This is a genomic window from Curtobacterium sp. MCBA15_005 (assembly GCF_001864855.1).
In the GTDB taxonomy this organism is placed as follows: domain Bacteria; phylum Actinomycetota; class Actinomycetes; order Actinomycetales; family Microbacteriaceae; genus Curtobacterium; species Curtobacterium flaccumfaciens.
The window spans coordinates 204,590-260,161 of sequence record NZ_MJGL01000003.1 but is presented as its reverse complement, the minus strand read 5'-3'; the positions used below and the strand labels follow the sequence as shown (position 1 = coordinate 260,161).

Here is a 55,572-nt window from a genome sequence, read left to right as displayed (position 1 = left end):
AGGACGTCACGCCCGTACTGGTCGGTGCCGAGCCAGTGCGTCCACGTCGGACCGGCGAGCACGTCGCCGGCGTTCGTGGCGACCGGGTCGTGCCCGGCGATGACCGGCGCGAGCAGGGCGAGGACGACGTGCAGGGCGATGAGGCCGAGGCCGATGCTCAGCGCCGTCGACCCGCGCAGGGGTGCGAGCGCGCCGGCGAGCACGTCGCGTCCGACGCGGCGGCGGGGTGCGGTGGCGGTCATGCGGCGGCCTTCCTGGTGCTGCGGGCGCTGCGGGTGCGCGTGCGCGGTCGTCGCTGGCGGGTCCGCAGCTTCGGGTCGAGTGCGAGCGCGACGAGGTCGGCGGCCAGGTTGCACACGACGTAGATCAGGGCGCTCAGCAGGGCGATCGCCTCGATGGTGGGCAGGTCGCGGTTGAACACCGACTCGAGCATGAGCTTGCCCATCCCCGGGTAGTTGAAGACGTTCTCGACCACCACGACACCGCCGAGCAGCCACGCGACGTTGAGCGCGACGACGTTGAGCGTCGGGAGCAGGGCGCTCGGGACCGCGTGCTTCCACACCACCCGGCGCATCGTCAGGCCCTTGAGCTCGGCCGTCGTGACGAACTCCGACGCCATCACGTCGATGGTCGACGAGCGGGCCGTCCGCACGATGTAGGCGGCCATCGCGAGCGTCAGCACGATGATCGGCAGCCAGATGGTGGGCAGCAGCTCGGCGACGGTGGCGTCGCTCCCCCGCAGCACGACGGCGGGGAAGACCGGCAGGCCGATCGCGAACAGCAGCACCAGGACGGTGGCGACCATGAACTCCGGCACGCTCATCACGACCAGGCTGACGATCGAGATCACCCTGTCGCTCGGACGGCCGCGGCGGACACCGGCGACGACCCCGAGCGTCAGGGACACCGTGACGCCGACGAGCATCGCGGGCACGGCGATGAGCATGCTGTTCCGGAAGGCCGTGAACAGCGTCGGGGCGACCGGTTCGCCGCTGACGAGGGAGGTGCCGAAGTCGCCGTGCACCGCGCCACCGAGCCACTGCAGGTAGCGGAGCCAGACGTTCTGGTCGAGGCCGAGGGTCTCGCGCAGCTGCTTGACGGCGTCGGGGGTGGCGTTCTGCCCGAGCAGCTGCTGGGCGACGTCGCCGGGGAGCGCCTGCACCGCGAGGAACACGAAGAGCGAGGCGAGCACCACGGTCAGCACGGCGATGCCGACGCGGCGGAGGACGGGGACGAGGACGTCCGACGGCGTGTTCGTGGTCGTCATCGGCGCAGTCCGATCCGCAGGTAGTCGAACTCGAAGCCGTACTCCGAGTAGTTCACGACGTCGCGGGACAACCCCACGAGCCGGTCGCCGAACATCGGCGTCATGTCGGCACCGTCCTCGACGACGAGCCGCTGGGCGTCCTGGTACAGGGTGAGCCGCTTGGCGTCGTCCATCTCGGCGCGGGCGTCGTCGAGCAGCCCGTCGAAGGTCTCGTTCGACCAGGCGCTCTCGTTGTACGACGACCCCGAGCGGAAGATCTGGTTGAGCAGCTGGTCGATCGGCCGCCCCGTGAACCAGTAGCTCACCATGAGCGGCTTCTGCATCCAGATCTGCGTGTAGTACGAGTCCGAGCTGGCGTTGCGGACGGTCAGACGGATGCCCGCATCGGCGACGGCGTCGCGGTAGGCGACGGCCATCGGGGTGAACACCGACTCGTAGCTCGACGTGTAGATCGCGGCGCGGAAGTCCGCACGCCCGGCCTGCTTGAGCAGCGCCCGGGCCTTGTCCGGGTCGTACTCGCGGTGGTCGTCGACGAACGCGGCGAGCTGCGGCGGCACGGGGTTGTCCCAGCCTGCCGAACCGGTGCCCTGCAGCGCGGTGTCGACGATCTTCCAGGGGTCGTAGGCGAGCTTCATCGCCTGGCGCACCCGCGGGTCGCTGAACTCGTCACTCGTGGCGAGCATCGGGATCGTGTACCACTGGGCGTTCTTCGACCGGGCGACGGTGGCGCGGTCGGACGCCGACACCACCCGAGCGGTCGCGAAGTCCAGGTTCGTCTGCGAGATGAGGTCGATCTGCCCGGCGAGCAGGGCGTTCACCCGCGCTGTGGTGTCCTGGATCGAGTAGAAGTCGATGCCGTCGAGTGCCGGGCGGCCGGCGAAGTGGTCCGGGAACGCCTCGACGCTGCCGGCACCGGCGGGGGTGAACGACGACAGCCGGAACGGCCCCGTCCCGATCCCGGTGCGGCCGATGTCGGCGATGGCGTCGGCCGGCACGATGTAGCACTGGTAGGCGGTGAGCAGCGACGGGAACTCGGCGTTGGGCTTCGTCAGCGAGAAACGCAGCGTGTACGGGTCGACGGCGCGCATCGAGTCGGCGTCCATGACCTCGCCGAGCACCCCGGCCTGCGGGCTGCCGGTCTTCTCGTCGAGGATGTGCCGGATGCTCGCGATGGCGTCGTCGGCGGTGAACCGGGACCCGTCGTGGAAGACCACGCCCCGGCGGAGCGCGAAGGTCCACTCGGTGCCGTCGGCGTTCGCGGACCACTCCTCGGCCAGGTCCGGCACCGGGGTGCCCTGCTGGTCGAGCTTGACGAGCCGGTTGTACAGCGCGCCGAGGTACTCGTAGGCCGACAGCGAGCTCGCGGAGTCGAGGGTCTCGGCGGCGGACGCGGCGGGCCGTGCGATGCGCAGGCGTCCGCCGCGACGGGCGACACCGGTGGCCGCGGCCTCGGGGATCGTGGGGGTGCCGGCGGACGCGCCGGAGCTGCATCCGGCGAGGGTGAGCAGGCCGAGGCCGGCCAGACCGGCGGCGCCGGTGATGAGCGCCCGACGGCTCGGACCGTGGGCGCCTCGGGGTTCGGGGACGATGGGCTGCATTCGGGGTGACCCCTCCTGTAATCGTTCCGGTGAACGATAGAGGTCCCGGGCCGATCCCCCAAGCCCGCTCCCGACGCGCGGGTCACCACCGCGTCCGACCCGATCGGCGAGCCCACGCGGATCCGCCGCCGCGCACGACCGTTCCGTCCACACGTGGAACGTTTACCAACCCGTTACACGGGCGCGCCCGGTTCGCGGCATGATCGGGAACGCACCGACGTCCGACGAGGAGGACCATGGCCACGTTCACCCGCGGGTTCGGCGGTCGACGCGACGACCGCGACGACACCCGCATCCCGCCCGGTCAGACCCTGGTCCGCGACTGGCCCGTCCTGTCCGCCGGGGCGACGCCCGACATCGAGCCGACCGACTGGGCCTTCTCGATCCGCACCGAGTCCGGCCTGCACCAGTGGACCTGGGACGAGGTGCACGCGCTCGGCGTCGAGGACGTCACCGTCGACATCCACTGCGTCACGCACTGGACCAAGCTCGACATGCCGTGGCGGGGTGTCCCGCTCGACCGCCTGTTCGAGGAAGTCGAGACCGAACTCGAATACTGCATGGTGCACAGCTACGGCGGGTACACGACCAACGTCCCGCTCGACGAGCTGCTCGACGGCAAGTCCTGGATCGCGTTCGAGGCCGACGGCGAGCCCCTGACGCCCGAGCACGGCGGGCCCGCCCGCCTGCTGGTGCCCCACCTGTACTTCTGGAAGAGCGCCAAGTGGGTGCGCGGCATCGTCATGCAGTCCGACGACGAACCCGGCTTCTGGGAGAACGCGGGCTACAACCTGCACGGCGACCCGTGGAAGGAAGAGCGGTACTGGTGACGCTCCCCGACACCGGCCTGGAGGCACGGATCACCCCCGTCGCTCGTCCCGCCACGCGCAGGCGGCCGGCCTGGCACGCCGCCACCGTCGCGTCCGTCGGCCGCGAGACGACGAACGCGAGGCGGATCGTCCTCGACGTCCCCACCTGGCCGGGCAACGACCCCGGGCAGCACCTGGACCTTCGGCTGACCGCCGAGGACGGCTATCAGGCACAGCGCTCGTACTCCATCGCGTCGGCCGGCCCCGCGACCGACGTCGTGCTCGCGGTCGACCGGGTGGACGGCGGCGAGGTCTCGCCGTTCCTCGTCGACGCCGTCGAGGTCGGCGACGCGCTCGAGGTCCACGGACCCCTGGGCGGCTGGTTCGTCTGGCGGCCGGGCGAGTCCACCCGTCCGGTGCAGCTCATCGCCGGCGGCTCCGGCATCGTGCCGCTCGTCGCGATGGTGACCGCCCACGCCGAGGCGGACGACCCGGCGCCCTTCCGGCTCCTCGCGGCCGTCCGCACACCGGACGACGTGTTCTTCCGTGCGGAACTCGACCAGGCGCTCGCGAGCCGGGCACCGCTCGGGGTGACCCACGTGTACAGCCGCACCGCGCCTCCAGGCTCGTCCGTGCCGGCCGGCCGGCTGACGCGGGACGCGCTCGCTGCCGCGGTGTTCCCGCCGGACGCGGGTGCCCTGGTCTACGTGTGCGGGTCGACGCCGTTCGTCGAGCAGGTGCTGCGCTGGCTCACCGAGCTCGGACACGACACGAGCGACGTCCGTGCCGAACGGTTCGGGGGCAACTGATGGTCGTCGTGGACGGCAACGCACTGGCGGGGACGCTGGCCGACACTCTGGGACCCGAGCCGACCGTGGTCGCCCTGCGCTGCGCCGGGTGCGGGTCGCTCGGGGTGCTCGGGCAGACCACCGTCTACCGCACCGCCATGGGGTCGGTGGCGCGCTGCCGCGGGTGCGGCACGGTGCTCGTCACGGTCGTGGAATCCGGGGCCCGGCGGTGGGTCGGGTTGCCCGGCGCCCGCACGATGTCGTCGCCGGTACCGGACGGCATCGAGTAGCGCAAGGCTCGAGCGGCGGGTCGTACGGGTTTCTTGCGGCTTCCCGCAACCCTGGATCCGGTTCCCACCCGAACGGGGGACGGCTCCGGATACATCCTCGGAACTGCGCCGGGCCACCCACCCGGCGCGTGCCAGTGGGGGCAGGGTCGCCTCCGCGCCCGGCGGGCGCGGGTACCCGAAGCCTGCGCCCGCCGGGCCCCCACGCCTCCGGTGCTGCGACGCCCCCGAACGACGGAACCCCCGCCGCTCTTCCGAGCGACGGGGGTTCCGGTCTTCCTGTTCTGAGCGGATGACGAGATTCGAACTCGCGACCCTCACCTTGGCAAGGTGATGCGCTACCACTGCGCCACATCCGCATTCACACGCCGTCCTGGCCGTGCGGAGATGACTCTACCCGAAGAAGGGCGGCATCACCGGTTCCGGTGAAGGTTCCGGGCGTGTCCGGCGCGGCGCGGGCGGTCCGTCAGGTCGACGGAGTTCGATCGGACCATGAGCTACGTGCACGACAATCCCGGCGGGACCGAGGCCCACGGCGTCGACCTGGTCGACGGCGACGCCCCCGCGATCCGGATCCTGGTGCACGGCGACCTGCCGACCACGATCGAGCACGAGGGCCGCACCTGGCTCGCGACGGGCGATGCCCACGACGCGGGCGACGACGACACCCCGCCGATCGCGATCTACCGCCCGGTCTGAACCGGCGGGTCCGGCTGGGCTGACCGATCCGGGTGCGCCCGGGCCGTGTGCCGCCGGGCCATGTGGCGTGTACGCCCGGCCGTCAGTGGCCGCGGACGTCACCCGTCAGGATCGCGTGCTCGACACCCGCGGACAGCTCGTCGTGCAGGGCGTCCGCGAAGAACTCGCCGGCACCCAGGCTGATGAGGTGCGCGACCGCGGCCTCCGCGGCCGGGAACCCGGGCTCCCACTCGTCGTGCAGGAACGCACGGACGTGTCCGGACTCGTGCACGACGACCACGCCGATGTGCTCGTGCCGTGTGCCGTCCTCGAGCACGGCGTCGAAGACGATGGGCTCGGTGTCCTCGCCGAGCTCCTCGAGCAGGACGGTGCCGGTGCCCGGCCACTCCGTCCGGTACGGCGGCAGGTCGGGGGCGTGCAGGTGCCCGGCGAGCTCGTCCGACGCCGACTCGATGTGCCCGGTGGACAGGTACTCGTCGACGACGTCGTGGATGCGGGCGTGCAGGTCCGGCTCGTACTGCCACCAGCGCTGGTGCACGGTGCGGAGCCACTCCTGGGTCGCGGCGTCGGCCGAGGCCGAGATCCCCACGAGCTGCGGTGCGGTGCCGGGCGAACCGACGACCTCGAGCTGTTCGTCGTGCGTCTCCACCGTGATCGACCCCGTGGTCTCGTCCGGGTGCACGCCGTGGACGTCCTCGGGCGCGGCGGCCCAGATGCTGGCGGGGAGCTTCGGCGGCAGGTCGAACGGCACCGCGATCGCCGGTTGCGTCATCGCGTGGTCGATCGCGTCGCCGAGGTGCACCTCGTCCGACCGGGACCCCATCACGATGCCACCGGCCGGCGGCACGAGCGACAGGCGTTCCAGGTCGTCCGGCGCGGCGTTCATCGAGGTGAGCACCGCGGTGTCGGCCCACTGCACGAACGCGCCGGCTGACCGGTCGTCCTCGCCGAACGGCACGTCCCACACCATCGGGTCCGTGAGCACCCACGAAGCGGTGCGCCCGGCCGGTCCGTGGCGGACGGCGTCGACGATCGCCGGCACCAGTCCGGGCAGCTCCCGGTACGCGGGACGGACCGTGAGCCGGTCGACGGCGAGCAGGTCGGGCTTGCCGAGCATCTCGGCGGCGTGGGTCTGCAGCGAGAAGAACGTCTCCTCCGTCGCGTCCTGCGCGGCGACGGCGGACGCGAAGGACCCGGCGACGTCGGAGACCTGGTAGCCGAGCACCAGTGCCTCGAGCGACTCCGGTGCACGGCTCGTGAACGCGGTGACCTCGGCGACGGACACCGCCTCGGTCTCGTCGTCGTCGGTGATCGGGACGCGGACGTCGATCACCCACCGGTCGACGTCCTGCCCGGGGTAGGCGTCACCGTCCTCGTCCGAGATCGTGATGTGCACCAGGCGCAGGGAACCGTCCCAGGCGTCGTGGACGTGCTGGGCGATGGCGGCATCGGGGTCGTCGTTCACGGACGCAACGGTACCGGTGCACCCGGCGTGCGTGCGCCGGTCCGCCTCGCCGCCGATGATCGCCGTTCAGATCAGGGCGCGGGCGGCGAGCACGACGGCCGCTCCCCCGACGGTCAGCGCCGCGAGCACCGACAGCACGACCGCGACGGTGTCCCGCCGCGCCGGGGCACTCGAGCGGACGGCACCGGCGACGAGCTGCTGAGCCGCCGCCAGGGACGCTGCGCTCCCGAGCGGCCGGTCGTCCTGGTCGAACGCCAGGAACCGCTCACGCACGTGCAGCACGAGCCCCAGGCTGGTCCCGTGGTCGCGCGCCACCCAGGACTTCGGTCCCTGTTGCTCCCACCGCACGGCGAGCATCAGGGGCCAGGGATCGGAACGCCGGCCCGATCCTCCTCCGGACGCGGCCAGCTGAACGCGACGACGAGCTGGACGACACCGAACACGATGAGCACGCTCCCCACCGCGGCCACCGTCACCAGCGCGCCGAGACCTGGCAGGTTCATCACCAGGATGCCGCTCAGCACACTGAGCACGGCGAGCACCACGGTCAACGGCCGGCGGCCCACCCACGGGGCGTAGACGAGCGCGATGCCCTCGAGGATCCAGGCGAACCCGAGCAGCAGCGCCACCCACCGCGCCCCGATCGGCGGGAACACGATCGCGACGACGCCGCCGGCGACCACCAGCGCCCCGAGGACCACCAGCCCGGCCTGACGCCACCAGACCCGAGGGTGCACCTGGACCCCCCGGACGACCAGCGCCGCTCCAGACACGACCAAGTAGATCCCGAAGACCCACGACACAGCGAACAGCGTCGCGTGGGGCAGGACGATCGCAGCCAGTCCGGCGAGCACGCCCACTGCGCCGACGATCCCGAACGCCCACCGGATTCCGTCGCCGCCCGGCGGACGCGAGCCCGTCTGCTGGCCGACGTCACCTTCGTCACGCATGTCCGTCCGACCTCCCTGCAGGTCCCGACTGGTGCTGTGGTGCTGGTTGGTGCTGGCGACCTGTGACCGCCCGTGCAGTGCGTCCTGCGCACAGGACTACACCCGAAGGTGAGCAGTTGTCCATGTCCCATGCGTGCGCATGAGGCCACGGCCCAGCCCCGGCGGACGAGCGACGAGCGCTCCGTGGACGGTAGCCTGACGCGCCAGAGGACGAACTGCCGGCGATCGCGCCGGTAGACCAGACGGAGGACCACGGTGCCAGCACTCGGAGACGGCCGCGCCGACGGTGTGTGGTGCACCCTCGGCGAACCCCGCACCACCGCGCAGATCGCGCAGAACGGGTTCGCCTGGCTCGGTCTCGACGCCCAGCACGGCGCCTTCGACAACGCCACGCTCCTGGCGACGATGCCGGCGCTGGCCGCGGTCGCACCGCAGGTCCCCGTCGCCGTCCGGGTCGCCGAGGGCTCGGACGCCGCGATCGGCCGTGCGCTCGACCTCGGCGCCGACATCGTGATCGTTCCGATGATCGAGACCGTCGAGGAGGCCGAGCACGCCGTCCGTGCCGCGCACTACCCACCGCGCGGCCGACGGAGCTGGGGGCCGATGGCAGGACTCTGGGGCGGCGCGGCACCGTCCGCCGCCGCTGCCGACCCCGAGGTGTGGGTGATGCTCGAGACACCCGAGGGTCTCGGTGCCGCCGAGGAGATCCTGGCGGTCCCGGGCGTCTCGGCGGTGTTCGTCGGCCCCTTCGACCTGTCGATCGGACTGGGCATCGAGCTGGACGCACTGCTGCACGACGACGGCGCACTCCCCGCGATCGTCGCCGCAGCCCGCCGCGCGGGCAAGCACACCGGCGCCTTCGCCGGCGACCTGGCCCGCGCCGAACGGCTCCGCGCGCTCGGGTTCGACCGCGTCGCCGTCGTCACCGACGGGACCCTGCTCGCCCACGGTGCGGCCGCGGTGCTCGGTGCCGCAGCCACCGGTCGCACCTCGTACTGACGGGCCGCCAGCGGCGACCGGCCCTCGTCCGCGTCCTCGGCGCCGCTGGGAGGGTGTGCCCGTGCCCCGGTCCACACTCGGTCAGGAACCCGAGCCGACCGCGACCGCAGAGAGGACGAGAGATGACCGACGTCTCCAGCCAACCGCCCGCCGAGGGCGACGACCGCCGCATCCTGACGAACCGTCAGGGCCACCCCGTCTACGACAACCAGAACCAGCGCACCGTCGGAGCCCGTGGCCCGGCGACGCTCGAGAACTACCAGTTCCTCGAGAAGATCAGCCACTTCGACCGCGAACGGATCCCGGAGCGCGTCGTGCACGCCCGCGGTGCCGTCGCCTTCGGGTACTTCGAGGCCACCGGCACGTGGGGTGACGAGCCCATCGCCCAGTACACCCGCGCGAAGCTGTTCCAGGAGCCCGGCAAGCGCACCGACCTGGCGATCCGGTTCTCCACCGTGATCGGCGGCCGTGACTCCTCTGAGGCCGCCCGCGACCCGCGCGGCTTCGCCGTGAAGTTCTACACCGAGGACGGCAACTGGGACCTCGTCGGCAACAACCTCGGCGTCTTCTTCATCCGCGACGCCATCAAGTTCCCCGACGTCATCCACTCCCTCAAGCCCGACCCTGTGACCTTCCGGCAGGAGCCGGCGCGCATCTTCGACTTCATGTCGCAGACCCCCGAGTCGATGCACATGCTCGTCAACCTGTTCAGCCCACGCGGCATCCCCGCGAACTACCGCACCCAGCAGGGCTTCGGCGTGAACACCTACAAGTGGGTGAACGCGGACGGCGACACCAAGCTCGTCAAGTACCACTGGATCCCGTCGGTGGGCGTGTCGTCGATGACCGAGGCCGACGCCGCCGCTGTGCAGGCCGGCGACCTCGGGCACGCGTCGAAGGACCTGTACGAGGCGATCGAGCGTGGTGAGTACCCCGAGTGGGAGCTCCGCGTGCAGCTCATGGACGACCACGAGCACCCGGAGCTCGACTTCGACCCGCTCGACGACACGAAGGTGTGGCCGGAGAACGAGTTCCCGCCGAAGCCCGTCGGAAAGATGGTCCTGAACCGCAACGTCACGAACCACTTCGCCGAGAACGAGCAGCTGTCGTTCGGCACCGGCGTGCTCGTCGACGGCCTGGACTTCTCCGACGACAAGATGCTCGTCGGCCGCACGTTCTCGTACTCGGACACGCAGCGCTACCGGGTCGGCCCGAACTACCTGCAGCTGCCGGTGAACGCCCCGAAGAACGGCGCCGTCGCGACCAACCAGCGCGACGGACAGATGGCGTACCACCAGGACCACGGCGGCGAGAACCCGCACGTCAACTACGAGCCGTCGATCACCGGTGGTCTGCGCGAGGCGGAGTACCCGACCCACGACGACCAGGGGCCGGAGATCGTCGGGCGCCTCACCCGCAAGCGGATCCCCCGGACGAACGACTACACCCAGGCCGGCCAGCGGTACCTGCTCCTGCAGGACTGGGAGCGCGACGACCTCGTCGCGAACTTCGTCGACCTCATCTCGCAGGCATCCCGTCCGGTGCAGGAGCGCATGCTCTGGCACTTCTACATTGTCGAGGACGACCTGGGTCGTCGTGTCGGCGAGGGGCTCGGCATCGCCCTCGACGAGGTCAAGGACCTGCCCCCGCTGCAGTCCCAGACGCTCAGCGACGACGAGCTCACCCGCCTGGCGAACCTCGGCCACAACGGCTCCCGCGACGTCGAGGGCCTGACGATGACGCACTGCGTCCCCGACGAACGCGCTGTGCGCGTCTGAGACGCGACCCCAGGACGGACGGGAGGCCCGGTGCCAGCTGGTACCGGGCCTCCCGTCCGTCTCGCTCCCGTCACCTGCCGCAGCGCATCGCGGACAACCAGGGACGGCGCCAGGGAGGCCACGCTCATCGTGGATCGACAGGAGCGACTCCGTGGTCCCGACCGGCACGATCGCGCGGTCGTCGCTCCCGTCCCGTTGATCCGCACCGATGCGACTCATGGAGGCCGCGATGGAACACACGAATCCCCGGCGGTGGGGCGCGAACGCGTCCGCTGCCCACCGATTCCTCGCTGGGACACCACGATGAGGGCCCGGAACCTCGCCGCCGCTGCGATGGTCACGGCTGCCGTCGGCGTCGTCGTCTCGCGCCGCCGACGCGGCGCACCCGGGCCCGCACGGAAGGTGCTGGCCGAACCGCGTTCCGGCTGGCACGCGGTCACGGTGAACCGCGGGCAGGACGCGGTGCTGCCAGGCGGGCGGATCCCCGCGCCGCTCACGGCGTTCGGGCAGGACGTCGAGGTGGAGGCCCGTCCCGCGCCCGGCGATCGTGGCACCGAGCTCCGTGCCCGGTTCCGAGGCGGCGGCCCGGACCCACGGGGTCGGCTGCGGGCCGCTCTGCGTGAGGCGAAGCAACTCATCGAGGTCGGCGAGGTGCTCCGGGTGGATCCGGTCCCCCACGGCCGACGGAAGGCCACACCCACCGGCGCGTTGGTGGACGTGGCGACGAAACGGAGCAACGAGGAGGGTGTGCTGTGAAGGCGCTCTGTTGGACCGGGGTCAACGAGACCGCGGTGGAGACGGTGGAGGACCCGAAGATCCTCAACGATCACGACGTGATCCTGAAGGTGCGTCTGAGCACCACCTGCGGCTCGGACCTGCACCTGCTCGGCGGGTACATCCCGACCATGCGATCCGGTGACGTCCTGGGGCACGAGTTCATGGGCGAGGTCGTCGAGACGGGTTCGGCCGTCACGAAGCACAAGGTGGGCGACCGGGTCGTCGTCTGCTCGTTCATCGCCTGCGGGCAGTGCTGGTACTGCACCCACGGGCAGTTCTCACTCTGCGACAACGGCAACCCGAACCCGGGTTTGACCGAGGCGATGTGGGGGTCGTCGATCGGCGGCTGCTTCGCCTACAGCCACGCGCTCGGCGGGTTCGCGGGCAGCCACGCCGAGTACGTCCGCGTGCCCTACGCCGACCAGGGGGCGTTCACGGTCCCCGACGGCGTGTCCGACACGGCCGCCCTGTTCGCCTCCGACGCCGCACCCACCGGTTGGACCGGAGCCGACCTGGCCGGGATCGCACCGGGTGACACCGTCGCAGTGTGGGGCGCCGGTGGTGTGGGCCAGATGGCCGCTCGTGCGGCGATGCTCCTCGGCGCCGAGCAGGTGATCGTGATCGACCGTCTGCCCGAACGGCTGCGACAGGTGCGCGAGCACATCGGTGCCGAGACGCTCGAGTACACCAGCGACGCCGTGCTCCCGGAACTCAAGGAACGCACCGGCGGTCGGGGTCCCGACGTGTGCATCGAGGCCGTCGGCATGGAAGCGCACGGCACCGGACCGCTGTACCTGTACGACCAGGCCAAGCAGCAGTTGCGGTTGCAGACCGACCGGCCGACCGCCCTGCGCGAGGCGATCTACGCGTGCCGGAAGGGCGGCAGCCTGTTCTCGCTCGGGGTGTTCGGTGGGCTCGTCGACAAGTTCCCGTTCGGCGCGATCATGAACAAGGGCATGACGGTCCGCGGCGCCCAGCAGCACGGACACCGCTACATCCCGATGATCCTCGACCGCATCGCCGCGGGCGAGATCAGCACCGAGCACCTCGCCACGCACGTGATGCCACTGTCGCAAGGGCCGCGCGGGTACGAGATGTTCAAGAACAAGGACGACGGCTGCGTCCGGGCCGTCTTCACCCCCGGCGTGTGACGACCGACCACTCAGCGGACAGGAGGAAGGAACGATCGTGAAGGCACGCCGATGAACGACCGGATACTCTCCACGCGCCGGGCGCTCGTCATCGCGGGGATCGGGGTCCTGGTCGGGGTCGCGTTGACCTTCACCGGGGCTCCGTCCCTCGGGCCGCTCGCGGCCTGGTGCACGGCCGGCTTGATCGCGCTGGTCCAGGTCTGGCACAAGTGCTGGCGCCAGGACGCCGACGGCACCGAGCGTCTCGCCCGGGAGGAGTCCGAGACACGGGTCAGTGACAACGCGCTCATCGTGGCCTGTTTCGCGAGTCTCGCCGCCGTCGTCCTGGCGCTGAGCGAAGCCAGCCAGGCGCGAGATCCGGCCTCGGTCGCGGCGGTCATCCTGGGTGTGCTCGGCACGATGGTGGCGTGGGCGCTGGTCAACACGGTCTACGCCTTGAAGTACGCCCGGATGTTCTTCCTCGACCACCGGGGCGGTGGGTTCGACGTCAAGCAGGACGGGCGGCCGACCTACAGCGACTTCGCCTACTTCGCCTTCACGATCGGCATGTCGTACGCGGCACCAGAGGTCGAGCCGGACGACAGCGAGACCCGGCGGAAGGCGTTGCCGCACGCGCTGCTGTCGTACTTCTTCGGGACGGTGCTGATCGCGGTCGCGATCAACCTGGTGACGAACCTCGGTCAGGGGTGAGCGGAGGGATCCTCGTCGACCCGAGGCTGGCCGACGTGACCGACCTCGCTCCTGACCAGACCGCGCCGAGCGCCCCCGCGTTCGTGGCACCGATCGGCGGTCTCGTCGTCGGGTTCATCGCGCTCCGCGACGTGCGACTGACCGGTGAGCGGGGCGACGGCATCGCGTTCGCGGCGATCCTGATCGGGGCGACGCTGACGTTGTTCGGGGTCATCGTGCCGCTGTTCCTCGGCGGTGCGGGGTCCTTCGACCTGGACCTCCAGCTCTGAGCACCGGACGCCGGTCGCTACCCTGACCGAGTGGGGAACGATGACGACGTCTCGACGCTGATCCGGCCGGCGACGCCCGCCGATGCGGATGCGATCGCCCACGTGCACACGGTGTCGTGGCGAGAGACGTACGGTCGGTTCGTCGACGACCCGGACACGAGCCCGTGGTTCGACGCGGGTCGCCGGGTCGACATGTGGCGGTCGACGCTCGCGATTCCTGGCGCCCGAGGAGTCGTCCAGGTCGCCCTGGACAGCACCGGTGTCGTGGGGTTCGCCGCGGCGCAGTCGACTCCCGAGCCGGATGCCGTCCGCCCCGAGGAGCTGACGACGCTCTACGTCCTGGCTCGTGCGCACGGGACCGGAGCCGGCCAGGCACTCCTCGACACCGTGCTCGCCGATCGTCCGGCGTCGCTGTGGGTGGCCGCGGACAACCCGCGGGCGCACGCCTTCTACCGGCGCAACGGGTTCGCACCCGACGGTGCGGAGTCGGCGTTCGGACCCATCCCCCGGACCGTGCGTCTGGTGCGCTGAACGTCAGTCCCCCGCCGGCGCGGAGATGTCCCACACGGTGGTCTCCTCGTACTGCTCGGACCAGCCGCGGCGCATCCGTGCGGCGGCACGGTCGAACGCGTCGACGACGTCGGTGTCCGGTGTCAGCAGCGCCTGCAGGCGGATGCCGTCGTAGAGGGCGAGCAGCTGCTGCGCACCTCGGATCGGGTCCATCGTCGCCGGTTCGCGGCCGGCGCGGACGTCTTCCTGCAGCGCGGTGCGGACGGTCTCGCGGAACTGCAGGTACGCGGACCGGTAGTAGTCGGCGCCGTCGGTCGACGGGTCGGTCGAGATGGCGAGCGTCGCGGCGATCAGGCGCATGAGGGACGGGTCCTCGGCGTGGGCGGAGAGCAGCGCGTGCAGGAACGCGACCGTGCCCTTCTCACCGGCGAGCGGCAGCAGCGGTGCCGACACCGCGCGGGTCCACCGCATCACCGCGGCGGCCAGCAGTGCGTGCTCGGAGGGGAAGAGCTCGAGGATCTCGGCCTGCCGCATCCCCGACCGGGACGCGACGCCCTCGAGCGAGAAGCGTGAGAGTCCGCCGTCGTGGAGGACGGCGATCGCACCGTTGATCGCCCGCGTGCGCGGGACTTCCTCGTCCGCGGCGTTCTGGTTCGTCAGTGGTGCCAGCGGGTGCTTGCGGAACCAGTCCAGGAGTGCGCGAGCGCGGGAGGCCCCGAACGCCGGGTGGGTCGGGCGACCCGGGCTGAACAGGTCGCTGAACCCCGGAACGTCGTGCATCAGCGGGTCGAGGGACTGGAACGCCATCGACCAGTCCGGGAACGAGCGCTGGGTGATCGGCTCGTCGAGCAGCACCCGGACGTTCGTGTGTCGCGGGTCGGCTCGGACCTGGTCGAAGCGCTCCCGGACGACGTCGTCCTCGCCCTCGATGATCCCGATGCAGTTGTCGTCGCGGTGCGCGAGCATGCCGGTGACGCCGAGCCGGGTGTTCTTCTCGCGACCGACCGCCAGGATCTGGGCGAGTTCGGAATCCGTGATCGGACGGGTCTGGGTGCTGGTGTAGACGAGCGATCGCATGGTGCTGCTTCCTGGTCGGACGGTCCCCCGGTGTGTGGGAGGCGCCGCCGTGTCGAACCCGAATCGACTCGACGGCACCTCGTGGCCACCGTAACCAGCGGTGACCACCTTCACTGCGACGCAAGACGGTCCGTGGCTGAGCGGCACCCGGAGGATGCCGACCTCTGAATGGAACCATCTGGCCGAGTCCGGCGGTACCCCCACAATGGGGAACGGGCGTTCTCTGGCTGTTCCTGGGGGTTCGCTTCAGTTCGCGCGGTCGCCCGAAGGGGGCGCCTCGACGATGCGCTCGCCCGTCGTCGGGTCCCACCCGATGGTGCGGGGTTCCGTTGCTCGCGAGCGTCGTTCCTCGCGCGGGAAGAATGGACGGGCACTGGGCAGGTAGCTGAGCACCGCGGCGACGACGACGCAAACGGTGTCGACGAGGTTCCAGCCCACGCCGTCGGTGGCGATGGTGATCACTTCGCTGCAGGCAGTCAGCCCGGCGATGATGGCGAGCCAGAGTCGCGCGTTCCCGGAGCCTCGTCCCATCCGCGTCGCCAGCCACACGAACAGTGCCGACCAGGCGAGGACGAAGAGGAGCCCGAGCGAAGCACCGATGATCGCGCCGCCGGCTTCGCGCATGGACACGACGATGCCGGGCGCCGCGGCCACGAGGCTGACGATGACGGACGCCCACCAGAGCGCCACGGCGATCGTGACGACCCGTGGTCGCGTGCGCGGTTCGGTGTGCTGTTCCATCAGGTGCTCCCCCGTCGTTCCGCTGGATGCGGCTCAACGATCCTACGGTGACGGCTGACGCGCCCCGGCACTGCGCGATCGGCGGAGGACGACCAGTCCCACGGTCAGCCCGCCTGCCAGCAACGCGAAGGTCAGGAACGATGCGAAAACGATCGTCACCAGCCGGTCGTGCGGCGCATCGACGCCCAGGAGCAGCCGAAGCGTGAGCACCGGCACCACGACGGCAGCCGTCCACGAGGCGATCACCAGCACGGTGAGCAGGACCACTGCGCCCCGGTGTGGAGCCGTCCCGGGTGCGATCGTCATGCAGCCATCCAACCAGTCGCCCGGCGCGAACGATCTACGGGCGGTAGTCCTCGCGACGTGGCGGGACCTGCGCCGCGTGCGAATCGGTGTACGGCTTCGCGCCCCGCATCCCGCCCATCGTCTTCGCGACCGTCGTGAGCAACCAGCCCAGTCCCCGTGCCACGATGCTCAGGATCCTCATGGTGCCTCCTCGTCGGACCGACCTGTGCGGCCGTTCCGCGGCTCACGCTACCGCCGACACGTACCGTTGACACATGGACGGAACCGACCTTCCGCGCATCGGAGCACCGGCGACGAGGGCGCTCCAGGCCGCCGGAGTGCACACGCTCGCCGACGTCCGCCGCGTCGGTGTCGATCAACTCGCGCGGCTGCACGGAGTCGGACCGACGGCGCTCCGACGGCTCAGGGAAGCGCTCGAGGCCGAAGCGGGCCGCTGAGTCGATGGGCTACGTGTCCTGCCGGGCAGTAGCCGCCGACGGCAATCGCGATGCCACGAGCGTCCCGACCAGCGCCACCACCGCGAACGCCGCGAACCCGAACGGCAGCCCGATCGCGCTGCCCACACCACCGACGACGAGCGGTCCGACGGCGTCCCCGGTCTCACGCCCGAGCTCCGCTGAGCCCATGGTCCGCCCGAGCCGCTCGGGCGGTGTCGTGCCGGCGAGGTGCGCGAACGCGACGGGTGTCAGCGTGGCGACACCGGCTCCGGCGAGCAGGGCCGCGATGAAGACGGCCACCGCCGAGGGCGCGACGGCGACCACCAGGAACGCAGCGGCCACCGCGGCCGTCCCGGCCACACCCGCCACCCCGGTGCCGAGACGCCCGGCGTCGTGCAGTCGACCGGCGACGGGCTGCACGAGCGACGACGTCACCGCGAGGACGGCGACCGCGAGCGTCGACACCAGGAGCGGGATGCCGACCTCGGTACCGAGCGCCGGGAGCATCCCGGTCAGCGCGCCGATCGCAGCGCTGCCGACGGCCAGGACGACGACCGGGATCAGGAACTGGCGGTCCGTGGCAGCTCGGACCATCACGGCGAGCGTGGCCCGCTGCCGGGGCAGGGGCATGATCGGCTCGACGGCGACGAGCACCGCCACCGCCGTCACGATGGCCATCACGACGAGGATCCCGAAGAGCCACCGCGTGCTGCCGAACTGCACCACGAGTGCACCGATGACCGGTCCCCCGGCGTAGCCGAGACCCTTCCACGAGCCGTACCGACCGAAGTACGTCCCGCGACGGTGTGCCGGAACGAGGCGGGCGACCGCTGCGGACGATGCCGGCGAGAACGCGGAGGCGCCGGCACCCTGCAGCAGACGCGCGAGGCCGAGCCAGAACGGACCGGTTCCGAAGACGCCGATGAGTGAAGCTGCCGCGAAGACGACGAGTCCGCCGACGATCACCGGTCGCGGGCCGATGCGGTCGGACAGTGCGCCGAAGACCGGCTTGAGGACGAGTTCGGCGACGTCGTAGAGCGCCAGGAAGAGCCCCAGCCACGCGAGCGTCAGGCCGAGTTCGAGGTGCTCGCCACCGACCGCCGCGGCGATGCCGTTCGCCCCGAAGGCGGTCACGAACCCCGCGGCGTACAGCGGAGCGAGCCGAGGGGGCGTGGTCGTCGACAGGGCGGTCACGTGCTCACCTTGGCTGACCACGGGCCGGATCGCCAACGCCGGGCGTGTTCAACGCTGGCTGCACTCGTGGGACACCTCATCCGCCTGGCAGCATGGACGACGTGACCGTCACCGTGCCAGCTCCTCCCCGCATCGTCAGCGCTGACGCCTGCACCCGTTGGCCGGACGTGCGATGACGGCCGACCGGTACGATCCGCCGTCGCCTACCGTCCTCGCCACGGTCGCGTGGCACGTCGTCGACCTGCTGAACGAGTCCGTCGGCACGTGGCGGCATCACCAAGAGCTCCTGCCCGAACTCGCCGACTCGGCCGTTGTCGTCCCGCCCTTCGTCCGCGAGTTCGATGTCCTCTACGCCTGTGCGGACGACTGGCACGGTGGGAACGCAGCACCCGGGATTCGACGGGTGTTCGGGGAGCTCGAGCGGGCCGGCGCCATCCGTCCGTTGCGCGCTCCGGCGGTCGCCGCGTTGGAGGACTTCCACGTCCGTTGGGCACTCCGCCACGGTGTGGAGCCGTCACGATCGGGCCGCGAGACGGCGACGTGGGAGGTCGCGGACGCCGACCGGTTCGACCAGACGGTCCTCGCCTTCGCACGGCATGGTGACCGTCAGCTGTCCGGAGCGGTTCGTGCTGCGGTTGCGCGGTTCGCCGTCCCGTCGTCGTCAGCCGAGGACCCGGGCTAGCCGAGGGTGGAGGTGCAGCTCAGCCCCGCACGGTCTCGGGTGACCGGCCTGCACGGCGCACCGGAACCGTGCCGCACACGCTTGCACCCGTGCTCTCCACCACGAGGAACCTGACGGTCCGCGACCTGCTGCAGTTCCACGAACCGGCGGTCGCCGACTGGGTGGAGACCTGCACCGACGAGGAGTTCGTCCGCGTCTGCGACGTCGCCGACTTCCTCAGCTTGTTCGGTCCGACGTCGGGGTCGGGCGCTTCGATGATGCTGTCGAAGTGCATCGCCCTCGCCGCTGTCTACGTGCACGATGGCGCTCCCCGGGATCTCGTTCGATCGAGGCGTGACCTGAAGGCCGTCATCCCGCCGGTCGACGAGGACAGCCCCGGCACGGTCTGGGCGATCCAGCAGCTACGCCCGCAGTTCTTCGCCGTCGGCGACGACGCCATCGACCACTGGGCCGAGCACCCCGATCGGGCCCGAACCCGGCGGGACTCCTCCGACGCAGGCTACGCGCGGCGGGTGACGTGAGCGGTGACCAGCTCACGGGTGGTGGCTGACCCGAGAGCAGACGAACCGCCTGTGTACAGGACGTCCCGAACACGGCACGAACGCTGCCGACCAGCAGACCGGAACGAAGAAAGCCCCCGGCCGGACCTGGTGGTCCTGCCGGGGGCTTTGTGGTGGTGGGCGATACTGGGATCGAACCAGTGACCTCTTCCGTGTCAGGGAAGCGCGCTACCGCTGCGCCAATCGCCCAAGTCCCTGCGTGGACCGGAGTCCATCAAGGTCTTGGAGGGTGGATCTGGAGGTGGGGACGGGATTCGAACCCGCGTGGACGGCTTTGCAGGCCGCTGCCTAGCCTCTCGGCCACCCCACCATCGAGGTTCACGTCTCCGTGAGTACCCGAACGGTGGGATACCCTCTGGTGAGTCGCGGGCCTTCGAGAAGACCCACACTCGAGCGGATGACGAGATTCGAACTCGCGACCCTCACCTTGGCAAGGTGATGCGCTACCACTGCGCCACATCCGCACTTGTCGTTCCGCTGTCGCGGCGACGACGTAAACTCTATACGCACCGGGGCACTTCCACCAAAATCCTCCCCGTTCACCGGGCGTGTCCCCCGAGTTCATGCGGATCGGGGCGGTTCGACACCCCCTGTGGGCAGCGCGCCACACCCGGGCCGCGCGATGTGTTCGATGCACCGCCGGACTTCCGCTAGTATCGATCCGCACGAACAGTGCAGGGGGCGATTGGCGCAGTTGGTAGCGCGCTTCGTTCACACCGAAGAGGTCATCAGTTCGAGTCTGGTATCGCCCACAGAGCAACACGAACACCACCGACAAGAGCCCGACGCAGCAGCGTCGGGCTCTTGTCATCTCATCAGGCCGCAGCACGCGGACCAGACCACCAGCACGATCGGACGAAGGGGCGCATGACCGACGTCGACCTCGAGTTCGCCCGGGTCCGAGCGGTCCTCGACCGTCCGACCCTGCGGCTCATGTCCCGGCCGACCAGCGCCACGGTCCTCGCCGTGTTCCGCACGGTCTTCGACCGCGACGTGCAGTACGTCCCCGCCGACCGCATGCACCTGCAGGTCGAGGAGCACGTCGCGCGCCTGCAGGCGGCGGGTGCCCGCGTGCCCGCCAGCGACCAGGCGGTGCCGGCAGCCAGCGCGCAGACCGACAGCGAGCCAACCGGGGGCGAGCAGGAGGCCCGCCCGAACGGCCGGGCGCTGTGTCGCGAGTGGGTCGGCGCCCAGTGGCTCGTCCGCTCGAACTCCCCCGACGGCGACGAGCAGTACTCCCTGACCAGCCACGCCCTCGAGTCGCTGAGCCTCGTCGACGCCCTGTCGGCCGACCGCGCCCTGATCAGCGAGAGCCGGCTGGCGATGATCGTGGACGCGGTGCACCGGTGGGCGGCCCGCGCCGAACCCGACCCCGACGTGCAGATCCGCCGGATCGACGCCCAGATCGCCGAGCTGCAGGCCGAGCGGGAGCGCCTGGAGCACGGCGACGACGTCGTGGCCGTCGACGACGACCGGATGCGCGACGGGTACACGAACATCTCCGACCTGATCCGGCAGCTGCCGAGCGACTTCAAGCGCGTGGAAGAGGCGGTCGCGACGATGCACCGCTCGATCGTCGAGGACTTCCGGCAAGAGGTCCGCCCGATCGGCGAGATCCTCGACGACTACCTGGCGCGCACCGACAACCTGATGGAAGCGACGCCCGAGGGCCGTGCCTTCGAGGGTGCCTTCGAGCTCCTCCGCGACGACGCCCTGCTCCTGCGGCTCCGCGACGACATCGCGACGATCCTGGCGCACCCGTTCGCGCAGGGCCTCGGAGCCGGCGAGCGTCGGGCCTTCCGCAACACCGTGACGATCCTGCGCCAGGGCATCGAGGACGTCCTCGCCCAGCGCCGTCAGCTCACCGCCACGCTCCGCGACCAGATCGTCGCCCACGACGTGGTGCGCGACCGCGAGCTCGACGCGGTGCTCCGCTCGATCAACCGCGGCCTCGCCACCCTGATGGACCAGGGCGGTGCACGCGACCGGATCCCGCTGCCGCTCCTGCCGGCGGCGGCCGAGGTCGGCACGCTGCGCGAGCGCTTCTACGACCCGGACGCCGAGTCCGTGCCGCCGCCCATCGAGGAACCCGACGACGACGTCTTCGAGGACCTCGACGTCGAGATGCTCCGCAAGCACGGTGGGCCGCTCCTGACCGAGCTGCGCGCGGCGCTCCGCTTCGCCGAGGCCGACTCCAGCGTCGATGCGTTCCACGGGCTGCCGCCCGAGCAGCGCCGACCGGTCGAGCTCTTCGGCCTCGCGCACCTGCTGACGGGGCGCGACGACTTCGAGTCGGCCGCCCACGTCGCCGAGCACCGCACGGTCCGCCCCGACGGCACCGCGATCACCTTCCACATGCCCACCGCTGCGCTCGACGACGAGCGCACTGCGGTCGGCGACGCACACGACGAGAACGCACAGGAGGCACGGTGAGCGACACGACGCCGGCACCGGTCGACGACACGGTCCCCTACGACGACCCCGCATCCGTGATGCAGGACGACGAGCGTGACGAGTCCAGCTTCGCCCTCTTCGAGGGCGACGAGGGCCGGCTCGACGAGCACCAGCGGCGCGCCCTGGTGGCCCTGCTGCGGCACTCGTACGTCAGCTCCCGCACCCACCCCGACGAGTGGCGTGCGGTCCTCGACGCCGAGTACCAGCTGCGGTCCCGTCTGAACGACCTGTTCCTCGAGCTGCACGTCGACCGTGACCGCGAGGTCGCGTGGAAGCGCCAGGCCCGGTCGGAGAGCCAGCGCCGCACGTTCCCGACCCTGCTCCGCGACCTGCCGTACACCCGCGAGGAGACGATCGTCCTCGTCTACCTGCGGATGCGACTGCGCGCCGACGCCCGACCGGGCCCGGACCAGGTCGTCGTCGACCGGTCCGAGATCCTCGGCCACGTGGCGGGCTTTCGTCCGGCGACCGCGACCGACCGCACCCGCGACGAGGGCCGGGTCGCCAAGGCCATCGAGCGTCTCGTGACCGCACGCATCCTGATCCGCACCTCCGACCCGGACCGCTTCCGGGTGGCGAGCGTCGTCGAGGTGCTGCTCCCCCTGGAGCGCCTGCTCGAACTGGACGCCTGGCTGCGGACCACCACCGCGCAGGGTGAGGCGACCGCCCCGGGTGGCGAGCCGACCGACGGGGACGACCCGGGCCTCCCGGCAGACGGCGAAGCCGAGACCGACACCGACGACGAAGGCGAGACGGAAGCGTGACCGACACGTTCGAGATCCCGGCGCTCTTCGACACGGTCGCGCAGTGGCGCGCCGAGTCGATGCAGGTCGTCAACTGGGGTGGGTTCCACGGCCACCGGCAGGTCGAGCTGTCCGGCACGGCGACGCTCATCTCCGGCGCCTCGGGCACGGGCAAGTCCACGCTGATGGACGCCTACCTGGCCGTGATGATGCCGTCCGACGTGCCGTTCAACGGCGCCTCGAACGACGCCACCACCGGCCGCGCCCGCAGCGCCGACCAGCGCAACCTGCTCACGTACCTGCGCGGCAAGGTCGACACCCGGCGCGACCCGGATACCGGCAGCCTGCGCGACGTGAACCTGCGCGGCGACGACCAGACCACCTGGGGCGCGGCGGCGGTCACGTTCCGGAACGACGACGAGCGGCGCTTCACGGTGCTGCGTGCGTACATCGTGCCGAAGCGTGCCCGCGGGGTCGGCGACATCCAGATGACCATGGCGACGGTCGACGACACCTTCGACCTGCATCGGCTCGAGGAGTTCGTGCCGTCGCGGTTCCACCACCTCGAGCTGACCGGTCGCGTTCCGGGTCTCGTCATCCGCGACACCTACCAGGAGCTCGCGTACACGCTGCAGACGCGGCTGGGCATCGGTGACTCCGGCGGCGGCAACCGGGCGATGCGTCTGCTCGCCCGGATCCAGGCCGGCCAGCACCTGCCGACCGTCGACGCGCTGTACAAGTCGCTCGTGCTCGAGACCCCCGGCACGTACGAGGCGGCCGACCGGGCCCTCGCACACTTCTCCGCCCTCGACGAGGCGTACGAGGCGATGGACACCGAGGAGCGCAAGGTCCGCATCCTCTCCCCCATCACCGACCTGCACGACGAGATCTCGCGCGCGACCGAAGCCGCAGCGGCCCTGGACGGCATCGCGACCGGCGCCGAGGTGTCGCCGTTCGCGCACTGGACGGCCTCGCGGAAGCGCGACCTGCTCGACGCCGAGGTCTCGCGCAACGCCCGCGAACGCACGGCATCGGGCGCCGAGGTCGCCGCGGCCGAGGCCCGGCACGCCGCCGTCGAGATCGAGCTGCGCGACGCCGAGGCCCGGCTCCGCGACCAGGGCGGCAACGCGCTCGCCCAGCTCGAGGACCGCATCGAACGGCTCACCCGTGAGCGCGACGCCGTGGTCCGCACCCGTGCCACGTTCGACGAGCGCACCGCGGTGCTCGGCACGACCGTCGCGACCGAGGCCGACTTCACCGCCGCACAGCGCAGCTCCCACGAGTTCCTCGGGTCGTACACCGACGCGCGCACGGCCCTCGACGAGCGCCGCGACGCCCTGACCCGCGAGGAGTACCCGCTCCTCGACCGCGAACGGTCCCTGCGGCAGGAGCGCCAGTCGCTCGAGCACCGGCAGGGCGCCATGCCGCTGCCGATGCACGAGGCCCGGCTCGCGATGGCCCGCGCCGCCGGCATCGACCCGGCCGAACTGCCCTTCGTGGCGGAACTGCTCGACGTGCTGCCCGGCGAGGAGCGCTGGCGCACGGCCATCGAGTCCGTCCTGGCACCCGTCGCCCGCACGCTGCTCGTCGACCAGGACCGCCTCGGCGACTTCAGCGAGGCGATCGACGCACTGCGCCTGCCCGTCCGCGTGCAGTTCGAGGGTGTGCCGACCGGCCCGCACCTGGACCTCGACGGCGACCCGGCGATGGTGTCCGGCAAGCTCGCCATCAAGCCGTCGCCGTTCAGCACCTGGGTGCGCGAGCGGATCGAGTCCGACCGCACCGACGCCCGCTGTGTCGCCTCGGCGTCCGACCTCGGCGGTGGTGGCCGCCGGGTCACCGAGTCCGGGCAGCTCCGCGACGGTCGTCGTGGCGCGCACGGTGACCGCCGCCAGTCGAACGTCATCGGCTTCACGAACGAGGCCCGCGTCGCCGCGGTCGAGCAGGAGCTCGCCTCGATCGCGCAGGACCTCGCCACGCTCGAGGCCCGCCGCACCGACGTCGCGCAGGACCTCACGGCGCTCGACGTGCTCCGCGCCGCGCACCAGCACGTGGTCGACGCCACGTGGGCGGCCATCGACGTCGACGGGCTGGGGACGTCCCTCGCCCGGCTCGACGAGGAACGGCAGGCGCTGCTCGCCGCCGACGACGGCCTCCGGACGCTTCGGGCCTCGGTCGCCCGGCTCCGGAAGTCCCTCGACGAGGCTGCCGACCGTCGCTCCGCCGCACGACTGTCCGTCCAGCGGCTCGAGGAGCGCCACGCCGTGCTCGTCGACGGCCAGGACGCCGCCGCCGAGATCCTCGAGCGCTTCGAGTCCTCGCCCGGTTCGCTGCCGGACGACCAGCAGGCCCGCCTGCTCGAGGAGACCTTCGAGGAGATCGGCGCCCCGGACGGCGTCGACGGGTTCGACGACGCCACGCGACGGCTGAAGCGCCGGCTCGAGGAGCGGCTCACGCAGGCACTCGACGGTGCCGCAGCAGCCTCGACCTCGTTGACGCTGACGTTCCAGCGGTACCAGGACGCCTGGCCCGACCCGAACCTCGGCACCGGCGTCGCGTCGTACCCGGACTACCACGCGATCCTCGACCAGATCGTGGCGACCGGCCTGCACGCACGTCGGAGCGAGTGGCGCCGACGCCTGTCGCAGTGGAGCGGCGAGGACCTCGTCCCGCTCGCCGGCGCCTTCGACCGCGCCGTCGTCGAGATCGAGGAGCGCCTCGAGCCGGTCAACGAGATCCTGCGGGAGCTGCCGTTCGGCGCGAACCGGGACCGCCTGAAGATCCAGATCCGCCGGGTCACCCGCGAGGACGTCACCGCCTTCCGCCGCGAGCTCCGCGCCCTGTCGGCTTCGGTCGACACCGAGCTGACCGACGACGTGCTGGAGACCCGGTTCCGACGGCTCCGGCGCTTCATGGCGGTCATCCGGCCCGACCCCGACGCAGCCCGGGGCCGCACCACCCAGCGCGACGCGGTGCTCGACGTCCGCCGGCACATGGAGATCACGGCAGTCCGGTACGACACCGACGGCAACGACCTCGGCGTGTACTCGTCGCTCGGCGACAAGTCCGGTGGTGAGACGCAGGAGCTCGTGGCGTTCATCGTCGGCGCCGCGCTGCGCTACCAACTCGGTGACGAGACCCGTCCCCGGCCCCGGTTCGCGCCGGTGTTCCTCGACGAGGCGTTCATCAAGGCGGACTCGGAGTTCGCCGGCCGTGCGGTCACCGCGTGGCTCCGGCTCGGGTTCCAGCTCGTCGTGAGTGCGCCGCTCGACAAGGTCACTGCGCTCGAACCGTCGATGGAGCGGCTCCTGTCGATGCGCAAGCACCCTGAGACGGGCCACTCGTCCATCACGGAGATCGCCCGGCTGGAGCCGGCCGCCGTCTGACGCGGGCCGGGGTGAGTGGGCGCGCGTGTCGGCTGGTCAGGACACCCCGCTCAGGTCCGCCGAGCGGTCACGAACCGTCGGATGGCGGCGGCGCAGCCGCCAGTTCGTGACCACTCGACGCGGTGTCGGCGGGGTGTCCTGACCACCCGGCCGCGGCCTGGAGGCGACCGACGGCGGCCTGGAGGCGCGGTGCGGGCGCGCCACGGGCCTCCCGGCCGTCGTCCCGCCGGTCACAACACCCCGCTCACCTCCGCGCGCTGGTCACGAACCGTCGCCTGGCGGCGCCGCCGACGACAGTTCGTGACCGTTCGGCGCGCCGCGGGCGGGGTGTCCTGACCACCCGGCCGCGGCCTCGAGGCGACCGACGGCGGCCTAGAGGCGCGGTGCGGGCGCGCCACGGGCCTCCCGGCCGTCGTCCCGCCGGTCGCAACACCCCGCTCACCTCCGCCGAGGGGTCACGAACCGTCGGATGGAGGCCGCGCAGCGGACAGTTCGTGACCACTCGACGCGCCGCAGGCGGGGTGTCCTGACCACCCGGCCCGCGGCCTGGACGCGACCGTCGGCGGCCTGGAGGCGCGGTGCGGGCCCGCCACGGGCCTCCCGGCCGTTGCCCCGCCGGTCGCAACACCCCGCTCACCTCCGCCGAGCGGTCGCGAATCGTCGCCTGGCGGCGCCGCAGCCGACAGTTCGTGACCACTCGACGCGGTGTCGGCGGGGTGTCCTGACCACCCGGCGGCCGGGCCGTCAGCGTGTCGGAAGGTGCCGCACAGACGTTCCATGACCATGCGCCGCTACGGTGATGGCGTGTTCGGACGACGCCGCTCCCCCAGTCCCCGCCCCGACGACGCTCCCGGTCTCGGCATCGGTGCCCTCGTGCAGGTCATCGACACCGATCGGGGTGGCGAGCAGTGGGCCGACGAGCCGATCGGGGTGATCGTGGCTCCCGGCGGGAGTCAGATCGGCGGGACACAGCGCACGTGGACCGTCGCGTTCGAGGAGCCCGTGTACACGAAGGACGGCCGCGGCCCCTTCGAGCGCGCGACCGTCCTGAGTCGTCAGCTGGTGCCGGTCACGACCGACAGCGGCGAGTAGTCCGGGTCAGGGACTCAGTACTCCTCAGAGCTGCTCTTCATCATGGCCGCGACGGCCATGCAGCACCCGACGCCACCGAGGACGCCGACGCCGATGATGATCCCTGCGATGAGTTCGAGCATGGGTGGTGACTCCTTGGTTGCGTCGGCGTGTGGCTCCGCTCAGGTTACCGGATGCCGCGCATGAGCCGCAGCACCGGCTTGGCCAGGAGCAGCAGGACCACGCCCACCACGACGGCGACCAGACCGAGGATCGTGAAGTACGGGGCCTCGTTCGCCGGGTCGTAGTAGCGGGACAGCACCCCGGTGACGGCGGTGCCGAGCGACACCGACAGGAAGAACAACGCGACCATCTGCGTCTGGAACTTCGGCGGCGCGAGCTTCGTGGCGACGGACTGGCCGACGGGCGAGAGCAGCAGCTCGGCGAGCGTGAAGACCAGCAGGATGCCGACGAGCGCGAGCAGCGGTGTGCCGTTCTCGCCCGAGCCGGTGAACGGCAGGAAGAGCAGGAACGCGAGCCCCATGATCCCGGTGCCGAGGGCGAACTTCGTCGGGGTGGACGGCTGGCGGTCGCCGAGCTTGGTCCACAGCGCCGCGAAGACGCCGGACAGCACGATGATGAAGACCGGGTTGATCGACTGCACCCACGACACCGGCATCTCCCAGCCGAACAGCGAACGGTCGAGGCGCTCGTCGGAGTAGACCGTCACGACGGTGAACTGCTGCTGGTAGAGCGACCAGAACACGGCGCTGCCGATGAACAGCGGGATGAACGCGAAGACCCGAGACCGCTCGTCACGGGTGATGCCGCTCGACAGGATCACGACGAAGTAACCGATGGTGGCCAGCACGACGACCGCGACCACGACGGTGGGCAGGTTGCCGACGTTGAGCAGGCCGGTCAGCACGGCGACGACGATGACGACGAGCGCGACGACGACGCCGGCACCGATGAGCGGCAGGCGGCGGCGGTCGACGGGGTTCGCCACGTGGCGGACGACCTCGGGCAGCTTCCCCCGCCTGATCGCGTACTGCACCAGGCCCGCCGCCATGCCGACGGCGGCCAGGCCGAAGCCCCAGTGGAAGCCGAGCGAGCTCTGCAGCAGCCCGGTGAGCAGCGGTCCGAAGAACGCCCCGAGGTTCACGCCGAGGTAGTAGAGCGAGAAGCCGGCGTCGCGGCGCGGGTCCTCGCGGCTGTAGAGGCCGCCGACGATCGTGGTGGCGGTGGCCTTGAGCCCGCCGGAGCCCAGCGCGATGAGCACGAGGCCGACCCCGACCCCGGCCACCCCGGGGATGAGCGCGAGGGCGATGTGCCCGAGCATCACGACGATCGCGCTGCCGAACAGGGTCCGGTCCGCGCCGATCAGCCGGTCGGCGATCCACGCCCCGATGATCGTGAACAGGTAGACCGCGCCGCCGTAGGCACCCATGATGCCGGTGGCGATGCCCTTGTCGATCCCCAGGCCGCCCTGCGTGACCGTGTAGTACATGTAGATGAGGACGATGCCCTGCATCCCGTAGAACGAGAACCGCTCCCAGAGCTCCACGGCGAACGGTGTCGAGAGCTCGAACGGTTGCCCGAAGAAGGTGCGTCCGGGACGGCCTTCGCGGTCCGCGGGGGTGGTACGTGACATGGCGGCCAGTCTGCCCCTGGCCGGGTGGGCACGCCCAATCGTCGAAGACGGCTCATGTCTTTGGAGGGTTCCCACGACCTCGTGACGGCACCGACGACACGCGGTTGTGCGGCCCGCACGGCGTTCCCGCCACTGTCGGCACCGGTGTCTAGCGTGGACGGTGCAACACGGACACCGCAGTTCAGGAGGACTCCGCCCATGGTCGACACCGCACCCGCCCAGCGCACCACCCCCGCCAGCGGCAACGACACCGCGCCGGACGTCGACGCGCAGCACGCCGCGCCGAACGCCGACGCCGCCGGCGACCCGGCAGCGGGCACCCCGACCGCCGGAACGGACACCGACGTCCGCATCGACGTCGAGCTGGTGCAGGAGCTCCTGCTCGGACGCTGGGCCGAGGACCGCCGGATCTCCCGGCGCCTCGCGCTCGACCCCGCGATGCAGAAGATCGAGGGCCAGCCGATCCCCGAGCACCGGGCACGCGTGCTCGAGCAGCTCCGGACCCTGGTCGACGCCGGTGCGATCCAGCGCCCCTACCCCGTCGAGTTCGGCGGCCAGAGCAACCACGGCGGCAACCTGGCCGCGTTCGAGGAGCTCGTCGTCGCCGACCCGTCGATGCAGATCAAGGCCGGGGTGCAGTGGGGGCTGTTCGGGTCCGCCGTGCACCACCTGGGCACCGAGGCGAACCACCGCGAGTTCCTGCCGGGCATCGTCTCGTTCGAGGTCCCCGGCTGCTTCGCGATGACCGAGACCGGCCACGGCTCGGACGTGCAGAGCATCGCCACGACGGCCACGTACGACCCCGCGACCGAGGAGTTCGAGATCCACACGCCGTTCCGCGGTGCGTGGAAGGACTACATCGGCAACGCTGCCCTGCACGGGCACGCCGCCGTCGTGTTCGCGAAGCTCGTGACCGCCGGTGTCGACCACGGCGTGCACGCGTTCTACGTCCCGCTCCGCGACCCCGAGGGCGCGTTCCTGCCCGGCGTGAGCGGTGAGGACGACGGCCCCAAGGGCGGCCTGAACGGCATCGACAACGGCCGGCTCGCGTTCGACCACGTCCGGGTCCCCCGCACGAACCTGCTGAACCGCTACGGCGACGTCGCCGCGGACGGCACCTACTCGTCACCGATCGCCTCGCCCGGCCGCCGGTTCTTCACGATGCTCGGCACCCTGGTGCAGGGCCGGGTGTCGCTCGACGGCGCCGCGGTCGTCGCCCAGAAGATCGCGCTGCAGATCGCGCTCACCTACGCGATGCAGCGCCGGCAGTTCCCCACCGGTGACGGCACCGAGGGCGTGCTGCTCGACTACGGCCGGCACCAGCGCCGTCTCATCCCGCGCCTGGCGACGGTGTTCGCACAGTCGTTTGCGCACGAGAAGCTCCTGCGCACCTTCGACGACGTCTTCAGCGGGCGCGAGGACACCCCGGAGCGCCGGGAGGACCTGGAGACCCAGGCCGCGGCGTTCAAGTCGATGTCGACGTGGTCGGCGCTCGACACCCTGCAGGAGGCCCGCGAGGCCTGCGGCGGTGCCGGGTTCCTCGCCGAGAACCGTCTGACCGGGCTCCGCGCCGACCTCGACGTCTACGTGACGTTCGAGGGCGACAACACCGTGCTGCTGCAGCTCGTCGGCAAGCGCCTGCTCACCGAGTTCCGTGCGAAGGCCCCGAAGGACCCGGCGTCCACCGCGAAGTTCGTGGCGGCCGTCGCGGCGTCGAAGCTGGCCGACGCCTCCGGCATCCGTCGCCTCGGCCAGACCGTGGCCGACCGCGGGTCCCTGGCCGCCAGCGTCGCCGACCTGCAGGACCCCCGAACGCAGCGCGAACTGCTCGCCGGTCGGGTCGACACCATGGTCGCCGAGATCGGCATGCGTCTGGCGTCGGCCGGCAAGGACCGAGCCCGCGCCGCCCGACTGCTGAACCGCTCGCAGCACGAGCTCATCGAGGCGTCGAAGGCGCACGCCGAGCTCATGCAGTGGGACGCCTTCACCGAGGCGCTCGACGAGGTCACCGAGGGCGACACCCGACGCGTGCTGGTGTGGCTGCGCGACCTGTTCGCGCTCGGCCTGCTCGAGCAGCACCTGGACTGGTACCTGCTGCACGGCCGACTGTCGGCGCAGCGTGCCCGTGCGGTGTCGGCGTACATCGACCGGCTCGTCGCCCGGGTCCGGCCCATCGTGCCGCAGCTGATCGAGACCTTCGGCTACGAGCCCGGTCACGTCCGGGCGCCGATCGCGCTCGGTGCCGAGCAGGCCCGACAGGAGGAGGCACGCGCGTGGTTCGCCGCCGAGGCCGCCGCCGGTCGTCTGCCCGAACAGGAGAAGAAGCCCCGTCCGTGACGGACACGCGGCCGCGCCCGTGACGGACGTGCAGCCACGTCCGTGACGGGCGTGCAGCCGCGCCCGTGACGGGCGTGGCCGTGTCGGCCGCTAGGAGTCGGTCGGCTCCGGCGGAGCCTGGCCGCCCGCGGCAGCCCCACCGCGGGCCCCGAGCGCCGCGCGCAGCTGCGCCTCGGCGTCGTCACCGGCAGCGGCGGCCTCGGCGTTCGCCTCGGCGACCGCACGCACGACCTCTTCGCGCTGGATCTTCACGCCGCGCGGGGCGTCGATGCCGATCCGGACGCCGTCGCCCCGGGAGTCGAGCACCGTGATGACGATGTCGTCGCCGACGAGGATCCGCTCGCCGACCTTCCGCGTGAGTACCAGCACCCGTTCAGCCTAGCGACACGACGGGGAGCCCCAGCAGGTCCACCGACCCGGGCGTGGCGGTCTCCCCCGCACCGATCGCCACGACGCCGACCACGGGCAGTCGCGAGGCCACCGCGGACACCATCGCGGCCGAGTCCGCGGGCTTCCGCCCGACGTCGACCACGACCCACACCTGGTCGGCCTGCAGCGCGTCGCCGGTCGCCCGGTCGTCCCACGCGGCGACGGCGAGCACGGCGTGCCCGTCGCGGACACCGTCGGCCCGCGCCAGGATCGCCGCACGGCGGTCGGCGGCGTCCGTCGGCCGGAGCGCGTGCCGCACCGCGAAGAGCCCGGCGGCCGCGTCGACGTCGTTCGGCCGCCCGACCAGGAGCACCAGGTCACCGACCGCGGACCGCACAGCCGGGGCGGTGGGCCGGCCCACCGGTGCCGGCGAGGGCGCGTCGAGGACGTGGGACGGGCCTCCCGACCGGGTCTCGACGACCGGCTGCGCGACGGCCACCGCCTGCGCGTCCGCCACCGTCTGCGCGTCGACGGCGGCCTGGAGGCGCGGGTCGACCCCGGTGGGCGCGCCCGGCTCGGACGGCGCACGCGTCGGGCGCGGGGCGCTCGGCGTGATCCCGTCCGCCTGGAACCCGTCGAGCAACGACGCGAAGGCGTCGGCCCGCGTCGCCCTGGTGCCGTCGGTGCCGGCGATGCGTGCCTCGGCTGCCTCGGCGTCGGCGAGCAGCGCGGCGATGCCGACGCGCTGCACGGGCGAGTCGGCGATGACGACCCGGGCGGTGGGCTGGTCCCCCGGTTCCGGCACCTCGACGGTGGCCTCGACGTGCGCCTTGCGGAACAGCCCGCCGAAACCCGGCGTGGTCACGCGTTCGGCCGCGACAATCCGCGCACCCGCGCCGAACTCGGTCCGGACCGCGTCGCGGAGGGACTCGAGCGTGGCGCCGCTACGCTGCAATCGGGTCGGCGGCACGGACCACTCCCACGGTCTCGATGGTGGAGCCCGCGGCGGTGGCCTCCTGGTACGACAGCACCGGGAGCCCGTTCGACTGGGCGGCGACCATGCGGTGCACGGCCGGGCGGAGCTGCGGGGCGCAGACCAGGACGGCAGAGAGCCCCTGGTCCTCCACGGAGCGCACGGCGTCGCGGACGGAGCCCAGGACCTGCTCGATGCGGTGCGCGTCGAGCACGATCTGGCTGCCCTGCTCGGACGGCCGGAGCCCCTCGAGCATCGACTGCTCGAGCATCGGGTCGATCATGATGACGCGCAGCGTGCCGGCGTCGGTGTGCCGGGCGGCGAGGGCCGGTCCGAGGGCCGCACGGGCGGACTCGACGAGCCCCTCGGGGTCGGTCGACACCTTGGCGCGGAGCGTGAGGGCCTCGCAGATCCGGCCGAGGTCGTTGATCGGCACGCGCTCGGCGAGCAGGCCCTGCAGCACCCGCTGCAGCTCGGCCATCGAGAGCATGCCGGGGACGAGTTCCTCGACCGCGGCGGGGTTGACCTGCTTGACGCCCTCGGTCAGGACCTTGACGTCCTCGCGGGTGAGCAGGCGCGCGGCGTTGTCGCCGATGACCGCCTGCAGGTGGGTGACGAGCACCGAGACCCGGTCGATCACGGTCGCGCCGGTCATCTCGGCGGCGTGCCGCAGCTCGGCGGGCACCCACTTGCCGGTCAGGCCGAACACCGGCTCGACGGTCGAGGTGCCGGGCAGGCCGTCCAGGTGGTCGCCGAGCGCCAGGACGCTGCGGGCGGGCGCGGTGCCACGACCGGCTTCGACGCCGGCGATCCGGATGGCGTACGTCGACGGCGGCAGGTCGATCGAGTCGCGGGTGCGGACCGGCGGGACGACGATCCCCATGTCGATCGCGATCTTGCGGCGGAGGGCACGCACCCGGCCGAGCAGGTCGTCGGAGGCGCCGGAGACCATGTCGACCAGGTCGGGGGCGAGCAGGATCTCGAGGGCGTGCACGCGCATCTGCTCGAGCAGGTCCTCCGGGGTGTCGCCGGTCGGTGCCGCCGCCGCGAGTGCCTGCTGCTGGGCGGCATCGGCCTCGGCCCGGGCGGCGTTCCGGCCGATGCGCCAGCCCGTGAAGAGCAGGGTCGCGCCGACGAGCAGGAAGGGCAGGATCGGCATGCCCGGGATGAACCCCATCGCGATCGCGGCGACGCCGGCGATCATCAGGGCGTTCCGCGACTGCGACAGCTGGGTCGCGGCCGAGGACCCCATCTCGGACTCGGCGCCGGACCGGGTGACGATCATGCCCGTCGACACCGCCATCAACAGCGCCGGGATCTGCGTGACCAGGCCGTCGCCGATCGTCAGGATGCCGTACTTCGACAGGGCGTCGGTGGCGGACAGTCCGTTCTGCAGCATGCCGATGGCGATGCCACCGATCAGGTTGATGATGATGATCAGGATGCCGGCGATCGCGTCACCCTTGACGAACTTCGACGCACCGTCCATCGCGCCGTAGAAGTCGGCCTCGGCGGACACCGCGGCGCGGCGCTCCTTGGCTTCCTGGTCGGTGATCAGCCCGGCGTTCAGGTCGGCGTCGATCGCCATCTGCTTGCCCGGCATCGCGTCGAGGGTGAAGCGTGCCCCGACCTCGGCGACGCGCTCGGCACCCTTCGTCACCACGACGAACTGGATGACGATGAGGATCAGGAAGATGACCGCGCCGATGATGATCGACCCGGAGACGGCGACGTGGCCGAACGCCTGGATGACGTCACCGGCGAACCCCTCGCCGAGCACCAGCCGGGTGGATGCGACGTTCAGGCCGAGCCGGAACAGCGTCGCGACGAGCAGCAGGGACGGGAACACCGAGAAGTCGAGCGGCTTCTTCACGAACAGCGTCGTGAGCAGGATCACCAGCGCCAGCAGGATGTTGATGATGATCAGGAAGTCGAGCAGGAACGACGGCACCGGCAGGATCAGCAGCAGGATGATGCCGACGATGAACACCGGGACGACGAGCTTCGGCAGGTCCTTGCGGTTCATGCGGGGAGTCCTTCGGTCTGGTTCTCTGCGGTGCGCGGTGTGCGGAGCCTGCGGGGGCGGAGGTCCCCGGTCAGGGTGGCGGGGTCGATGACGCTCGCGACCTCGTCCGGGGTGGTCGGCCGCGGCGGCGCATGCGTGCCGGCCGCGGTGCCGCGCGCCTTGAGCGCCATCACGAAGGACAGGACGCGGGCCACGGGCGTGTACAGGTCGACGGGGATCTCGTGCCCGAGCTCGCACGTGGCGTGCAGTGCCCGGGTGAGCGGGACGTCGCGGACGATCGGCACCCGCTCTTCCTCGGCACGGGCGCGGATCACGTCGGCGACCGGGCCGGCCCCCTTCGCCACCACCCGGGGCGCGGACTTCCCCGGCTCGTACTTGATCGCGACGGCGTAGTGGGTCGGGTTCGTCATCACGACGTCCGCGGTGCCGATGGCCTGGATCATCCGGTTGCGGCTCATCGCGAGCTGACGGGAGCGGCGCTGCGACTTCACCAGCGGGTCGCCGTCGCTCCGCTTGTTCTCGTCCTTGACCTCGCGCTTGGTCATCATCGTGCGCTTCCGGTTGCGGCGGATCACCACGAACACGTCGAGGGCTGCGAGGACGAGCCCGGCGACGATCGCGGCGCGCAGCAGGGTGCCGGACCCGGCGGCGGCGGCCTCGAGCACGGCCGACAGCGGCAGCGAGCCGCTCGTCATCAGGACCGGCATGAGCCCCTGCACCGCGAACCAGAGGACGAGCCCGACGACGGCGGTCTTCAGCAGCGCCTTCGCGCCGTTCCAGAGCGCCTGGGTGCCGAACACGCGCTTCAGTCCGGCGATCGGATCGAAGTGGTCGGGCTGCGGCGTCATCTTGCGGAAGTGCACCCCGCCCTGGGTGACGGCGGCGGCGAGCACCGCGACCGCGACGACCGCGAGCATCGGGCCGAGGGTCGCACCCATCGAACCGAGGGCATCGGCGAGCAGGGCCTGCACGGCACCGAGCTCGGGGTCCTCGATGACGCGCTGCACGGCGAGGAGCTGGTCCTGTCCGGCGGCCGCGGCGTTGCCGATCGCGGCCGGGATCATGAGCGCCGCGACGGCGATCCCGATCCACGCGCCGAGGTCCTGCGAGCGACCGATCTGGCCCTTCTCGTGGACCTCGCGCATCCGCTGCTGGGTTGCCTGTTCGGAACGTTCTCCGCTGTCGGACACGTCGTCACCCCCGTCCCGTGATCGCCTCGACGGCGTCGCCGGTCAGCGACGACACCACCGAGGGCAGGGCCATGAAGAGCGCGCCGGCGAACAGGACGGTCAGGCCGATCTTGATCGGGAAGCCCATCTGGAACGCGTTGAGCGCCGGTGCAACCCGGGTCAGCAGCCCGAGTCCCACGTCGGCCAGGAAGAGCACGACGACGAGCGGGCCGGCGATCTGCAGGGTGGCGAGGAACATCTGTGACATCGCGGTCACGAGCATCGACGCGAGCCCGTCCACCGCGAATGTGCCGGTGAGCGGCACGGCGTCGAATGACCGCACCAGGCCGCCGACGATGAGCTGGTAGCCGCCCGAGGTGAAGAGCAGCGCGAGGGCGGTCATCTGGAACAGGCGGGTGAACTGGGCGCCGTTGACCTGGGACTGCGGGTCGAACGCCTGCGCGAGCGTGAACCCGCCGAACAGGTCGATGAGCGCACCCGCCGACTGCACTGCGGCGAACACCAGGAACACCAGGAACCCGAGCGAGAGCCCGACGACGAGCTGGGTGAGCAGGGCCAGCAGGAACGGGCCGGTCGCGAGCTGCTCGTAGCCGACGGCGACGCGCGGGGCAACGCCGATGGCGAGCCCCAGCCCGAGGATCACCTTGACCGTGCCGGGGAACGCCCGGTACGAGAACGGCGGCGCGATGACGAAGAACGCGACGAGCCGCACGCCGGCGAGCATGGTCGCCTCCAGACGGTCGGCGTCGATGCTGAGCTCCATCAGCCGGCCCCGAGCAGCTTCGGGATCATGTCGAAGGCGACGTGCGTGAACGCGATCATCTCCGAGATCATCCAGTTGCCGCAGACCACCAGGGCGATCGCGACGGCGACGGCCTTCGGCACGAACGAGAGCGTGACCTCCTGGATCTGCGTCACCGACTGGAACAGCGAGATCGCGAAGCCGACGACGAGCGAGGTGATGAGCACCGGCGCGGCGAGCTTGCCGGACACCAGGAGCGCCTGGAGCACGAGGTCGATGACGGCCTGCTGGTTCATGCGTGCCCCCTAGACAACGTGGTAGCTCTCGATGAGCGACGTGATGATGAGGCCCCAGCCGTCGACCAGCACGAAGAGCAGGATCTTGAACGGCAGCGAGATCATGACCGGCGGGAGCATCATCATGCCCATCGACATCAGCGCCGCGGAGACGACGAGGTCGATCACCAGGAACGGGATGAAGATGACGAACCCGATGATGAACGCGCTGCGGAGCTCCGAGATGATGAACGCCGGGATCACGGTTGTCATCGGCACGTCCGCCATCGACTTCGGGTTGTCGAGCCCGGCGGCACGGGTGATCAGGGCGACGTCCTCGTCGCGGGTCTGGTGGAGCATGAAGGTCCGGAGCGGCTTCGTGCCGATCTCGACGGCCTGGTTGAAGTCGAGGTGGCCGGCCAGGTAGGGCTGCAGGGCGTCGTCGTTGATGTGCCCGAGCACCGGGGCCATCACGAACAGCGACAGGAACAGTGCCAGTCCGGCGATCACCTGGTTCGGCGGGATCGACTGCAGCCCGAGCGCGTTCCGGGTCATCGCGAGCACGACGAAGATCTTCGTGAACGACGTCATCATGAGCATCAGCGCCGGCGCGACGCTCAGGAGCGTGATGCCGATGAGCGTCACCACGGCGGACGACGGCGTACCGTCCGGGCCGTTCACGCTGACGCTGAAGTCACCGGTCGCGGGGGCGGTCGGGGTCGCCGGGGCGGTGGGTTCGACGACACCGGCGGCGTGCGCACCGGTCGTCGTGAGCATCAGGAACCCGGCCACGACCGCCAGGCCGAGCAGGACGAGGGCGACGAGTCGACCCGACCGTGCCAGCCGGTGCGGCCCTGCCGCCCTCACCCGGCCCGCCGGTTCCGCAGCGCGGCCGCGGCCTGGCGCCAGGTGTCGACCGACAGGATCGAGCCCTGCAGCTGCTGGGCGCTCGGCACGGCGCGCTGCGGGCGACGGTTGCGCGGGCGCATCGGCAGCGGCGCGACGGCGCCGGTCGCGTCGGTCGCCCGGGTCACGTCGTCCGTGCCTGCCGGGAGGCCCGTGGTGGCGTCCGACTGCTGCGCGAGTTCCCGACCGAACGCGTCGGCCGACGGGGCGGGACGCACCGGCAGCGCCACCGGTCCGGTCACGATGGTGAGTTCCGGCGCGGGCGCCTGCCCGCTGGTGAGCAGGTTGACCCCGTGCTCGGACACCCCGAGGACGAGCCGCTCCCCCTCGACGTCGACCACGACGACGCTCGCCTTGCCACCGATGCCCTGCCGACCGACGACCTCGACGGTCGCGGCGCGACGGCCCGACGGCTTGCCCGAGAAGCGCTTGCGGCTCGCGCGGTGCAGCACCCACATGAGGGCGAGCACGACGCCGAGCGAGAGCGCGACGCGGAGGGTGACGACGAGGGTGTCCACGTGCGGGTCTCAGACGCTCTCGGCGACGTCGAGGATGCGGGTGATCCGGACCGCGTAGTCCTGGTCGACGACGACGACCTCGCCGTGCGCGATGAGGCGGCCGTTCAGCAGGACGTCGGCGGGGGCGCCGGCACTGCGGTCGAGCTCGACGACGGCGCCGGGCTCCATGCCGAGCACGTCGCGGACCGACATCCGGGTGCGGCCGATCTCGACCGTCAGGGTCATCTCGACGTTGTTGATCCGGCCGAGGTTGCCGGCGGGCAGGTTCGCCACGACGGGCGCGGACACCGTGCCGTTCTCGCGGATCCGGATGCCGAACCACCCGGCGGGCAGGCCACCGGCGGTGAGTTCGAACACGACGGTGTCCGGGTCGGCCAGCAGTGACGCGGCCGACTCGCGGTGCGCCTCGCCGAGCACCCCGACGCCGAGGACCCCGGCCGCGGCCTCGAGCGACGGACGCAGCACGTCGGTGACGGCCACGATGCCGTGGTCGGTGCCTCCGGCGGCCGTGATCGACTCGAGGTCGGTGAGCACGAGCGCCAGGTCGGCCGACAGGCCGCCGACGAACGAGGCGACCACGGCGTCCGTCGCCGCGTCGAGCACGACCGGTGTCGCGCCTCCAGGCAGGAGCACCGCGGTCAAGGGGGCGGCCGTCGGGAGCTGCGCCGCGAGCGACTCGGCCGCTGCGGTGTGGAGGGTGGTCGTTTCGGTCATCAGTGCTGCTCCGTGCTCGTGGTGGTGACGACGATGCCGGCGAGGCGCGAGCCGTTCGCGCCGACCGCGGCGGTGCCGACGGGTTCGCCGTCGACCGCGATGGTGAGGGGCCGGTGCTGCGGGTGCGGCAGCGGCAGGACGTCGCCGACGGCGAGCCGCAGGACCTGCGTCGGCAGGACCGCGGCCGGGGCGAAGCGCAGGCTGACGCCCACGGGCACGCTCTCGAGCTGCGCGTCCAGCAGGGCTCGTGCGTCGGCCGGCGACACGTGCGCTGCGGTCTCGCCGAGCTGCGGCAGGACGGCCTCGGCCGGCAGGGCCAGCGTGCCGGGGGCGATGCGGTCGCCGACCCGGATCGAGAACGAGGCGACGATCATCAGGTCGCCCTTCTGCGCGGCCTGGGCGAACTGGCTGTTGAACTGGAACCCGCCGACCGCGACGTCCTGCGCGAGCAGCCCGCCGAACGAGTAGCGGAGGTCGTCGAGGGCGTCCTCGACGATCTTGCGGACCAGGGCCTGCTCGATGGGCGTGAAGGTGCGGTCCGGCGTCGGCAGCGGCTTCGAGGCGCCCAGCGCGTGCGACACCCACGTCAGCGCGGCGTCGAGCGGGACCTGCAGCACGCCCTTCGGGGTCAGGCCGGTGATCGGCAGCAGCACCATGCCGGTGAGCGCGGGCAGCGACGCGGCGTACTCGTCGTACGTCGTCATCTCCACCTGCTCGCAGGTGACCTGGCTGACCGCACGGACCTTCGCCGTCAGCTGCGTGCCCCACTGGCGCGCGAACGTCTCGAAGGCGAGCTCGAGGACCCGGGCGTGCTCACGGGCCAGCGTCGACGGGCGCGCGAAGTCGTACACCTCGGGCGCTGGCAGGGTCTCGGTCACGGGTGCGTCTATCGGTCACCTGTGGGGCACCCGTCAGTGCTGTACCCCGTAGTGGGGCGGTGGCGTCAGCGCTGGTGCGCTCCGCGCGCTGCGGGTCTCAGCCCTGCTGCGCTCCGTCCTGTGCCTTCGCCAGCGCCGGCATGAGGGCGCTGACGTCCTGGTCGGCGTTCGACAGGACCACGATGTCGACCCGGCGGTTCAGGGCGAGGTCCCGGTCCGTGCCGCCCTTCGCCAGTGGCCGGCTCGACCCGAACCCGACGCTCTGCACGTGCTCGCCGGGCATCCCGCCCCGCTCGACCAGGTCGCGCAGGACCCCGGTCGCCCGCGCCGCGCTGAGCTCCCAGTTGGTCGCGTACGGCGCCGTCGAGTTCCGCTGGTCGGCGTGCCCCTCGACGCTGACGTCGTGGTCGGAGGTCTTCAGCACCGGCGCGATGGCGTCCATGATCGACCGCGCCTGGTCGGACAGGTCCGCGCTGTTCGTGCCGAAGTACGTCTCGCTGCCGATCAACCGGACGATCAGGCCGCGGGCGTCCACGGTGAACTGGACGTTCTCGCTCTGGCCCGCCTTCGCCAGGTTGTGCTGGATCGCACGCTCGAGCTTCGTCAGGTCGTCGAGCTCGCGCTTCGCCTCGGCGAGGTCCTGCTTCGTCGCCGTCGTCGGCACCACCGTCGACGCGGGGTCGACGTTGGTGTCCTTCGTGCCCGACGAGGCGGTCGAGTGGTCGGCCTGGGACTTGTCCGTCGAGTAGCCGGAGCCGTCCTCGACCTGGTCCTTCGTCACGACGGTGCCGCTCGCGGTGTCGATCTTCTGCGAGTCGACCTCGCCGAAGCCGGTGGCGAGCGACTGCTTCAGCTGGATGTACTTCTCCTGATCGACGGTGGACATCGCGAAGAGCACGAGGAACATGCACATCAGCACCGTGATCATGTCCATGTAGGACGCCATCCAGCGCTCGTCGGGGTGCTCGGCCTCGTCGTGGGACTTCTTCGCGCGACCGCGGCCGCGGCCCCGGGGGTTGGCGCTCACGGTCAGGCCGCCAGCTGCTGGTCGTCGGCCGCGTCGGCCTTCTTGCCCGCCTTGCCGGCCTTGCCACCCGTGTCGGCGCGGGCGGCGGGCGGGACCATGGCCTTCAGCCGCTCACCGAGCAGACGGGGCTGGCTGCCGGCCTGCACCGCGAGCAGCCCCTCCATCAGGAGCGTCTGGCGGTCCGACTCGAGCTGGGCGAGCTTGCGGAGCTTGCCGCCGATCGGCAGCCACATGAAGTTCGCGGTCAGCAGGCCCCACAGGGTGGCGACGAACGCGCTGGCGATCAGCGGTCCGAGCTCGTCGGGCTTGCCGAGGTTCGCGAGCACGTGGGTCAGCGAGACCACGGTGCCGATGATGCCGACGGTCGGGGCGAAGCCGCCGAGGCCCATGAAGAACGCGCTCGCGCTCCGGGTCGGGGCCGCGTTCGACTCGATCTCGTCCTCGAGCAGGATCCGCAGCTCGTCGCCGTCGGTGCCGTCCGCGATGTTCTGCAGCGCCTTCTTCATGAACGGGTCGTCGTGCTTGTCGGCCTCCTGCTCGAGGGCGAGCAGGCCGTTCGCGCGGGCGGTCTCGGCGAGCCCGACGACGTCGTCGATGACCGACGCCGGCGGGGTGACCTTGCCGGTGAACGCCTTCGGGACCGCCTTGAAGCTGGCGATCGCGTCCTTCAGCGTGGTGCTCGCGATGCCGCAGCCGATGGTGGCACCGAACACGAGCAGCATCGGGGCGGGCAGGAAGAGTCCACCGAGCTCGACGTGCTCCATCTGGACCATGCCGAACAGGGCGCCGAAGGCGAGCAGGATGCCGACGATCGTTGCGATGTCCACGTCAACGACCCCCGTCCAGCGCGCGACCGTGCTGCGTGGAGCGGAGCGCGGCGACCGGGGCGAGCGTCGGCTGCGGGCCGGTGTTCGTGCGGGGGGCCTGGTCGGTGCCGTAGGCCATGCCGACGATGCGTGCGCGGTACGCGGCGATCAGGTCGATGACGTCGGCCATCGACTCCCGCACGATGTACTTCGCGCCGTCGACCATGATGAGCGTCGTGTCCGGCGTCTCCTGGATGCGCTCCACGAGATCGGGGTTCACAGCGAATCCGCTGCCGTTCAGTCGTGTGACGACGATCATGGCCCGTCCTGGTTCTCGATCGTCCCGCCGCCGTCCGTGGGGCGGGATGCGGGCCCGTCCGTGGGCCTGCACGGAGGACTATCGGCGGTTACGACGGGTGCGTTAGCGACGCGTTCGGGCCGTCTCAGCTGATCCCCAGGAAATCGCTGCATCCGATCGGGGTGCTCCGGCGGTAGTGGGGGTACGACGTCGAGGACGACGTCGTCCGCACCGGCCCGGACAGGCCCGAAGGAGACACGTCATGCGCAAGACACTCGCCACCGGCCTCAGCGCCGGTGTCCTGTTCGCCGCCGCTGCGGCCGTACTGCCCGCGACCGCTGCGACCGCCGCCACCGGCGAGGCGACGCTCTCGGTCCTCCACGCCGTGCCGGACGTCACCGTCGACGTCTACCTCGACGGCGAACGTGCCATCGACGACTTCACCCCGGGCACCCTCGCCGGCCCCATGATGGTGCCGGCCGGTGCGCACCAGCTCGCGATCACCGCCTCGGACGCCACCGATGCGACGAAGCCGATCATCGGCCCGGCGGACGTCTCGTTCGACGCCGGGGGCAACTACACCGCCGTCGCCCACGACGCCACGGACGGGTCGCCGACCGCCACGGTGTTCACCAACGACACCTCGGCCGTCGCGGCCGGCCAGGGACGCCTGGTCGTCCGGCACGTCGCCGCCGCACCGGCCGTCGACGTCCTCGCCGGTGGGAAGGCCGTCGTGCCGAACCTGTCGAACCCCGACGAGCAGGCACTCGAGCTGCCGGCCGGCACCGTGTCGGCGACCGTCGCCGCCACCGGGACCACCGACCCCGTGATCGGCCCGGCGGACGTCGCGGTCACCGCGGGCTCGTCGACCATCGTCTACGCCTGGGGCAGCCTGGACGACGACAACCTCGCCCTCGCCACGCAGACGATCGCAGACCTCGGTGGCACGCCGAACGGCGTCCCCGCCGGGAACGCCGGTCTCGTGGCCACGAACGACCAGGACCCCCTGCCCCTGGTCGGCGCAGCGGCGGCCGCACTGGCCGCCGCTGCCGCGATCGGGGCCGTGGTGCTCCGCCGCCGGCACACAGCGACCCGCCGCTGAACGTGCCACGCCCCGTGCGGTCCGCCACGGTGACGCTCGTCGTCGCCGTGGCGGCCGCCGCCCTGACCGGGTGCTCGTCGGCCGGGACCACCCCCGGCGGGCAGCCGTCCGTCCTGACGACCACCACCCCCACACCGGTCCCGTCGGCGTTCTCGACCGAGGTGCCGCAGCAGGCCGCCACGATCCCCCCGGTCCGGGACGCCCCCGCCCCGACCACCATCACCGTCGACCACGCCGGCATCAGCGCGCCGGTCCGGCCGGAGGGGGTCGACGAGGACGGCGCGATGGCGCTCCCGCCCGACCCGGCCACCGCGGGCTGGTACCGGTTCGGTGCCGCACCGTCGTCCACCGAGGGCACCGTCGTCATCGCGGCCCACGTCGACGCGGTCGGCTACGGCATCGGTCCGTTCTCCCGCCTCGGCGACGCCCCGTCCGGCACCCGGGTCACCCTGACCGACGCGGACGGTGCCGAGACCGCGTGGCGGATCGACTCCGTCAGCATGCTCGAGAAGCAGGGACTCCCCTGGGGTGAGGTGTTCCGTCACGACGGGCCCCGACGGCTCGTCCTGGTGACCTGCGGCGGGACGTTCGACGCAGCCACCGGACACTACGAGAGCAACCTCGTCGTGACCGCGGTCCCGGCCTGACCGTGGCGACGATCCGCCCCCTACGATCGGATCGTGGTCGACGACGACCGCGCCAGCGACAGGAAGACGTGACGACCATCCTCCCGGACGACAGCGAGCTCTCGGACGCGTTCCGCGCCGGGGGCGAGCACGCCCTGCGAGCCGTCTACGAGCGGTGGTCGTCACTCGTGTACTCGCTGGCCCTGCGCGCCCTGGCCGACCCGGCCGCCGCGGAGGACGTCACGCAGCAGGTCTTCGTGAAGGCCTGGCAGCGCAGCACGAGCTACGACCCCGGCCGCGCCCCGCTCGGCGCGTGGCTGGTCGGCATCACCCGGAACTGCATCGCCGACGCGCAGAACGAGCGCCGACGGCACGCCAGCGCCGCCGACCCGGACGTGGTCGAGGAGACCACCCCGGCGCCGGAGCCGGCCTTCGACCTGGCCGAACGCGCACTCGTCGCCGGCGAGCTCGAGCGGCTCGACGAGGTCCCACGGCGCGTGATGCGACTGGCGTTCTACGACGACCTCAGCCATCGTGAGATCGCCGAACGGCTCGAACTGCCGCTGGGCACCGTCAAGAGCCACATCCACCGAAGTCTGGCTCGGCTCCGAACACGTCTGGAGGTGATCGAATGAAGCACGTCGACGACGAGACGCTGGCGATGCTCGCGGTCTCCGACCAGGTCGCGACCGACGACGTCGCCGAGCACCTGGCGTCCTGCGACCGGTGCCGCGACGAGGTGGCCGCGCTGCAGCGGGTCGCCGCGGTGACCCGGGCGTCCGAGGACGTCACGCTGGCCGCGCCCCCGGAGCACGTGTGGGACCGGATCGCGGCCGAGATCGCCCGGACGCCGCAGCAGGCCGCGGCGCCGGCGACCGAACCCGGACGAGCGGCCGAACGCGCGTCCGTCGCGACACCGTCCGACGCGCAGCACCACGCCGTGGCACGCCGATCCCGTCCGCGTCGTCGCCGTGTCCTGGCGCTGGTGATCGCCGGCGTCGGTGTCCTCGCCGTCGTCCTCGGCATCGGTGTGGCGTCGGGGGTCGTCCCCGGACTCCCCCGCGGCGACACCGAGACCGTCATGGCGAACACCGAGCTCGCAGCGCTGCCCGGTTGGTCGGGGACGACCGGCCGCGCCGAACTCGAACGTGACCAGGACGGCCGGGTGACCCTGCTCGTCGACCTGCACGGAGAGCGCGGTCGCTCCGGCACCGGTCCGCTGCGCGAAGTCTGGATGATGCGGTCGGACCTCGGCGGACTGGTGAGCGTCGGCTACCTCGACGGCGACCAGGGCCGCTTCACGGTGCCCGACGGCGTCGACACCGCGGAGTTCCCGGTCGTGGACGTCTCGGCCGAGGCCGACGACGGTGATCCGGCGCACTCCGGTGACTCCATTGTCCGGGGCACCCTGACCGACCCCTGATCGGTGCGGGGCGCTGGTGTCCGCGAGCGGGACAACGGTGCGCGCGGCCACGCGGAATCGTACGGGTGGGACTGCTCAACAGACGGCGTTGATTGGTGCCCCGCCTGTCGTGCAGCGCAGGCAGCACTCGACTCCTAGACCGCCGGCTCGGTCAATCGTGCCGTCGCTCGTCCTGCACCAGCCCGATCAGCGCGAGGGTACGCAGCAGCGCAGCCTCGGCTCAGAACCCGCTCGCGGAGTGATCGAGGAGGTTCAACTGCTTGATCGCCTGGCGACGCTCAGCGGCGAGCTCGTCGACAGTGAGCCACTGCAGCGCCTCGGTCCCTGGATGGGGACAGCGCACTCCTCTGGCCCCGGCGGATAGAGCCGGGACTAGGGAGAAACACCTCCCCGGCTCGACCCGTACCTGCGTGCCGACGACGTGTCGATAGGCGATCTGCTAGCGCATGTGCTGTCGGCGCCTCCTGGCAGCATGAGTAGATGTCTCAGGTTCCCCCCCGCGCGGCGGCACCACACCGTCCCGCAGTTCTACCTCCGTGGTTTCGCCGACGGTGAAACGCTTCGCACCATCGCTTTGCCTGGCCGTCGCCGGTACAAGCATTCGGTCCGCGATGCGTCTGTTGAGACCGACTTCTACGCTCTCCCCGGGCATCCCGAGGGCGACGATGTAATCGAGCGGGCTCTGTCCGAGGTTGAGGGGGCCGCTGCCGCCGTATTGCGTCTCATCGTGAAAGGCCGATGGCCACTTGACGTCGCAGATCGCACTGCCTTGGGGTACTTCATCGCGTTGCAAGCAACCCGGACACAGGTGAACCGAAGAACGGCAGACTCGCTCGCTGCTTTCGCCGCACGGCTTGAGATTGGCTTCGGGGGACGAGATCGGTTCAAGGCTCGGCTCGAGCACGACGGAAGGACCGTCCCCGAGGAGAAAGTGCAACAGCTGTGGGATGAAGCAATGCGCCCCGAGGGGCCGCCCGTACAAGTCAGTCATGGGGAGTTCGCCGAACAGATGCTGAAGACCGCCGACGGCCTTCTGAAATACCTGATCGGACGACCTTGGACGCTGGTCCGATTCGATCGCAGGTCGCTAGTCACCTCCGACTCCCCGGTGAGCTTGGTCGCACAGCCCGACGCTAACGAGTGGGAAGGGGGCGGATACATGACCGCTTGGGGCATCGCGATGCCCTTGACTCGGAACCTTGGACTCATCATGGGAGACCCGACGCCGTTCCAAGGCCTGGTCCCCGTCGAGGAGGTTCACCAGGGCCTGCGAGACACACTCGTCCCTGTAGGCACGACCGCCTACGAGCGCTTCTTCAACGAGCACACGATCGGCCACGCAAGCCGATGGCTCTACTGCCACCCCAGCGATGAGCACCGCATCCCGGACGACCTACCCGAGCCCCATCTCGTGAACATGCGCATCCAGAACGACCCTTGGGAGTTCAACGGCGAACCGAACGGTGTTGTCTAACCGCTCGCCGACGCCGAGCACGCCGCGAATCCCGCCCACGCGGACCGTCTCGATAGCCGATCGGCTACCGGACGAGATCAGCGGAAGAGCTCGGCGTTTTCCGCGACCCAGTCCGGGATCGAGCGGGCAGGCCGGCCCAGCAGATCTTCCACAGTGGACGTCTTTTCGGTGCTGGCGCCAGACGCAAGGGCTTCGACGTCGATGCTCACGAGGAGTCCCACGACCATCTCCGGCAGTCCGAGTGACAGCAGCAGGGCTCGCTGTTCGTCAGGGGTTCGGTGCGTGTAGGTCACGGTGCGCCCGATTGCTTCCGAGATAAGCTCTGCGATGGCGTCCATGTTCAGTCCGTCGGGTCCGGTGAGGTGGTAGGCCCTGCGGACCGAGCCGCTCGCTGCACCGTTCAGGATCAGGCGTGTTGCGACGTCTCCGACGTCGCGCACGTCGATGAGGTTTGCGGGCAGCGTGCCGGCTGCTCCTCCCCACAGGTTGCTCTTGATGAGTCCGGCCTGACCGCCGATGACGGCGCTGAAGGTCATGGGGCGCAGCACGCTGTAACCGATGTCGACCGAGCCGAGATGGTTCTCTACCTGCAGATGCCAGTCGATTGGGTGCATGCGGGAGGGCCAGCTCCACGAGCTGACCTTGACGACGTGTTCGACCCCGGCGTGAGCGGCTGCGTCGATGAGGGCGATTTCCTGGTGGGCTTGGTCGTCGGAGCTGCCGAGGCTGATGACCAGCACGTCGGCGCCGTTGACGGCGGACGCGATCGACTCCGGGTTCGCGTGGTCGATGTGGACGCTCGTGGCCTGGGCGCCGGCGTTTTGCGCCGCGGGCGTCCGACTGAGTGCACGTACTGCGGTGCCGGCAGCGGAAAGCCCGTCGGCGATCACCCTGCCGACCCGCCCCGTCGCGCCGGCGATGGCAACGAGCCCCGGTCCTGATACTTCGGTCATGTCGATGTCTGCCTTCTCTTGGTGACTCCTGCTCGGGCGGACGCTTCGCGCTCCTTGACGACCGGGATGAGCGGTGGTCATGGTGCGGCTCAGCCGTTCGCTCGGACGGAGAACTCCTTCCAGGACTCCCACTCCGCCAGTCGGGCGGCGTAGACCTGGGGGACGACAACGGTCGGTGCGGCGCCGAAGAAGACGCGGAGCGGCGGGGTCGGGTTGTCGACGAGCTCCAACATGGCTGCGCCGACGGCCTCGGGCTTGCCCAGCCACTCGACCGGTCGCTTCCTTTCGGCCGCCTCGGCTGCGCGGTGGGCGTCCTCGTACGCCGAGTTCGGGGTGGCGTTGACAGCGCTCGATCCTGCCCAGTCGGTGCCGTACTGCCCCGGTTCGACCAGGGTGACGTTGATCCCGAACGGGGCTACTTCCTGGGCGAGGGCGTCCGAGAGGCCCTCGAGTGCCCACTTGGAGGCGTTGTACCCGCCGAGGCCGGGGAACGCGATGACCCCGCCGATGGTGGAGATCTGCACGATGTGGCCGCTTCCCTGAGCGCGCAGGACGGGCAGCGCCGCCTGAGTGACGTTGAACGCGCCGAAGAAGTTGACGTCGAACTGCTGGCGGAGTTCGGTTTCGCTGAGTTCCTCGACCATCCCGAACAGGCCGTACCCGGCGTTGTTCACGACGACGTCGAGCGTGCCGAAGCGTTCGGCCGCCGTGTCGACCGCCGCGTGGACGGCGGCGGCGTCGGTGACGTCGAGTGCGATGGCGAAGAGGCGGTCGCCGTGGGTGGCGGCGAGGTCGTTGAGTGCGGCGAGGTCCCGAGCGGTCGCTGCGACGCGGTCGCCGCGTTCGAGGGCGGCAACCGTGAACTGCCGGCCGAAGCCGCGGCCGGCGCCAGTGATGAACCAGGTCTTGGAGGTCATGCGTTTGTTCCGATCTGCTGTGTCTGCGGAGTTGTGTTGCGGGGTGTCAAGTTAGAGCGGATCAACTGGTTGACGAGTTCGCTTCGGTTCGGCTGATGGTCCTGTCTCGGTGCGCACGGACGCGGGCCGCGTTGCCGCAACGGGCCGACGAATGCCACTTGCCGGCCCCGTTCTTCGACTGATCGAAGAACGCGACCTGGCAGTCCGGGTTCGCGCACAACTTGAGCCGCGAGAGCGCACCCGTGGCGCGCCCTTCGAGCAGCGCGACTGCGACCTTCGCCTCGATGAAGTCACCGCCGCCGTGCGGCACGGTGATGCCGTCGTCGTCGAGGCGCAGGCGGAGGGCGAGATCCACTGGCTGATGGTGTTCCGCGGGCCCGTCACCGAGCAGTCGCCTGAGGGCTGTCCGTAGGCGACGCAGGCGTTCGAGGGAGTCAACGTCGACGCCGGCCCCGGTGCCGGTGCCGATCGACGCCAGCCAGGTCGTTGCGCTGTCGGTGGATCCAAGGAGGTCAGCCCCGGGGCCGACGCTGACGGTGTTGACGAGGTCCTGCAGGAGCGCGAGGTCACCCGGTGCGGGGTTCGCCTCGTACCGGGTCGTCGCGGTGCCCTCGAGCATCAAGCCGCTCCCCCCAGGAGAGTGAGACCACCGAACCAGACAGGGCTGAGATTGAGGTGGTGAGGGTAGCGGGTGGTCATCTCCTGCAGGAACCGCTCCGGGGTGACACCGTCATCGAGCAGCGCCATGACGTCGCGCAGGTACGTCCGGGTTTCGGCGATGGTTTCGGGGCTGTCCGCCAGTGCCCGGTTCTTGTGGCCTGCCACGACGTGATGGGCTCCGAGTGCTTCGATGACGTCGAGCGCTGCGAGCCAGTGCTCGAAGCCGCCACCAGGCCCCTCCAGGAGGTACTGGTGCACCCCGTTGTAGACGCTGTCGCCAGCGACGACGAGGTCCAAGTCCGGGACGTGGAGCACTGTGGTGCCGTCGGTGTCGGTGTGTCCGACCTCGATGGGGAGCAGCCGATGACCTTCGAGGTCGAACCCGTCGGGGCCAACCTCTTCCGCGATGACAGGTGCCTCCGGGATCAGCCCCGGGAAGATCTGGTCCCACAGCTGTTCGCGGCCCGTTGTCGCCTCCTGGTGCATCATCGCGATCGTCTGCTTCGTCGCGAGCACCGTCGCCGACGGGAACTGCTCCACCAGGGCGTGTCCACCGAACCAGTGGTCACCGTGGCCGTGGGTTGCGTAGATGTGCGTCAGTGTCTTGCCGGACGCTTCGACCCAGTCACCGACCGCCTTGATCTGCTCGTGGGTGAACGGTGCGTCAACGAGCACCGCGTGCTCCGCCCCGGAGATCAGGATCGTGCTGCCTGGGTTCCACACCAGAGGGCGGCCGTCAGGCAGCCGTGCGTCACCAGCCCACTCCGGTCCGTCGGTCACGAGAACGTCGTAGCTCAATTCACTCATGCGACTTACTGTAACGTACAAAACGGTTTTGCACGTTACAGAACCTCAAGGAGTTCGATGCTGCCGTTCGGCTCGGCTCGGCTCGGCACGCACCCGCCCCCGCACCCCATCGGTCAGGCTGATCGCGGGGCTGCCACAACAGGCCTCACTCACTGAGCATGCCCTCATCGAGCAGGACCCTCTTTTCGACATACGGTCGTATGGCGTGATGCGACCGCAGGACCGCGGTCATGCGACCGCGGGCGCTTCGGAACCGAGCGCCGTCAAGACACGACTCGCCGGCGAGGAGCCCCGTGAACCTGTACTTCCGACTTCTTCTGGTGCTTTTCGGACAGCGCTTCCGACGAGACTTCGACATCCACGGAACCGACAACGCAATCTTCCGTGTGACTGTCGGTGACATCGATGTGTACGGCCACATGAACAACGGCCGCTACCTCACGATCATGGATCTCGGAAGACTGCGGTGGCTTCGACGCACCGGGATCTTCGATCGGACCCGAGCCGAAGGCTGGGCAGCGGTCGTGGCGCAGCAAACGGTGACCTACCGGAGGCCCCTCCGAGTCGGCCAGCGCTTCGAACTCCGCACGAGGTACCTCGGTTCCGACGATCACGGCAGCTACACCGAGCAGATCTTCGTTCGACGCGGAAACCTGCACGCGCACGCCGTCGTGCGGACGAAGTTCTTGACGCGACACGACGGCCCCGTCGTGACCGACGATCTCCGCGCTCTCCTCGACGGGGACGATCTCGTTGTGCCCGGCTGGGTCGCTGACTGGTCCGCTTCCGCTCGCAGCGCCGCGGCCGATTCGCCGTCGTGAGCCCGGCGGCCGCGTGACACAGATCCCGCTCAGGACCGCGGGGTGTCAGTCGCCGGAAGGCCGATCGACGATGGCGTCGGCGTGCTCGACTATCCAGTCCATGAGGGGAACGAGTCGAGCTGCCAGTTCGCTACCGCTGTCGGTGAGCGAGTAGTCCACTCGAGGCGGGATCGTGGGCTGCGCGACCCGGTTCACGATCCCGTCGTGCTCCAGTGTCCGCAGGGTCGAGGCGAGCATCTTCTCGCTGATCCCCTCGATGGTGCGTCGAAGTTCCCCCCAGCGCATGCTGCCCGGCTCGAGCGCGAGGAGCACGAGGACACCCCACCGACTCGTGACGTGGGTGAGCACAACTCGCGTAGGACACGCCGCTGGGAAGCGCGCGAACGCATCCGGATCCTGCACGGGCGGTGCAGGGGCTTCCACGATTCCGACATCCATGTAAGTACCTTACAAAAAGGTGCGTACCTTCGTACAGGAGAGTTTCCTGCGATGCTGCGATCACCCGCTGAAGATCGCAGAAGGAGACCTCGTGTCCATCATCGTCACCGCCGCTTCCGGCCAGCTCGGCCGCCTCGTCGTCGAAGCTCTCATCGAACGCGGGGCCGACCCCGAGTCGGTCATCGCGACCTCACGCAACATCACTCGCCTCGCAGACCTCGCGACACTGGGCGTCCGGACCGCCGTGCTCGACTACACCCGTCCGAGCACGATCGCTGACGTCATCGGTGCCGGCGACGGCGTCGTCCTGATCTCGAGCGATGCCGTCGGGCAGCGCGTCGCACAGCACACCGCGGTGATCGACGCCTCCGCAGCGGCCGGCGCCAGCAGGATCATCTACACGAGCGTCCTGGACGCTGGTCGCTCGGAGTTGATCCTCGCTCCCGAGCACAAGGCCACGGAGGAGGCCATCGCCGCATCCGGCGTCCCCGCCACCATCCTCCGCAACGGTTGGTACACCGAGAACTACGCGACCACGCTCGACATCGCACGGCAGTCGGGTGTGATCACGGCGAGTGTCGGAGACGGCCGCGTCGCCAGCGCCAGCCGACGCGACTTCGCTGAAGCAGCCGCGGTCGTCGCGCTCGATGACGAGACCGCCGGGCGTGTGTTCGAACTCTCCGGCGATTACGCATGGACCCATGCCGAGCTCGCCGATGCCCTCACCGACGTGATCGGTTCACCGGTGCACTACCAGGCCCTCAGCACGGACGAACACGCTGTCTCCCTCCGGGGAGCGGGGCTCGACGAGGGCACAGTCGCGTTCTTGGTGGCCCTCGACGCGGGCATCCGCGACGGTCTCCTCGCCCACACCAGCGGGGAGCTCAAGGCTCTCATCGGCCGACCGACCACCCCGCTCCCCGAGGGCCTCGCAGCCATCGCGGCGCAGTGACCCGCATCCAGTCCCGTCAACCACACACGAGCAGGAGCACAACCATGACCAACGACCTGATCACGCGCACACGAAGCAGCCGCATCGCCCGCGGCGCGGCGGCCATCGCCGGAGCCGCCCTCCTCACCGGTCTCGTCGTGTCCACGCCGGCAGCGGCCGCTCCCGCAACCCAACCGAAGCCGACCGTGACGGTCGCCGGGAACCGGCAGAACACCAACACCGAACACCGCAACGCCTGCATCGTCCGGACGCTCATCACCCGCACCTTCACCGAACCTGACAGCAGATCCTCCCGGCAGGTCGCGGCGCGGTTCGTGTCCCCGAGCGCAGTCACGCACGGCGCAGCAACCACTGCCGGACCGAAGGGTGTCCTTGCCCAGTTCTCGGCGGACCGTACCCGCATCCCTGGTGCTCGAGCAGTGATCAAGCGCACCGCAGCAGACGGCAACCTCGTCGCCGTGCACTGGCAGATCGCACCAGACCCGCGCAACGAACGACGCGGTGATGCCGCCGTCGACCTGTTCCGCCTCCAGCACGGCCGGATCGTCGAGCACTGGTCGCTCGAGCAGCCCATCCCGACGGGCACCCCCGCAAGCGGGAACACGAACACCATGTTCAGCGACCTGTACCGGCCGGCACGTCCGACCACCGCGCCGTCGGAACGTCAGGAAGAACGCAACCGCGTCCTCGCGGTGTCGGCGTACAACACACTCTTCCGAGACCACGATGCGTCCGTCCTCGACCGCGCCTTCGACCCCGCGTACCTGCAGCACAACACCGTCGCTCCGAACGGGACAGCAGCCCTCAAGCAGCTGTTCGGGAGCGGCGCCCAGTTCCCGGCGCAGCAGTCCGTCATCTCGCTCTCCGACGGTGACATCGTCTGGACCTTCTCCCGCGCGGTCGGGGCGAAGCCCGGCGACCCGCTCCTCGCTGCCGACCTGTTCCGCGTCGACGGTGGCCTCATCCGAGAGCACTGGGATGTCGTCCCCACCAGCTGACCACCGCCCGGGAGGCAGAAACTGCCACCGCGACGAGTTGTCTATGACGACTGCAACCAGTCGGCAAGACGGGGTCTCATCAGCCGATCGCCTACCGGGACAGCGGAGCTAAGGGTGATTCGCTGAGTGCCGTGACGGCCCCCGAAGTGATCCTCGTTCACGGCTTCTACCACCAGCCGCAGCACATGCAGCCACTCCGGGCAGCTCTCGAAGAGCAGGGCGCGATCGTGCACATTCCTCGCCTGCACCGAGGGTCTCTCATCGGCTCCGTCAGCGGAGGATGCCGAGCGCCCGGGCCTCGGACACCGCGGCGGTCCGGGATCCGACGCCGAGCTTGGAGAACACGTGGACCAGGTGTGACTTCACGGTGGCGTCGGTGATGTGCAGGCGTGCTGCCACGTCGACGTTCGAGGCGCCCTCGGCGACGAGCCGGAGGACCTCGATCTCGCGAGCGGACAGGCTGACCCGTGGCGCACGCATCCGTGCCATCAGGCGGCTGGCGACCGCCGGCGCGAGGGCGCTCTCACCGGCGGCTGCGGCGCGCACCGCGGCGAGCAGTTCGTCGGGTGGCGTGTCCTTGAGCAGGTACCCGCTGGCCCCCGCTTCGACGGCGCCCAGGATGTCGCCGTCGCTGTCGTAGTTGGTGAGGACGAGGACGTACGGCGCGGCGTCGGTCGACCGGATCTGCCGGGTGGCGTCGGCACCGGTGCGGTCCTGCCCGAACTGCAGGTCCATGAGCACGAGGTCGGGGTCCAAGGACGACACGAGCGCGGCGGCTTCGTCGGGTGTCGCGGCCTCCCCGACGACGTCGATGTCGACCGCCCCGTCGAGGAGTGCGCGCAGGCCGGCGCGGACGACGGGGTGGTCATCCGCGATGACGAGTCGGATCACGGGCGACCGACCTCCACGGTCGCGGTGATGGTCGTGCCGTCCCCGGGTGCGCTGTCGATGGTGAGACGGCCACCCAGCTGGTCGACACGTTCACCCATCGCGCGGAGCCCGAACGCGTCGGACGTGCCGGAGCGGGTGCCGACACGGTCAGGGTCGAAGCCGCAGCCGTCGTCCTGCACCCGTAGGGACGCGTGCGTCGCGCTGACGTCGAGGGTGATGTCGACGGTCGTGGCACCGGCGTGCTGGGCGACGTTCGCGACGGCCCCCTGGGCGATGCGCAGCAGAGCGGTCTGCACGTCCATCGTCAACTCCGACGCTTCGGGTGCGGCCGTCACGGTGATGCCGAGCCCCTCGCGGTGCCACTGGTCGCTGAGGCGGCGCAGTGCCGCGGGGAGGCCGGCATCGAGGGACGGCGGTGCGAGCTCCCGGATGAAGCGCCGCGTGTCGGCGAGGCCGTCGGCCGCTGTGGCGCGTGCGAGGCGGATGTGCTCGATGCCCGGCCGGCTGCCGTCGGCTGCTTCGGCGGCGTGGAGGAGCATCTGGATGCTGGAGAGGTCCTGCGCGACGGTGTCGTGGATCTCGCGTGCCAGGCGGGCGCGTTCGGTGAGGACGCCCTGCTGCCGTTCGGTCGCGGCGAGTCGGTCGCGGGTGGCGAGGAGTTCTGCCAGCAGCGCCTCCCGCTCGACGGACTCGCGGGCGAGCGCCCGGTAGCCCAGGCCGATGAGCAACGCGACCCCGGCACCGACGAGGGGCCCGATCACCCCGCCCACGGTGAAGCCGCCGTGCAGGCCCAGGGCGACGACCGCGATCAGGGTCGCTGCGACCACGGCGGCCGGCCCGACGATCCGGGGCAGGACGTGCAGGTAGAGGAAGAACAACGGGAACACCAGGTACGCCGCTTCCGGCACCAGGACGAGCAACGCCACCCACACGACGGTCAAGGCGGTGATCCAGGCCGCTCCCACCACGGCTCGGCGTGCCTCCGGCGCGGCGGCGACACCGGCACCGAGCAGGTACAGGACCGCGAACCCGGCCACCAGGGCGATCGCCGCCCACATGGTCGGGTCGCGGACGACGAGGACCCGGACGACGACGAGTGCGACGAGCGCGGCGAACAGCACGTGCAGTCCGGTGCGGAGTCCGACGAACACGGGCGTGAGGGTGCTGTGTGCCATGTCCGTTGCAGCGTACGGCGGGCACGACCCACCGGACATCAACCAGAAGTTGGACAAGAGCAGTCAACCTCCCGGCGATGGCACTTGGACCCGCGACGGCGAGGCTCGTCTGGACGGCAGGGAGCGCCCCTGCCGTCGGGAAGGAACCATCGTGTTCGTCGCTTGGCGCGACCTCCGATCCGCCCGTGGCAGGTTCGTGCTCATCGGGTCCGTGGTGTCGTTGATCACCCTCCTCGTCGGCTTCCTCGCTGGCCTGACCGGCGGCCTCGCCGCGCAGAACGTGTCCGCAGTCCTCGGCCTCCCCGGGAACCGGCTCGTCCTGCAGGGGCCCTCGACCGGGCAACCATCGTTCTCGCAGTCGACGATCGACGCCGCGACGGTGTCCGCGTGGCGGGAGTCCTCCGGCGTCGAGCAGGTCACGCCGATCGGGATCGCGCAGGGGCGCGCCGCCGTGCACGCCGAAGCCGCACCAGCGGTCGCCGTCGCCCTGTTCGGCGTCCCACGGGGAGCCCCCGCGTCGACGGTCACCGACCTGGCTCCGAGGTCCGACGACACGGTGGGTCTGTCCGCCGGCGCAGCGAAGGACCTCGACGTCGCCGTCGGGGACGCCGTCACGATCACCGGGACGACCTACCGGGTCGCCACCGTCGGCGGAGACGCCTGGTACAGCCACACCCCCGTCGTCGCGCTCTCCCCGACGGCGTGGGCGTCGACCGACCGGCGCCTCGGCGGGGACGGCGAAGCGACCGTGCTCGCCGTCTCCGGAACGCCGGACTGGGGCAGTACGGCGGACCGCACGCGCACCGTCGCCGTGTCACCGCTCGCCAGCCTCACCGCGATCGAGACGTTCAAGTCGGAGGTCGGGTCCCTCGGACTCATGATCGTGATGCTCTTCGGTGTCTCCGCGCTCGTCGTCGGGGCGTTCTTCACCGTG

60 protein-coding genes and 5 tRNA genes (2 of these 65 only partly in view) are annotated in these 55,572 nt (G+C 70.9%); 29 read left to right on the top strand and 36 right to left on the bottom strand.

Features of this window, described 5'->3' with window-relative positions; genetic code table 11:
* The 3 genes in view from BIU89_RS02475 to BIU89_RS02465 are tightly spaced (each overlapping or abutting the next) and all read right to left on the bottom strand, a layout consistent with a single transcriptional unit that may run on beyond the window.
* Positions 1-242, bottom strand: the 5' portion of a protein-coding gene (locus BIU89_RS02475; protein WP_071244656.1) for an ABC transporter permease. Its footprint begins 646 nt before the window's first position; the window shows 242 of its 888 coding nt (coding positions 1-242); it begins with the start codon at positions 240-242; its stop codon lies off the left edge, out of view.
* A complete protein-coding gene (locus BIU89_RS02470) occupies positions 239-1,267 on the bottom strand; it encodes an ABC transporter permease (protein ID WP_071244655.1) in 1,029 nt (342 codons plus the stop codon). The genes BIU89_RS02475 and BIU89_RS02470 overlap by 4 nt, the downstream gene beginning before the upstream one ends.
* On the bottom strand, positions 1,264-2,865 hold the full coding sequence (locus BIU89_RS02465; RefSeq protein WP_071244654.1) for an ABC transporter substrate-binding protein: 1,602 nt from the start codon (positions 2,863-2,865) through the stop codon (positions 1,264-1,266). The genes BIU89_RS02470 and BIU89_RS02465 overlap by 4 nt, the downstream gene beginning before the upstream one ends.
* A gap of 236 nt (positions 2,866-3,101) precedes the next feature.
* Here BIU89_RS02465 and BIU89_RS02460 point away from each other — a divergent pair, with 236 nt between their 5' ends.
* From BIU89_RS02460 to BIU89_RS02450, 3 genes are read left to right on the top strand one after another with little or no spacing between them, the layout of a single operon-like run.
* Complete coding sequence (locus tag BIU89_RS02460; protein WP_071244653.1) at positions 3,102-3,695, top strand: molybdopterin-dependent oxidoreductase; 594 nt, start codon at positions 3,102-3,104, stop codon at positions 3,693-3,695.
* Positions 3,692-4,483 carry a ferredoxin reductase gene (locus BIU89_RS02455; protein WP_083404115.1) on the top strand — a complete coding sequence of 264 codons (792 nt, stop codon included), beginning with the start codon at positions 3,692-3,694 and terminating at the stop codon, positions 4,481-4,483. The genes BIU89_RS02460 and BIU89_RS02455 overlap by 4 nt, the downstream gene beginning before the upstream one ends.
* The gene (locus tag BIU89_RS02450; RefSeq protein ID WP_071244652.1) at positions 4,483-4,752 is read left to right on the top strand and encodes a DUF6510 family protein; all 270 of its coding nucleotides are present in this window, start codon (positions 4,483-4,485) and stop codon (positions 4,750-4,752) included. The genes BIU89_RS02455 and BIU89_RS02450 overlap by 1 nt, the downstream gene beginning before the upstream one ends.
* A gap of 284 nt (positions 4,753-5,036) precedes the next feature.
* Here BIU89_RS02450 and BIU89_RS02445 read toward each other — a convergent pair.
* Positions 5,037-5,108, bottom strand: a tRNA-Gly gene (locus BIU89_RS02445).
* 133 nt (positions 5,109-5,241) lie between these two features.
* Between BIU89_RS02445 and BIU89_RS02440 the strand changes: the two genes are divergently transcribed.
* Complete coding sequence (locus BIU89_RS02440) at positions 5,242-5,448, top strand: hypothetical protein (RefSeq protein WP_027465565.1); 207 nt, start codon at positions 5,242-5,244, stop codon at positions 5,446-5,448.
* An 82-nt stretch (positions 5,449-5,530) separates the two neighbouring features.
* On the opposite strand, the gene BIU89_RS02435 is transcribed toward BIU89_RS02440, so the two are convergent.
* The 3 genes from BIU89_RS02435 to BIU89_RS02425 all read right to left on the bottom strand — a co-directional run bounded on the left by BIU89_RS02435 (position 5,531) and on the right by BIU89_RS02425 (position 7,863).
* Positions 5,531-6,913, bottom strand: coding sequence for a hypothetical protein (locus BIU89_RS02435; RefSeq protein WP_071244651.1), 1,383 nt, complete (start codon positions 6,911-6,913; stop codon positions 5,531-5,533).
* A gap of 66 nt (positions 6,914-6,979) precedes the next feature.
* Positions 6,980-7,195: a hypothetical protein gene (locus BIU89_RS02430; RefSeq protein ID WP_139178758.1), complete on the bottom strand. Its 216-nt coding sequence runs from the start codon at positions 7,193-7,195 to the stop codon at positions 6,980-6,982.
* Between the two features lie 74 nt (positions 7,196-7,269).
* Positions 7,270-7,863, bottom strand: coding sequence for an HdeD family acid-resistance protein (locus BIU89_RS02425; protein WP_071244649.1), 594 nt, complete (start codon positions 7,861-7,863; stop codon positions 7,270-7,272).
* A 255-nt stretch (positions 7,864-8,118) separates the two neighbouring features.
* Between BIU89_RS02425 and BIU89_RS02420 the strand changes: the two genes are divergently transcribed.
* The 7 genes from BIU89_RS02420 (at position 8,119) to BIU89_RS02390 (ending at position 14,058) form a co-directional block, all read left to right on the top strand.
* Entirely contained in the window at positions 8,119-8,862 is a 744-nt protein-coding gene (locus BIU89_RS02420; protein ID WP_071244648.1) for an HpcH/HpaI aldolase family protein, read from the top strand.
* 122 nt (positions 8,863-8,984) lie between these two features.
* Positions 8,985-10,640, top strand: a complete 1,656-nt coding sequence (locus tag BIU89_RS02415; RefSeq protein WP_071244647.1) for a catalase — start codon at positions 8,985-8,987, stop codon at positions 10,638-10,640.
* A gap of 303 nt (positions 10,641-10,943) precedes the next feature.
* The gene (locus BIU89_RS02410; RefSeq protein WP_071244646.1) at positions 10,944-11,396 is read left to right on the top strand and encodes a hypothetical protein; all 453 of its coding nucleotides are present in this window, start codon (positions 10,944-10,946) and stop codon (positions 11,394-11,396) included.
* Positions 11,393-12,568 carry a zinc-dependent alcohol dehydrogenase gene (locus tag BIU89_RS02405; protein ID WP_071244645.1) on the top strand — a complete coding sequence of 392 codons (1,176 nt, stop codon included), beginning with the start codon at positions 11,393-11,395 and terminating at the stop codon, positions 12,566-12,568. The genes BIU89_RS02410 and BIU89_RS02405 overlap by 4 nt, the downstream gene beginning before the upstream one ends.
* 51 nt (positions 12,569-12,619) lie before the next feature.
* The gene (locus BIU89_RS02400) at positions 12,620-13,258 is read left to right on the top strand and encodes a DUF1345 domain-containing protein (RefSeq protein ID WP_027465558.1); all 639 of its coding nucleotides are present in this window, start codon (positions 12,620-12,622) and stop codon (positions 13,256-13,258) included.
* A 35-nt stretch (positions 13,259-13,293) separates the two neighbouring features.
* Positions 13,294-13,527, top strand: coding sequence for a DUF4190 domain-containing protein (locus BIU89_RS02395; RefSeq protein ID WP_139178756.1), 234 nt, complete (start codon positions 13,294-13,296; stop codon positions 13,525-13,527).
* Positions 13,528-13,557: 30 nt separating this feature from the next.
* The gene (locus tag BIU89_RS02390) at positions 13,558-14,058 is read left to right on the top strand and encodes a GNAT family N-acetyltransferase (RefSeq protein WP_254791463.1); all 501 of its coding nucleotides are present in this window, start codon (positions 13,558-13,560) and stop codon (positions 14,056-14,058) included.
* 3 nt (positions 14,059-14,061) lie between these two features.
* Here BIU89_RS02390 and BIU89_RS02385 read toward each other — a convergent pair whose 3' ends face one another.
* The 4 genes from BIU89_RS02385 to BIU89_RS18350 all read right to left on the bottom strand — a co-directional run bounded on the left by BIU89_RS02385 (position 14,062) and on the right by BIU89_RS18350 (position 16,342).
* Entirely contained in the window at positions 14,062-15,114 is a 1,053-nt protein-coding gene (locus BIU89_RS02385) for a BLUF domain-containing protein (RefSeq protein ID WP_071244643.1), read from the bottom strand.
* A gap of 246 nt (positions 15,115-15,360) precedes the next feature.
* Positions 15,361-15,855: a hypothetical protein gene (locus BIU89_RS02380; protein WP_071244642.1), complete on the bottom strand. Its 495-nt coding sequence runs from the start codon at positions 15,853-15,855 to the stop codon at positions 15,361-15,363.
* A gap of 42 nt (positions 15,856-15,897) precedes the next feature.
* Entirely contained in the window at positions 15,898-16,122 is a 225-nt protein-coding gene (locus BIU89_RS02375) for a hypothetical protein (RefSeq protein WP_071244641.1), read from the bottom strand.
* Between the two features lie 73 nt (positions 16,123-16,195).
* Positions 16,196-16,342: a hypothetical protein gene (locus BIU89_RS18350; RefSeq protein ID WP_175474959.1), complete on the bottom strand. Its 147-nt coding sequence runs from the start codon at positions 16,340-16,342 to the stop codon at positions 16,196-16,198.
* Positions 16,343-16,415: 73 nt separating this feature from the next.
* Here BIU89_RS18350 and BIU89_RS02370 point away from each other — a divergent pair, with 73 nt between their 5' ends.
* The gene (locus tag BIU89_RS02370; protein ID WP_071244640.1) at positions 16,416-16,598 is read left to right on the top strand and encodes a helix-hairpin-helix domain-containing protein; all 183 of its coding nucleotides are present in this window, start codon (positions 16,416-16,418) and stop codon (positions 16,596-16,598) included.
* A 9-nt stretch (positions 16,599-16,607) separates the two neighbouring features.
* On the opposite strand, the gene BIU89_RS02365 is transcribed toward BIU89_RS02370, so the two are convergent.
* Positions 16,608-17,792 (bottom strand): MFS transporter, encoded by a 1,185-nt coding sequence (locus BIU89_RS02365; RefSeq protein ID WP_254791461.1) that lies wholly within the window; start codon positions 17,790-17,792, stop codon positions 16,608-16,610.
* Positions 17,793-17,964: 172 nt separating this feature from the next.
* Between BIU89_RS02365 and BIU89_RS02360 the strand changes: the two genes are divergently transcribed.
* Both BIU89_RS02360 and BIU89_RS02355 read left to right on the top strand, forming a co-directional pair.
* Positions 17,965-18,474, top strand: a complete 510-nt coding sequence (locus BIU89_RS02360) for a hypothetical protein (RefSeq protein ID WP_071244639.1) — start codon at positions 17,965-17,967, stop codon at positions 18,472-18,474.
* Positions 18,475-18,563: 89 nt separating this feature from the next.
* Positions 18,564-18,995: a hypothetical protein gene (locus BIU89_RS02355; protein ID WP_071244638.1), complete on the top strand. Its 432-nt coding sequence runs from the start codon at positions 18,564-18,566 to the stop codon at positions 18,993-18,995.
* Positions 18,996-19,148: 153 nt separating this feature from the next.
* Here the strand turns inward: BIU89_RS02355 and BIU89_RS02350 are convergent.
* The 3 genes from BIU89_RS02350 to BIU89_RS02340 form a co-directional block, all read right to left on the bottom strand.
* Positions 19,149-19,223: transfer RNA gene (locus tag BIU89_RS02350), tRNA-Val, on the bottom strand.
* 47 nt (positions 19,224-19,270) lie between these two features.
* Positions 19,271-19,344, bottom strand: a tRNA-Cys gene (locus BIU89_RS02345).
* An 82-nt stretch (positions 19,345-19,426) separates the two neighbouring features.
* Positions 19,427-19,498 (bottom strand) — tRNA-Gly (locus BIU89_RS02340).
* A 215-nt stretch (positions 19,499-19,713) separates the two neighbouring features.
* On the opposite strand from BIU89_RS02340, the gene BIU89_RS02335 reads away from it, so the two are divergent.
* From BIU89_RS02335 to BIU89_RS02315, 5 genes are all read left to right on the top strand, one after another.
* Positions 19,714-19,786: transfer RNA gene (locus BIU89_RS02335), tRNA-Val, on the top strand.
* Positions 19,787-19,901: 115 nt separating this feature from the next.
* Positions 19,902-21,467, top strand: coding sequence for a DUF3375 family protein (locus BIU89_RS02330; protein ID WP_071244637.1), 1,566 nt, complete (start codon positions 19,902-19,904; stop codon positions 21,465-21,467).
* Positions 21,464-22,252, top strand: coding sequence for a DUF4194 domain-containing protein (locus BIU89_RS02325; RefSeq protein WP_071244636.1), 789 nt, complete (start codon positions 21,464-21,466; stop codon positions 22,250-22,252). Before BIU89_RS02330 ends, BIU89_RS02325 begins: the two co-directional genes overlap by 4 nt.
* The gene (locus BIU89_RS02320; RefSeq protein ID WP_071244635.1) at positions 22,249-25,617 is read left to right on the top strand and encodes an ATP-binding protein; all 3,369 of its coding nucleotides are present in this window, start codon (positions 22,249-22,251) and stop codon (positions 25,615-25,617) included. Before BIU89_RS02325 ends, BIU89_RS02320 begins: the two co-directional genes overlap by 4 nt.
* Positions 25,618-26,421: 804 nt before the next feature.
* Positions 26,422-26,709: a hypothetical protein gene (locus BIU89_RS02315; protein ID WP_139178754.1), complete on the top strand. Its 288-nt coding sequence runs from the start codon at positions 26,422-26,424 to the stop codon at positions 26,707-26,709.
* 166 nt (positions 26,710-26,875) lie between these two features.
* Here BIU89_RS02315 and BIU89_RS02310 read toward each other — a convergent pair whose 3' ends face one another.
* Positions 26,876-28,342 (bottom strand): peptide MFS transporter, encoded by a 1,467-nt coding sequence (locus tag BIU89_RS02310; RefSeq protein ID WP_173033752.1) that lies wholly within the window; start codon positions 28,340-28,342, stop codon positions 26,876-26,878.
* Positions 28,343-28,540: 198 nt separating this feature from the next.
* Between BIU89_RS02310 and BIU89_RS02305 the strand changes: the two genes are divergently transcribed.
* Positions 28,541-30,679 carry an acyl-CoA dehydrogenase family protein gene (locus tag BIU89_RS02305; RefSeq protein WP_071244634.1) on the top strand — a complete coding sequence of 713 codons (2,139 nt, stop codon included), beginning with the start codon at positions 28,541-28,543 and terminating at the stop codon, positions 30,677-30,679.
* A gap of 90 nt (positions 30,680-30,769) precedes the next feature.
* Here BIU89_RS02305 and csrA read toward each other — a convergent pair whose 3' ends face one another.
* The 13 genes from csrA to BIU89_RS02240 all read right to left on the bottom strand — a co-directional run bounded on the left by csrA (position 30,770) and on the right by BIU89_RS02240 (position 41,422).
* Positions 30,770-31,048 (bottom strand): carbon storage regulator CsrA, encoded by a 279-nt coding sequence (csrA, locus tag BIU89_RS02300; RefSeq protein ID WP_027465544.1) that lies wholly within the window; start codon positions 31,046-31,048, stop codon positions 30,770-30,772.
* A gap of 4 nt (positions 31,049-31,052) precedes the next feature.
* Positions 31,053-31,913, bottom strand: a complete 861-nt coding sequence (locus BIU89_RS02295) for a hypothetical protein (protein ID WP_139178752.1) — start codon at positions 31,911-31,913, stop codon at positions 31,053-31,055.
* Between the two features lie 79 nt (positions 31,914-31,992).
* Positions 31,993-34,047: a flagellar biosynthesis protein FlhA gene (locus BIU89_RS02290; RefSeq protein ID WP_027465543.1), complete on the bottom strand. Its 2,055-nt coding sequence runs from the start codon at positions 34,045-34,047 to the stop codon at positions 31,993-31,995.
* On the bottom strand, positions 34,044-35,237 hold the full coding sequence (locus BIU89_RS02285) for an EscU/YscU/HrcU family type III secretion system export apparatus switch protein (RefSeq protein WP_035808276.1): 1,194 nt from the start codon (positions 35,235-35,237) through the stop codon (positions 34,044-34,046). Before BIU89_RS02285 ends, BIU89_RS02290 begins: the two co-directional genes overlap by 4 nt.
* 4 nt (positions 35,238-35,241) lie before the next feature.
* A complete protein-coding gene (locus BIU89_RS02280; protein ID WP_071244632.1) occupies positions 35,242-36,000 on the bottom strand; it encodes a flagellar biosynthetic protein FliR in 759 nt (252 codons plus the stop codon).
* Positions 36,000-36,275 carry a flagellar biosynthetic protein FliQ gene (locus BIU89_RS02275; protein WP_027465541.1) on the bottom strand — a complete coding sequence of 92 codons (276 nt, stop codon included), beginning with the start codon at positions 36,273-36,275 and terminating at the stop codon, positions 36,000-36,002. The genes BIU89_RS02280 and BIU89_RS02275 overlap by 1 nt, the downstream gene beginning before the upstream one ends.
* A 9-nt stretch (positions 36,276-36,284) precedes the next feature.
* On the bottom strand, positions 36,285-37,121 hold the full coding sequence (gene fliP, locus BIU89_RS02270) for a flagellar type III secretion system pore protein FliP (RefSeq protein ID WP_071244631.1): 837 nt from the start codon (positions 37,119-37,121) through the stop codon (positions 36,285-36,287).
* A complete protein-coding gene (locus BIU89_RS02265; RefSeq protein WP_071244630.1) occupies positions 37,118-37,678 on the bottom strand; it encodes a FliO/MopB family protein in 561 nt (186 codons plus the stop codon). The genes fliP and BIU89_RS02265 overlap by 4 nt, the downstream gene beginning before the upstream one ends.
* A 9-nt stretch (positions 37,679-37,687) precedes the next feature.
* Positions 37,688-38,392 carry a flagellar motor switch protein FliN gene (gene fliN / locus BIU89_RS02260; RefSeq protein WP_071244629.1) on the bottom strand — a complete coding sequence of 235 codons (705 nt, stop codon included), beginning with the start codon at positions 38,390-38,392 and terminating at the stop codon, positions 37,688-37,690.
* On the bottom strand, positions 38,392-39,270 hold the full coding sequence (locus BIU89_RS02255; protein WP_083404114.1) for a flagellar motor switch protein FliM: 879 nt from the start codon (positions 39,268-39,270) through the stop codon (positions 38,392-38,394). The genes fliN and BIU89_RS02255 overlap by 1 nt, the downstream gene beginning before the upstream one ends.
* A 97-nt stretch (positions 39,271-39,367) precedes the next feature.
* Complete coding sequence (locus BIU89_RS02250) at positions 39,368-40,297, bottom strand: OmpA/MotB family protein (RefSeq protein WP_027465536.1); 930 nt, start codon at positions 40,295-40,297, stop codon at positions 39,368-39,370.
* 2 nt (positions 40,298-40,299) lie between these two features.
* Complete coding sequence (locus tag BIU89_RS02245) at positions 40,300-41,124, bottom strand: motility protein A (RefSeq protein WP_071244627.1); 825 nt, start codon at positions 41,122-41,124, stop codon at positions 40,300-40,302.
* A 1-nt stretch (position 41,125) separates the two neighbouring features.
* Positions 41,126-41,422: a flagellar FlbD family protein gene (locus tag BIU89_RS02240; protein WP_027465534.1), complete on the bottom strand. Its 297-nt coding sequence runs from the start codon at positions 41,420-41,422 to the stop codon at positions 41,126-41,128.
* Between the two features lie 241 nt (positions 41,423-41,663).
* On the opposite strand from BIU89_RS02240, the gene BIU89_RS02235 reads away from it, so the two are divergent.
* The 5 genes from BIU89_RS02235 (at position 41,664) to BIU89_RS02210 (ending at position 46,026) form a co-directional block, all read left to right on the top strand.
* Entirely contained in the window at positions 41,664-42,503 is an 840-nt protein-coding gene (locus BIU89_RS02235; RefSeq protein WP_071244626.1) for a DUF4397 domain-containing protein, read from the top strand.
* A gap of 14 nt (positions 42,504-42,517) precedes the next feature.
* On the top strand, positions 42,518-43,150 hold the full coding sequence (locus tag BIU89_RS02230; RefSeq protein ID WP_175474958.1) for a class F sortase: 633 nt from the start codon (positions 42,518-42,520) through the stop codon (positions 43,148-43,150).
* A 68-nt stretch (positions 43,151-43,218) separates the two neighbouring features.
* A complete protein-coding gene (locus BIU89_RS02225) occupies positions 43,219-43,764 on the top strand; it encodes an RNA polymerase sigma factor (RefSeq protein ID WP_071244624.1) in 546 nt (181 codons plus the stop codon).
* Positions 43,761-44,552 (top strand): anti-sigma factor, encoded by a 792-nt coding sequence (locus BIU89_RS02220; protein ID WP_071244623.1) that lies wholly within the window; start codon positions 43,761-43,763, stop codon positions 44,550-44,552. The genes BIU89_RS02225 and BIU89_RS02220 overlap by 4 nt, the downstream gene beginning before the upstream one ends.
* Before the next feature lie 472 nt (positions 44,553-45,024).
* The gene (locus tag BIU89_RS02210) at positions 45,025-46,026 is read left to right on the top strand and encodes a DUF4238 domain-containing protein (protein ID WP_071244894.1); all 1,002 of its coding nucleotides are present in this window, start codon (positions 45,025-45,027) and stop codon (positions 46,024-46,026) included.
* 77 nt (positions 46,027-46,103) lie between these two features.
* Here the strand turns inward: BIU89_RS02210 and BIU89_RS02205 are convergent, their stop codons facing one another.
* The 4 genes from BIU89_RS02205 to BIU89_RS02190 all read right to left on the bottom strand — a co-directional run bounded on the left by BIU89_RS02205 (position 46,104) and on the right by BIU89_RS02190 (position 49,363).
* A complete protein-coding gene (locus BIU89_RS02205; protein ID WP_071244621.1) occupies positions 46,104-46,979 on the bottom strand; it encodes an NmrA family NAD(P)-binding protein in 876 nt (291 codons plus the stop codon).
* A gap of 89 nt (positions 46,980-47,068) precedes the next feature.
* Complete coding sequence (locus BIU89_RS02200; protein ID WP_071244620.1) at positions 47,069-47,896, bottom strand: oxidoreductase; 828 nt, start codon at positions 47,894-47,896, stop codon at positions 47,069-47,071.
* A 61-nt stretch (positions 47,897-47,957) separates the two neighbouring features.
* Entirely contained in the window at positions 47,958-48,515 is a 558-nt protein-coding gene (locus BIU89_RS02195; RefSeq protein ID WP_071244619.1) for a CGNR zinc finger domain-containing protein, read from the bottom strand.
* Positions 48,515-49,363, bottom strand: coding sequence for an MBL fold metallo-hydrolase (locus tag BIU89_RS02190; protein ID WP_071244618.1), 849 nt, complete (start codon positions 49,361-49,363; stop codon positions 48,515-48,517). Before BIU89_RS02190 ends, BIU89_RS02195 begins: the two co-directional genes overlap by 1 nt.
* A gap of 293 nt (positions 49,364-49,656) precedes the next feature.
* Here BIU89_RS02190 and BIU89_RS02185 point away from each other — a divergent pair, with 293 nt between their 5' ends.
* A complete protein-coding gene (locus BIU89_RS02185; protein ID WP_071244617.1) occupies positions 49,657-50,184 on the top strand; it encodes an acyl-CoA thioesterase in 528 nt (175 codons plus the stop codon).
* 45 nt (positions 50,185-50,229) lie between these two features.
* On the opposite strand, the gene BIU89_RS02180 is transcribed toward BIU89_RS02185, so the two are convergent.
* Entirely contained in the window at positions 50,230-50,622 is a 393-nt protein-coding gene (locus BIU89_RS02180; RefSeq protein WP_083404110.1) for a winged helix-turn-helix transcriptional regulator, read from the bottom strand.
* Between the two features lie 91 nt (positions 50,623-50,713).
* Here BIU89_RS02180 and BIU89_RS02175 point away from each other — a divergent pair, with 91 nt between their 5' ends.
* Together BIU89_RS02175 and BIU89_RS02170 are read left to right on the top strand one after the other, a co-directional pair.
* Positions 50,714-51,574 carry an SDR family oxidoreductase gene (locus BIU89_RS02175; protein ID WP_071244616.1) on the top strand — a complete coding sequence of 287 codons (861 nt, stop codon included), beginning with the start codon at positions 50,714-50,716 and terminating at the stop codon, positions 51,572-51,574.
* 44 nt (positions 51,575-51,618) lie between these two features.
* Complete coding sequence (locus tag BIU89_RS02170; protein ID WP_071244615.1) at positions 51,619-52,572, top strand: nuclear transport factor 2 family protein; 954 nt, start codon at positions 51,619-51,621, stop codon at positions 52,570-52,572.
* Positions 52,573-52,842: 270 nt separating this feature from the next.
* Here the strand turns inward: BIU89_RS02170 and BIU89_RS02165 are convergent, their stop codons facing one another.
* Positions 52,843-53,463 carry a response regulator gene (locus tag BIU89_RS02165; protein WP_071244614.1) on the bottom strand — a complete coding sequence of 207 codons (621 nt, stop codon included), beginning with the start codon at positions 53,461-53,463 and terminating at the stop codon, positions 52,843-52,845.
* Complete coding sequence (locus tag BIU89_RS02160; RefSeq protein WP_071244613.1) at positions 53,460-54,638, bottom strand: sensor histidine kinase; 1,179 nt, start codon at positions 54,636-54,638, stop codon at positions 53,460-53,462. The genes BIU89_RS02165 and BIU89_RS02160 overlap by 4 nt, the downstream gene beginning before the upstream one ends.
* Before the next feature lie 151 nt (positions 54,639-54,789).
* Here BIU89_RS02160 and BIU89_RS02155 point away from each other — a divergent pair, with 151 nt between their 5' ends.
* On the top strand, positions 54,790-55,572 hold the 5' portion of the coding sequence (locus BIU89_RS02155) for an ABC transporter permease (protein ID WP_071244612.1). Its footprint extends 303 nt past the window's final position; the window shows 783 of its 1,086 coding nt (coding positions 1-783); its start codon is at positions 54,790-54,792; the stop codon falls past the right edge of the window.

Excerpts from the sequence above, each read along its gene's own strand:
- BIU89_RS02470 (WP_071244655.1), bottom strand. The coding sequence starts at position 1,267 with ATGACGACCACGAACACGCCGTCGGACGTCCTCGTCCCCGTCCTCCGC.
- BIU89_RS02465 (WP_071244654.1), bottom strand. The coding sequence starts at position 2,865 with ATGCAGCCCATCGTCCCCGAACCCCGAGGCGCCCACGGTCCGAGCCGT.
- BIU89_RS02460 (WP_071244653.1), top strand. The coding sequence starts at position 3,102 with ATGGCCACGTTCACCCGCGGGTTCGGCGGTCGACGCGACGACCGCGAC.
- BIU89_RS02450 (WP_071244652.1), top strand. The coding sequence starts at position 4,483 with ATGGTCGTCGTGGACGGCAACGCACTGGCGGGGACGCTGGCCGACACT.
- BIU89_RS02440 (WP_027465565.1), top strand. The coding sequence starts at position 5,242 with ATGAGCTACGTGCACGACAATCCCGGCGGGACCGAGGCCCACGGCGTC.
- BIU89_RS02425 (WP_071244649.1), bottom strand. The coding sequence starts at position 7,863 with ATGCGTGACGAAGGTGACGTCGGCCAGCAGACGGGCTCGCGTCCGCCG.
- BIU89_RS02415 (WP_071244647.1), top strand. The coding sequence starts at position 8,985 with ATGACCGACGTCTCCAGCCAACCGCCCGCCGAGGGCGACGACCGCCGC.
- BIU89_RS02410 (WP_071244646.1), top strand. The coding sequence starts at position 10,944 with ATGAGGGCCCGGAACCTCGCCGCCGCTGCGATGGTCACGGCTGCCGTC.
- BIU89_RS02400 (WP_027465558.1), top strand. The coding sequence starts at position 12,620 with ATGAACGACCGGATACTCTCCACGCGCCGGGCGCTCGTCATCGCGGGG.
- BIU89_RS02385 (WP_071244643.1), bottom strand. The coding sequence starts at position 15,114 with ATGCGATCGCTCGTCTACACCAGCACCCAGACCCGTCCGATCACGGAT.
- BIU89_RS02380 (WP_071244642.1), bottom strand. The coding sequence starts at position 15,855 with ATGGAACAGCACACCGAACCGCGCACGCGACCACGGGTCGTCACGATC.
- BIU89_RS18350 (WP_175474959.1), bottom strand. The coding sequence starts at position 16,342 with ATGAGGATCCTGAGCATCGTGGCACGGGGACTGGGCTGGTTGCTCACG.
- BIU89_RS02370 (WP_071244640.1), top strand. The coding sequence starts at position 16,416 with ATGGACGGAACCGACCTTCCGCGCATCGGAGCACCGGCGACGAGGGCG.
- BIU89_RS02360 (WP_071244639.1), top strand. The coding sequence starts at position 17,965 with ATGACGGCCGACCGGTACGATCCGCCGTCGCCTACCGTCCTCGCCACG.
- BIU89_RS02330 (WP_071244637.1), top strand. The coding sequence starts at position 19,902 with ATGACCGACGTCGACCTCGAGTTCGCCCGGGTCCGAGCGGTCCTCGAC.
- BIU89_RS02310 (WP_173033752.1), bottom strand. The coding sequence starts at position 28,342 with ATGTCACGTACCACCCCCGCGGACCGCGAAGGCCGTCCCGGACGCACC.
- BIU89_RS02305 (WP_071244634.1), top strand. The coding sequence starts at position 28,541 with ATGGTCGACACCGCACCCGCCCAGCGCACCACCCCCGCCAGCGGCAAC.
- BIU89_RS02290 (WP_027465543.1), bottom strand. The coding sequence starts at position 34,047 with ATGAACCGCAAGGACCTGCCGAAGCTCGTCGTCCCGGTGTTCATCGTC.
- BIU89_RS02280 (WP_071244632.1), bottom strand. The coding sequence starts at position 36,000 with ATGGAGCTCAGCATCGACGCCGACCGTCTGGAGGCGACCATGCTCGCC.
- BIU89_RS02275 (WP_027465541.1), bottom strand. The coding sequence starts at position 36,275 with ATGAACCAGCAGGCCGTCATCGACCTCGTGCTCCAGGCGCTCCTGGTG.
- fliN (WP_071244629.1), bottom strand. The coding sequence starts at position 38,392 with ATGACCGAAACGACCACCCTCCACACCGCAGCGGCCGAGTCGCTCGCG.
- BIU89_RS02240 (WP_027465534.1), bottom strand. The coding sequence starts at position 41,422 with ATGATCGTCGTCACACGACTGAACGGCAGCGGATTCGCTGTGAACCCC.
- BIU89_RS02235 (WP_071244626.1), top strand. The coding sequence starts at position 41,664 with ATGCGCAAGACACTCGCCACCGGCCTCAGCGCCGGTGTCCTGTTCGCC.
- BIU89_RS02220 (WP_071244623.1), top strand. The coding sequence starts at position 43,761 with ATGAAGCACGTCGACGACGAGACGCTGGCGATGCTCGCGGTCTCCGAC.
- BIU89_RS02210 (WP_071244894.1), top strand. The coding sequence starts at position 45,025 with ATGAGTAGATGTCTCAGGTTCCCCCCCGCGCGGCGGCACCACACCGTC.
- BIU89_RS02205 (WP_071244621.1), bottom strand. The coding sequence starts at position 46,979 with ATGACCGAAGTATCAGGACCGGGGCTCGTTGCCATCGCCGGCGCGACG.
- BIU89_RS02200 (WP_071244620.1), bottom strand. The coding sequence starts at position 47,896 with ATGACCTCCAAGACCTGGTTCATCACTGGCGCCGGCCGCGGCTTCGGC.
- BIU89_RS02195 (WP_071244619.1), bottom strand. The coding sequence starts at position 48,515 with ATGCTCGAGGGCACCGCGACGACCCGGTACGAGGCGAACCCCGCACCG.
- BIU89_RS02190 (WP_071244618.1), bottom strand. The coding sequence starts at position 49,363 with ATGAGTGAATTGAGCTACGACGTTCTCGTGACCGACGGACCGGAGTGG.
- BIU89_RS02180 (WP_083404110.1), bottom strand. The coding sequence starts at position 50,622 with ATGGATGTCGGAATCGTGGAAGCCCCTGCACCGCCCGTGCAGGATCCG.
- BIU89_RS02170 (WP_071244615.1), top strand. The coding sequence starts at position 51,619 with ATGACCAACGACCTGATCACGCGCACACGAAGCAGCCGCATCGCCCGC.
- BIU89_RS02160 (WP_071244613.1), bottom strand. The coding sequence starts at position 54,638 with ATGGCACACAGCACCCTCACGCCCGTGTTCGTCGGACTCCGCACCGGA.